This window comes from Coprococcus sp. HCN-4056 (genome assembly GCF_037892645.1).
GTDB classification, from domain to species: domain Bacteria; phylum Bacillota; class Clostridia; order Lachnospirales; family Lachnospiraceae; genus Coprococcus; species Coprococcus ammoniilyticus.
In genome coordinates, this window is the sequence record NZ_JBBKBL010000007.1 from 115,343 (window position 1) to 165,448 (window position 50,106).

Annotated in this window: 40 protein-coding genes and 1 other annotated feature (1 of these 41 running past the window's edge); of the genes, 4 read left to right on the forward strand and 36 right to left on the reverse strand. The window is 42.2% G+C overall.

The features are described from left to right. From fusA to WKT03_RS11910, 33 genes are all read right to left on the reverse strand, one after another. Positions 1-400, reverse strand: partial view of an elongation factor G gene (fusA, locus tag WKT03_RS11750; RefSeq protein WP_084770701.1) — the beginning only. It extends 1,718 nt beyond the left edge of the window; the window shows 400 of its 2,118 coding nt (coding positions 1-400); the start codon lies at positions 398-400; its stop codon lies off the left edge, out of view. Positions 401-439: 39 nt separating this feature from the next. Continuing rightward, the gene (gene rpsG / locus WKT03_RS11755) at positions 440-910 is read right to left on the reverse strand and encodes a 30S ribosomal protein S7 (protein ID WP_044945754.1); all 471 of its coding nucleotides are present in this window, start codon (positions 908-910) and stop codon (positions 440-442) included. A gap of 188 nt (positions 911-1,098) precedes the next feature. Next, positions 1,099-1,521, reverse strand: a complete 423-nt coding sequence (rpsL, locus tag WKT03_RS11760; RefSeq protein ID WP_044945751.1) for a 30S ribosomal protein S12 — start codon at positions 1,519-1,521, stop codon at positions 1,099-1,101. Positions 1,522-1,632: 111 nt separating this feature from the next. Continuing rightward, complete coding sequence (gene rpoC, locus WKT03_RS11765; RefSeq protein ID WP_118662386.1) at positions 1,633-5,391, reverse strand: DNA-directed RNA polymerase subunit beta'; 3,759 nt, start codon at positions 5,389-5,391, stop codon at positions 1,633-1,635. A gap of 17 nt (positions 5,392-5,408) precedes the next feature. Further along, the gene (rpoB, locus tag WKT03_RS11770; protein ID WP_118483189.1) at positions 5,409-9,248 is read right to left on the reverse strand and encodes a DNA-directed RNA polymerase subunit beta; all 3,840 of its coding nucleotides are present in this window, start codon (positions 9,246-9,248) and stop codon (positions 5,409-5,411) included. Positions 9,249-9,697: 449 nt separating this feature from the next. Then, the gene (rplL, locus tag WKT03_RS11775; protein WP_021944598.1) at positions 9,698-10,063 is read right to left on the reverse strand and encodes a 50S ribosomal protein L7/L12; all 366 of its coding nucleotides are present in this window, start codon (positions 10,061-10,063) and stop codon (positions 9,698-9,700) included. 84 nt (positions 10,064-10,147) lie between these two features. Further along, positions 10,148-10,636, reverse strand: coding sequence for a 50S ribosomal protein L10 (rplJ, locus tag WKT03_RS11780; protein ID WP_008402032.1), 489 nt, complete (start codon positions 10,634-10,636; stop codon positions 10,148-10,150). A 55-nt stretch (positions 10,637-10,691) separates the two neighbouring features. Next, positions 10,692-10,829 (reverse strand) — a sequence feature (ribosomal protein L10 leader region). A gap of 132 nt (positions 10,830-10,961) precedes the next feature. Next, positions 10,962-12,197, reverse strand: a complete 1,236-nt coding sequence (fabF, locus tag WKT03_RS11785) for a beta-ketoacyl-ACP synthase II (RefSeq protein WP_340392210.1) — start codon at positions 12,195-12,197, stop codon at positions 10,962-10,964. Positions 12,198-12,399: 202 nt separating this feature from the next. Continuing rightward, the gene (locus WKT03_RS11790) at positions 12,400-13,155 is read right to left on the reverse strand and encodes an OmpA family protein (protein WP_340392212.1); all 756 of its coding nucleotides are present in this window, start codon (positions 13,153-13,155) and stop codon (positions 12,400-12,402) included. 3 nt (positions 13,156-13,158) lie between these two features. Next, entirely contained in the window at positions 13,159-14,169 is a 1,011-nt protein-coding gene (locus WKT03_RS11795) for a MotA/TolQ/ExbB proton channel family protein (protein WP_340392214.1), read from the reverse strand. A 277-nt stretch (positions 14,170-14,446) separates the two neighbouring features. Beyond that, positions 14,447-15,295 carry a hypothetical protein gene (locus tag WKT03_RS11800; protein ID WP_008402025.1) on the reverse strand — a complete coding sequence of 283 codons (849 nt, stop codon included), beginning with the start codon at positions 15,293-15,295 and terminating at the stop codon, positions 14,447-14,449. Between the two features lie 75 nt (positions 15,296-15,370). Beyond that, positions 15,371-17,266, reverse strand: coding sequence for a fibronectin type III domain-containing protein (locus WKT03_RS11805; RefSeq protein WP_021944602.1), 1,896 nt, complete (start codon positions 17,264-17,266; stop codon positions 15,371-15,373). 3 nt (positions 17,267-17,269) lie between these two features. Continuing rightward, positions 17,270-19,489 (reverse strand): hypothetical protein, encoded by a 2,220-nt coding sequence (locus tag WKT03_RS11810; protein ID WP_021944603.1) that lies wholly within the window; start codon positions 19,487-19,489, stop codon positions 17,270-17,272. A 35-nt stretch (positions 19,490-19,524) separates the two neighbouring features. Further along, positions 19,525-20,592 carry a hypothetical protein gene (locus WKT03_RS11815; RefSeq protein ID WP_173788742.1) on the reverse strand — a complete coding sequence of 356 codons (1,068 nt, stop codon included), beginning with the start codon at positions 20,590-20,592 and terminating at the stop codon, positions 19,525-19,527. Positions 20,593-20,930: 338 nt separating this feature from the next. After that, complete coding sequence (locus WKT03_RS11820; RefSeq protein ID WP_173788741.1) at positions 20,931-21,104, reverse strand: hypothetical protein; 174 nt, start codon at positions 21,102-21,104, stop codon at positions 20,931-20,933. Then, a complete protein-coding gene (locus WKT03_RS11825) occupies positions 21,094-21,384 on the reverse strand; it encodes a type II toxin-antitoxin system RelB/DinJ family antitoxin (protein WP_118483180.1) in 291 nt (96 codons plus the stop codon). The genes WKT03_RS11820 and WKT03_RS11825 overlap by 11 nt, the downstream gene beginning before the upstream one ends. Positions 21,385-21,618: 234 nt before the next feature. Then, the gene (gene fabG / locus WKT03_RS11830; protein WP_118483178.1) at positions 21,619-22,359 is read right to left on the reverse strand and encodes a 3-oxoacyl-[acyl-carrier-protein] reductase; all 741 of its coding nucleotides are present in this window, start codon (positions 22,357-22,359) and stop codon (positions 21,619-21,621) included. Further along, complete coding sequence (gene fabD, locus WKT03_RS11835; RefSeq protein ID WP_008402593.1) at positions 22,352-23,275, reverse strand: ACP S-malonyltransferase; 924 nt, start codon at positions 23,273-23,275, stop codon at positions 22,352-22,354. Before fabD ends, fabG begins: the two co-directional genes overlap by 8 nt. A 181-nt stretch (positions 23,276-23,456) precedes the next feature. Further along, the gene (gene acpP / locus WKT03_RS11840) at positions 23,457-23,690 is read right to left on the reverse strand and encodes an acyl carrier protein (protein ID WP_008402591.1); all 234 of its coding nucleotides are present in this window, start codon (positions 23,688-23,690) and stop codon (positions 23,457-23,459) included. Between the two features lie 118 nt (positions 23,691-23,808). After that, a complete protein-coding gene (locus WKT03_RS11845; RefSeq protein ID WP_340392216.1) occupies positions 23,809-25,092 on the reverse strand; it encodes an ABC transporter permease in 1,284 nt (427 codons plus the stop codon). Continuing rightward, positions 25,093-26,013 (reverse strand): COG1361 S-layer family protein, encoded by a 921-nt coding sequence (locus WKT03_RS11850; protein ID WP_021944610.1) that lies wholly within the window; start codon positions 26,011-26,013, stop codon positions 25,093-25,095. It lies immediately after the preceding gene. A 2-nt stretch (positions 26,014-26,015) separates the two neighbouring features. After that, entirely contained in the window at positions 26,016-26,693 is a 678-nt protein-coding gene (locus tag WKT03_RS11855) for an ABC transporter ATP-binding protein (RefSeq protein WP_008402588.1), read from the reverse strand. A gap of 146 nt (positions 26,694-26,839) precedes the next feature. Continuing rightward, positions 26,840-29,296 (reverse strand): ABC transporter permease, encoded by a 2,457-nt coding sequence (locus tag WKT03_RS11860; protein WP_340392219.1) that lies wholly within the window; start codon positions 29,294-29,296, stop codon positions 26,840-26,842. A gap of 62 nt (positions 29,297-29,358) precedes the next feature. Further along, a complete protein-coding gene (locus tag WKT03_RS11865) occupies positions 29,359-31,788 on the reverse strand; it encodes an ABC transporter permease (RefSeq protein WP_340392222.1) in 2,430 nt (809 codons plus the stop codon). Between the two features lie 213 nt (positions 31,789-32,001). Next, complete coding sequence (locus tag WKT03_RS11870) at positions 32,002-33,039, reverse strand: HAMP domain-containing sensor histidine kinase (RefSeq protein ID WP_340392225.1); 1,038 nt, start codon at positions 33,037-33,039, stop codon at positions 32,002-32,004. 17 nt (positions 33,040-33,056) lie between these two features. Beyond that, positions 33,057-35,162 (reverse strand): glycoside hydrolase family 13 protein, encoded by a 2,106-nt coding sequence (locus tag WKT03_RS11875; RefSeq protein WP_021944614.1) that lies wholly within the window; start codon positions 35,160-35,162, stop codon positions 33,057-33,059. Between the two features lie 647 nt (positions 35,163-35,809). Beyond that, entirely contained in the window at positions 35,810-37,732 is a 1,923-nt protein-coding gene (gene ftsH / locus WKT03_RS11880; protein ID WP_021944615.1) for an ATP-dependent zinc metalloprotease FtsH, read from the reverse strand. A 49-nt stretch (positions 37,733-37,781) separates the two neighbouring features. Further along, entirely contained in the window at positions 37,782-38,303 is a 522-nt protein-coding gene (hpt, locus tag WKT03_RS11885; RefSeq protein WP_021944616.1) for a hypoxanthine phosphoribosyltransferase, read from the reverse strand. Continuing rightward, positions 38,287-39,729, reverse strand: coding sequence for a tRNA lysidine(34) synthetase TilS (tilS, locus tag WKT03_RS11890; protein ID WP_117785869.1), 1,443 nt, complete (start codon positions 39,727-39,729; stop codon positions 38,287-38,289). Before tilS ends, hpt begins: the two co-directional genes overlap by 17 nt. A 211-nt stretch (positions 39,730-39,940) precedes the next feature. Next, a complete protein-coding gene (locus WKT03_RS11895; RefSeq protein ID WP_117785868.1) occupies positions 39,941-42,064 on the reverse strand; it encodes a SpoIIE family protein phosphatase in 2,124 nt (707 codons plus the stop codon). A 130-nt stretch (positions 42,065-42,194) separates the two neighbouring features. Further along, positions 42,195-42,494, reverse strand: a complete 300-nt coding sequence (locus WKT03_RS11900) for an FtsB family cell division protein (protein WP_117808147.1) — start codon at positions 42,492-42,494, stop codon at positions 42,195-42,197. A gap of 85 nt (positions 42,495-42,579) precedes the next feature. Beyond that, a complete protein-coding gene (gene yabQ / locus WKT03_RS11905; protein WP_021943526.1) occupies positions 42,580-42,960 on the reverse strand; it encodes a spore cortex biosynthesis protein YabQ in 381 nt (126 codons plus the stop codon). Then, the gene (locus WKT03_RS11910) at positions 42,960-43,244 is read right to left on the reverse strand and encodes a YabP/YqfC family sporulation protein (RefSeq protein ID WP_021943527.1); all 285 of its coding nucleotides are present in this window, start codon (positions 43,242-43,244) and stop codon (positions 42,960-42,962) included. The genes yabQ and WKT03_RS11910 overlap by 1 nt, the downstream gene beginning before the upstream one ends. A gap of 333 nt (positions 43,245-43,577) precedes the next feature. Between WKT03_RS11910 and spoVT the strand changes: the two genes are divergently transcribed. The 4 genes from spoVT (at position 43,578) to WKT03_RS11930 (ending at position 45,608) form a co-directional block, all read left to right on the forward strand. Then, positions 43,578-44,123, forward strand: coding sequence for a stage V sporulation protein T (gene spoVT, locus WKT03_RS11915; RefSeq protein ID WP_021943528.1), 546 nt, complete (start codon positions 43,578-43,580; stop codon positions 44,121-44,123). 187 nt (positions 44,124-44,310) lie between these two features. Next, on the forward strand, positions 44,311-44,583 hold the full coding sequence (locus WKT03_RS11920) for an HU family DNA-binding protein (protein WP_008402552.1): 273 nt from the start codon (positions 44,311-44,313) through the stop codon (positions 44,581-44,583). A 257-nt stretch (positions 44,584-44,840) separates the two neighbouring features. Continuing rightward, positions 44,841-45,299 carry a ferritin-like domain-containing protein gene (locus WKT03_RS11925; protein ID WP_021943529.1) on the forward strand — a complete coding sequence of 153 codons (459 nt, stop codon included), beginning with the start codon at positions 44,841-44,843 and terminating at the stop codon, positions 45,297-45,299. A gap of 69 nt (positions 45,300-45,368) precedes the next feature. After that, positions 45,369-45,608 (forward strand): RNA-binding S4 domain-containing protein, encoded by a 240-nt coding sequence (locus WKT03_RS11930; RefSeq protein ID WP_117785864.1) that lies wholly within the window; start codon positions 45,369-45,371, stop codon positions 45,606-45,608. 452 nt (positions 45,609-46,060) lie between these two features. Here WKT03_RS11930 and epsC read toward each other — a convergent pair whose 3' ends face one another. From epsC to WKT03_RS11945, 3 genes are all read right to left on the reverse strand, one after another. Next, a complete protein-coding gene (gene epsC, locus WKT03_RS11935) occupies positions 46,061-46,963 on the reverse strand; it encodes a serine O-acetyltransferase EpsC (RefSeq protein ID WP_021943530.1) in 903 nt (300 codons plus the stop codon). A gap of 183 nt (positions 46,964-47,146) precedes the next feature. Continuing rightward, positions 47,147-48,772 carry a response regulator gene (locus tag WKT03_RS11940; protein ID WP_340392237.1) on the reverse strand — a complete coding sequence of 542 codons (1,626 nt, stop codon included), beginning with the start codon at positions 48,770-48,772 and terminating at the stop codon, positions 47,147-47,149. A gap of 261 nt (positions 48,773-49,033) precedes the next feature. Continuing rightward, positions 49,034-50,106, reverse strand: a 1,073-nt coding sequence (locus tag WKT03_RS11945; protein ID WP_340392239.1) for a Cna B-type domain-containing protein, incomplete at its 5' end; no start/stop codon positions are given.

Consider the following 50,106-nt stretch of genomic DNA (forward strand, 5'->3'; position numbering starts at 1 on the left):
GCCATACGTTTTCTGACTGAGGCTCTACACCAGCCTTTGCATCGAATACACCAACGGCGCCATCAAGTACACGAAGTGAACGCTCTACTTCTACAGTAAAGTCTACGTGACCTGGAGTATCAATGATGTTGATTCTGTGCTCTAAAGCACCAGCCTTTGGTTTGTGATGATCCTCTAATGTCCAGTGACAGGTTGTAGCAGCGGAAGTGATTGTAATACCTCTTTCCTGCTCCTGCTCCATCCAGTCCATAGTAGCTGTACCATCATGAGTATCACCGATTTTATAGTTAACACCGGTATAGTATAAGATTCTCTCTGTAAGAGTTGTCTTACCAGCATCGATATGAGCCATAATACCAATGTTTCTTGTTCTGTCCAATGGATATTCTCTTCCAGCCAACGGATTGTCCTCCTTTTATTATTCTGTAGGCAGCACAGATTAGAATCTGTAGTGAGCAAACGCCTTGTTTGCTTCTGCCATCTTGTGCATATCTTCTTTTCTCTTTACAGATGCACCTGTGTTATTAGCTGCATCCATGATCTCTCTTGCAAGTCTTTCTTCCATGGTCTTTTCACTTCTAGCACGTGAAAATGTTGTCAACCAACGAAGTCCAAGAGCCTGTCTTCTATCTGGTCTTACATCGATAGGTACCTGATATGTTGCACCACCGATACGTCTTGCCTTAACCTCGAGTAATGGCATGATATTGTTCATAGCCTCTTCAAATACCTCGATAGCGTCCTTACCAGTTTCAGTTGCGATACGGTCGAATGCACCGTAAACAATCTTCTGGGCAACACCCTTCTTACCATCTAACATTACGTTGTTGATAAGCTTGGTAACCACCTTGTTATTGTAAATTGGATCCGCTAATACGTCTCTCTTTGCGATATGTCCTTTACGTGGCACGGTTCTTCCCTCCTTAATATTTATTAATTCTTCGGTACTCACATTATAAAATGTGTTCGTGCTGTTACTTCCATCTCTTCTATCTATCTGATGTTTTCTGCATTTTATGCATCAACACCTTATCTCATAGCAAAAACATGGCCTAACCAGCACATTTTTTTGGAATGTTTCCAATAATACGGTTTTAATTACTTCTTAGCATCTTTTGGACGCTTAGCACCGTACTTAGAACGAGCCTGACGTCTCTTTGCAACACCTGCTGTATCAAGAGTACCTCTGATGATATGGTATCTTGTACCAGGTAAGTCCTTTACTCTACCACCACGGATAAGAACTACGCTATGCTCCTGAAGGTTGTGACCTTCACCTGGAATATAACTTGTAACTTCGATACCGTTTGATAAACGAACTCTGGCGATCTTTCTCAGAGCTGAGTTAGGCTTCTTAGGAGTAGCTGTCTTAACTGCTGTACAAACTCCTCTCTTCTGTGGAGAGCTTGTCTCAGTTGGCTTCTTCTTTAATGAGTTGAAACTTCTCTGAAGAGCTGGTGCAGTTGACTTCTTCTCTACTGTCTGTCTTCCCTTTCTAACTAACTGGTTAAATGTTGGCATGTTTTCACCTCCTACTTTCAAAATAAAAAATAATATAAGGCATACGTTCTCACGCATGCCTTACCATTATATATATTGAAATTATTCGTGTCAAGCACTTTTCAAATTTATTTATTCGTTATCAGTTGTCTCTGCCTCTACAGTTTCCAAGTCTGAAGCATTTTCTTCCGCCTCATCCTCTGCATCTGCATCGGTATCAACTGCATCTTCTAACTCTGTGCTTTCCAGATCATCTCCGAAGTCGATCTCGTCATCATCATCAAAGAAGTTGATCTCATCCATCTCTGTATCAAGCTTTACAGAACGATAACGCTTCATACCTGTACCTGCTGGGATCAGCTTACCGATAATAACGTTCTCTTTCAGACCATTAAGTGGATCTACCTTACTCTTAATAGCTGCATCTGTAAGAACCTTTGTTGTCTCCTGGAAGGATGCTGCTGACATGAAGGAATCTGTAGCAAGTGATGCCTTTGTAATACCAAGCATTACCTGTGAGCCTTCTGCCGGCTGTTTGCCTTCTGCGATGAGCTGCTCATTTGTATCTTCAAAATCAAGAACGTCAACCAGTGTTCCCGGAAGGTAGGATGAATCTCCGTTATCCTCGATCCTGATCTTCTTTAACATCTGACGAACAATGATCTCGATATGCTTATCATTGATATCAACACCCTGAAGTCTGTATACTCGCTGTACTTCACGAAGCATGTAATCCTGAACTGCACGGATACCTTTGATCTTTAAGATATCATGTGGATTAACAGAACCTTCTGTTAATTCATCACCAGCTTCCAGAACCTGATCGTCCAGAACCTTGATACGGGAACCATAAGGAATTAAGTATGCCTTTGATTCACCTGTCTCGTCATTTGTGATAACGACTTCTCTCTTCTTCTTATTATCACGAAGCTGAACCTTACCGCCAAACTCTGCGATGATCGCAAGTCCCTTTGGCTTTCTTGCTTCGAACAACTCTTCTACTCTAGGAAGACCCTGTGTAATATCATCACCGGCAACACCACCAGTATGGAATGTTCTCATGGTAAGCTGTGTACCAGGCTCACCGATTGACTGAGCTGCGATGATTCCGGCAGCTTCACCAACCTGTACCGGCTGTCCGGTTGCCATGTTGGCACCGTAACATTTTGCACATACACCAAGGTGTGACTTACATGTCAGGATCGTTCTGATCTTAAGCTTTGCATCCTGTCTTGTAACACCTGTATCCGGATCAAGGAACGGAACACCGTTTGAATCTACACCCTGATTTACGATCAGAGCAGCTCTCTTTGGTGATACCATGTGGTTTGCCTTAACTAAAAGGTTACCATCTTTATCGTATACAGATTCTGCAAGGTAACGACCTGTAATTCTCTCCTGGAAGGATTCGATTACTTCTTTGCCTTCCATGAATGCTTCTACTTCCATACCAGGAATTGCTTTTCCTGCACAACAATCTGTCTCGCGAATGATCAGATCCTGTGATACGTCAACCAGACGTCTGGTCAGGTATCCTGAATCGGCTGTACGAAGCGCTGTATCGGACAGACCCTTACGAGCACCATGCGCTGAAATGAAGTACTCCAGAACGTCAAGACCTTCACGGAAGTTCGACTTGATCGGAAGCTCGATCGTACGTCCGGTTGTATCTGCCATCAGACCACGCATACCAGCCAGCTGTTTGATCTGCTGGTTAGATCCACGGGCACCGGAATCTGCCATCATGAAGATGTTGTTATATTTATCAAGTCCGTCCAGAAGGGCTTTTGTCAGAACCTTATCGGCTTCTTCCCAAACCTTAACAACAGCGAGGTATCTCTCCTCCTCTGTCATAAGACCACGTCTGAACATCTTTGTGATCTTGTCAACCTGAGTCTGAGCATCTGCAAGGATCTGCTTCTTCTCGTCCGGCACCTTCATATCTGAAATAGATACTGAAATAGCACCTCTGGTTGAATACTTGTAACCGATTGCCTTTACGTCATCCAGAACTTCAGCAGTCTTGGTTGCGCCATGTGTATTGATACATTTGTCAAGGATCGGCTTTAACTGTTTCTTACCAACATGGAAATCAATCTCAAGTTTCAGGATATTATCAGGATTTGTTCTATCAACATATCCAAGATCCTGAGGAATGATCTCGTTGAACAGCAAACGACCGAGTGTAGTATCGATGATACCTGTAACCTCTGTTCCGTCTTCTGTCGTAACAGTTCTTCTTACTTTTATCTTAGAGTGGAGAGTGATCTCCTTGTTCTCATATGCAAGCAGTGCTTCGTTCTTTGACTTGAAGAACTTGCCTTCTCCAATATCGCCATCCTTCTCCATTGTCAGATAGTAGATACCAAGGACCATATCCTGTGAAGGAACGGCAACCGGAGCACCATCTGAAGGCTTCAGAAGGTTATTCGGGGACAGGAGCAGGAATCTACATTCCGCCTGTGCCTCAACTGTAAGTGGAAGGTGAACAGCCATCTGGTCACCATCGAAATCGGCGTTGAACGCTGTACATACCAGTGGATGAAGCTTGATTGCCTTACCTTCTACAAGGATAGGCTCAAATGCCTGGATACCCAGTCTGTGAAGTGTAGGAGCACGGTTTAACATAACCGGATGCTCTTTGATTACATCTTCCAGTACATCCCAAACTTCCGGCTCAAGCTTTTCTACCATCTTCTTAGCAGCTTTAATGTTATTTGCTCTGCCACTGGCTGTCAGTTCTTTCATAACAAATGGCTTGAATAATTCAATTGCCATTTCCTTTGGAAGACCACACTGATAAATCTTAAGTTCCGGTCCTACTACGATAACAGAACGTCCTGAATAGTCAACACGCTTACCAAGAAGGTTCTGACGGAAACGTCCCTGCTTACCCTTTAACATATCGGACAGAGACTTTAATGCTCTATTACCCGGACCTGTTACAGGACGGCCTCTTCTACCATTATCAATTAACGCATCAACAGCTTCCTGAAGCATTCTCTTCTCGTTTCTGACAATGATGTCAGGAGCGTTCAGATCAAGAAGTCTTCTTAAGCGGTTATTTCTGTTGATAATTCTTCTATATAAGTCATTCAGGTCAGATGTAGCAAATCTGCCGCCATCCAACTGAACCATAGGTCTGATATCCGGTGGGATAACCGGAATAACATCCATGATCATCCACTCCGGCTTATTCTCAGAATTACGGAATGCTTCAACAACTTCCAGTCTCTTGATGATTCTGGCTCTCTTCTGTCCGCTTGAATTCTTAAGCTCAGCCTTTAATTCTTCGCTTTCTTTATCCAGATCGATTGCTCTTAAGAGCTCCTGAATGGACTCAGCACCCATTCCTGCACGGAAGGAGCCGTATCCGAAGTCCTCTTCAGCCTTTCTGTATTCCTGCTCTGTCAGAACCTGCTTATAAGTAAGCGGTGTGTCCTTTGGATCAAGAACAATATAAGATGCAAAGTATAATACCTTTTCAAGTACTCTTGGAGAAATATCAAGGATCAGTCCCATACGGCTAGGAATACCTTTGAAATACCAGATATGGGATACCGGTGCTGCAAGCTCGATATGACCCATACGCTCTCTACGAACGCTGGCCTTTGTAACCTCTACACCACATCGATCACAGATAATACCTTTATATCTGATCTTCTTGTATTTACCACAATGACATTCCCAGTCCTTGCTAGGTCCAAATATTCTCTCACAGAACAAACCGTCTTTTTCCGGTTTTAATGTTCTGTAGTTGATAGTCTCAGGTTTCTTAACCTCACCATGTGACCATTCTCTGATTTTTTCAGGAGATGCAAGTCCGATTCTAATTGCGTCAAAGCTTAAAGCCTGTTCCTGTTCTGGAGTTTCCATGTTAAATTCTGGCATCTTACAAAATCTCCTTTCTAAAATTCATCATCTGAGTTGTCATCATAATCATCGCTGTAATCATCCAGATATTCTCCGTCTGATAATGATGTCAGCTCATCATTTTCATCTGTTCCGCTGAAGCCCGCTTCTTCAAATTCACGTCCATCAGCTTCCCGTTTATCATCATCGATCATGCTCTTAACATTCTCGTCATACGCTTCGATCGTCTCACCGAGATCAACCTCTGTCATATCGTCTTTTACAACTCTGACATCGAGACCAAGTGACTGGAATTCCTTCAGCAGTACCTTGAATGACTCAGGGATACCAGGTGTAGGAATGTTCTCACCCTTAATGATCGCTTCATATGTCTTAACACGTCCGATTACATCATCCGACTTAACAGTCAGGATTTCCTGTAATGTATATGATGCACCGTATGCTTCCAGTGCCCAAACTTCCATCTCACCGAAACGCTGTCCACCGAACTGAGCTTTACCACCCAGAGGCTGCTGTGTAACTAATGAGTACGGACCGGTTGAACGTGCATGGATCTTATCATCAACCAGATGGTGGAGCTTAAGATAATGCATGTAACCGATTGTTACAGGGCTGTCAAATTCTTCACCGGTTCTACCGTCACGAAGCTGTACCTTACCGGTTCTGTCGATTGGAACGCCCTTCCATTCTTCTCTGTGATCTCTGTTCTCATAGAGGTAATTCATTACTTCTTCTGAAACAGAATCTTTATATTTCTCGTAGAAGTTCTCCCACTCAGTATTTGCATAATCATTCGCCATCTCAAGAGTATCCATGATATCAAACTCGTCTGCACCATCAAACACAGGAGTTGAAACCTTGAATCCGAGAACCTGTGAAGCAAGACCAAGATGGATTTCAAGAACCTGTCCGATATTCATACGCGAAGGAACGCCCAGTGGGTTCAACACGATATCGAGCGGACGGCCATTTGGAAGGAATGGCATATCTTCTACCGGAAGTACACGGGAAATTACACCCTTGTTACCATGACGACCAGCCATCTTATCTCCTACCTGGATCTTTCTCTTCTGAGCAATGTATACTCTGACTGATTTATTAACACCCGGTGAAAGTTCATCACCATTTTCTCTTGTGAAGATCTTGGTATCCATGATGACACCAAATGCTCCATGAGGAACCTTCAGGGAAGTATCTCTTACTTCTCTTGCCTTCTCACCAAAGATGGCACGAAGGAGTCTTTCCTCTGCTGTCAGTTCTGTCTCTCCCTTAGGAGTAACCTTACCGACAAGGATATCTCCGGCACGAACCTCAGCACCGATACGGATAATACCATTCTCATCCAGATCCTTTAATGCATCATTGGACAGTCCAGCAAGATCTCTTGTGATCTCTTCCGGTCCGAGCTTGGTATCTCTCGCTTCGCATTCGTACTCCTCAATATGAATAGATGTATATACATCATCTTTTACAAGTCTTTCACTTAAAAGAACAGCATCCTCGTAGTTGTAACCTTCCCAGGTCATGAAACCGATCAGAGGGTTCTTTCCAAGTGCGATCTCTCCACCTGAAGTAGATGGTCCGTCTGCGATAACCTCTCCAGCCTTAACATGCTCGCCCTTGAATACGATAGGTCTCTGGTTCATACAGTTACCCTGATTGCTTCGTGCGAACTTGATAACGTGGTAGATATCCTTTGTTCCATCTTCATCTGCCTTAATACAGATTTCCTTACTTGTGGAATATTCAACTACACCATCTCTCTTTGCAACGATACATACACCTGAATCAACAGCTGCCTTTGCTTCCATACCGGTACCTACAACGGCTGATTCGGTAAGCATAAGCGGAACTGCCTGACGCTGCATGTTTGATCCCATCAGAGCACGGTTTGCATCATCGTTCTCAAGGAAAGGAATCATGGATGTAGCAACTGAGAATACCATCTTAGGAGAAACGTCCATCAGATCAACTCTTGATTTCGGGAACTCTGTTGTATCCTCTCTGTATCTTCCTGATACGTTGTTATTTACGAAATGACCATCTGCATCCAGAGGTTCATTTGCCTGTGCAACTCTGTAATTATCTTCTTCATCTGCCGTCAGATAAATAACCTCATCTGTAACTACAGGGTTTGCAGGATCTGATTTATCCAGTTTTCTGTATGGTGCTTCTACAAAACCATACTCATTGATTCTTGCATAAGTAGCCAGAGAGTTGATCAGACCGATGTTAGGACCTTCAGGAGTCTCGATAGGACACATTCTACCATAATGAGTATAGTGTACATCTCGAACCTCGAATCCTGCTCTGTCTCGTGACAGACCACCGGGACCAAGGGCTGATAATCTTCTCTTATGAGTCAGCTCAGACAATGGATTGTTCTGATCCATGAACTGTGACAACTGGGAACTTCCGAAGAATTCCTTAACTGCTGCTGTTACAGGCTTGATGTTGATCAGAGACTGTGGAGTGATCGTCTCTACGTCCTGAGTCGTCATTCTCTCTCTTACAACTCTTTCCAGTCTGGAAAGACCGATTCTATACTGATTCTGAAGAAGTTCTCCGACTGCACGGATACGTCTGTTACCAAGGTGATCGATATCATCCTTTGTTCCAATACCATATTCAAGGTGAATGTTGTAGTTAATTGAAGCGATAATGTCTTCTTTTGTTATATGCTTTGGAACAAGGTCAGATGCATCTCTTGCGATAGCTGCCTTTAATTCTTCTTCGTCTGAATATTCATTTAAAAGGGTTTCAAGAACAGGATAGTATACACCCTCATGGATACCTACTTCAGCAGGATCAAATCCAACATACTTGGACAGATCTACTACCATATTTGAAAGCACCTTTACGTTACGTTCTTCTGTCTGGATCATAACATATGGTACAGCAGCATCCTGGATATCCTTTGCCTGTGCTCTTGTAAGTGTCGTGCCTGCTTCTGCGATCACTTCACCGGTTGCCGGATCGATCGCATCCTCTGCAAGTATCTGACCTGTGATTCTGTTCTGGAATGCCAGCTTCTTATTGAACTTATAACGTCCAACCTTTGCAAGATCATAACGTCTTGGATCAAAGAACATTGCATTGATCAGGTTCTCTGCACTCTCTACTGCAAGAGGCTCACCCGGTCTTATTTTTTTGTACAGCTCAAGAAGACCATCCTGATATGTCTCAGAAGGATCCTTTTCAATACTTGCTAAAATCTTTGGTTCTTCGCCAAACAGATCGATAATCTCTGCATTTGTTCCGATTCCCAGTGAACGGATAAGTACTGTGATAGGCACCTTTCTGGTTCTATCTACACGAACATAGAAAACATCATTCGAATCTGTTTCGTACTCTAACCATGCACCACGGTTTGGGATAACTGTACAGGAGTACAGCTTCTTACCAATCTTATCATGTGCAATATCATAGTAGATACCAGGTGAACGCACCAACTGGCTTACGATAACTCGCTCTGCACCGTTGATCACAAATGTACCTGTCTCGGTCATAAGAGGAAGATCACCCATGAAAATCTCATGTTCTGACATTTCCTTTGCGTCATTTGCATGGAGTCTTACTTTTACTTTAAGCGGTGCAGCATATGTTGCATCTCTTTCCTTGCACTCTTCGATTGAGTACTTCACATCATCTCTACATAACTGGAAATCTACAAACTCAAGACTAAGCTGTCCTGTATAGTCAGTAATAGGAGAGATATCTTTAAATGCCTCCTTCAGACCATCGGTAAGGAACCACTGGTATGAGTTTTTCTGAACTTCGATAAAGTTAGGCATCTCCAGTACATCTTTCTGTCTGGAATAACTCATTCGGATACCTTTACCAGATTGAACAGGACTAATTCTGTTTTTTTCCATCGACACATTCACCCCTTGGAATTTATTTTTAAGCGTATATTCTGTTGAAATGCTTACATTTAACCGAAATATATTAGCCGTGTCATTATATGTCTGGTTTGAACGCAAACCAACCCATAGTATAGACATCCTACACTATATCACATTTTCAAGGTATATGTCAAGAAATATTTGGAATTTTTTATAAAAGAATTGTATATGAACTTTTATCCATATTTATATGCCCCTCTGCATTCTTTTGAAACAGCCTGCAGCGGTATTATTACAGAACAGATACATAACGCCGACTATATCATGTCGTATCTGTGTTCAGAATCTTAAAATCACTTATTCGGTCTCAACTGCTCTTATTGATAAAAATGATCAGTTCGCCGGAACTTTGACAAAAACGACCTGGCAGGTAATTCTCCCGCCAGGTCGAAAGATATTCATAAATACAAGGAATAAAATTACTTTAATGTAACCTTAGCGCCTTCAGCCTCTAACTTAGTCTTAGCTTCCTCAGCCTCGTCCTTTGAAGCTCCCTCTTTGATAACCTTTGGAGCGCCATCAACAGCATCCTTAGCTTCCTTTAAGCCAAGACCTGTGATCTCACGAACAACCTTGATAACCTTAACCTTGTTAGGACCAACTTCTGTAAGTTCGATATCGAATGAATCCTTCTCTTCTGCTGCTGGAGCGTCTCCGCCTGCTGCTGCTACAACAACACCTGCTGCTGCTGATACACCGAATTCTTCCTCACATGCTTTAACTAAGTCATTTAATTCTAATACTGATAAACCTTTGATTACTTCAATAATTTCCTGAGTTGTCATTATTATTTCCTCCATTAATATAATATAGTTTAATAATTGCTGCTTCTATTAAATAGAAGCCGATGTGCCTGTATGCACAAATAATTAAGCTTCCTTCTGTTCTGCAATCTGCTTGATAACACGAGCGAAGTTTGCAATAGGTGACTGGATACTTCCAAGGAATTTGGAAATAAGTACTTCTCTTGAAGGAATGTTTGCAATAACTGCGATACCTGCTGCATCGTAGAATGTACCTTCTACAACGCCACCCTTAAGTTCAAGTGCTGGAGCAGTCTTTGCGAAGTTAGCCAGGATTCTGGCTGCTGCTGTAGCATCTGTCTTACAGATAGCTAATCCGGTAGGTCCTTCGAGACATGGCTTCAGTCCCTCGAACTCTGTGCCTTCAATAGCGAAGTTGATCATGGTGTTCTTGTATACCTTATAAACAACCCCAGCTTCTCTTAACTGCTTACGAAGCTGTGTGTCCTGCTCAACTGTAAGTCCACGGTAGTCAACTACAACTGCTGTCTGAGCACCATCTAAGTTAGCTTTGATTTCTTCAACTACTGGCTTCTTAATCTCTACCTTTGCCATAATGCGCCTCCTTGTTTTACTAATGACTGCACATAGTTAACAGAAAGCATCTTCTGCTAAAATAAGAAAAGCTCTCTGTCGATAAGACAGAGAGCATATAGTTAAAATAATATTAACGATATATTCCTCGGTAGGCGTTTTTCAACTTATGCCATCCGGCACCTACTGTCTTCGGCAGTTCATCAGGAGATACTCTACCATAACGCAAGGAATATGTCAATATGTTTTTTCACTTTTCCATGTAAATTTACACTTTTTCGTGCAAATACTTTTGCTCACATTATTTATGATGTGTAATTCTTTTATATCTGTTTTTGTCTGGATCTTATTCTTCCCATTTCTTTACAAGAATGCTGGCATTGTGTCCACCAAATCCAAGAGAATTGCTCAGCGCATATGTAATGTCCTTATGAACGCCCTCACCCTTTGTATAATTCAGATCGATCTCGCCTTCTGTCTCACGAAGACCTACTGTTGGATGAATGTATCCATCTTCGATAGATTTTACACATGTAATAAATTCAACTGCTCCGGCCGCGCCAAATAAATGACCGATCATGGATTTTGTAGAATTAATATTTACATTATATGCATCTTCACCAAATGCTTTCTTAATTGCTCTTGTCTCATAGAGATCATTGTGGTGGGTACTTGTTCCGTGTGCATTGATATAATCTACGTCTGCCGGTGTAATGCCAGCCTCGTTGATTGCAAGTGTCATGGCTCTTGCTGCACCCTCTCCATCCTCAGCAGGGGATGTAATGTGAAATGCATCACAGGTGGAACCATATCCGACAACCTCGGCAAGGATCTTTGCTCCTCTTGCCTGCGCATGCTCCAGAGATTCCAGAACTACGACTCCAGCTCCTTCACCGATAACGAATCCACATCTGTCTTTGTCAAACGGAATCGACGCACGATCTGCTTCTGTTGCACTTGAAAGTGCTGTCATGGAGATAAATCCTGAAACATTTGTCTCACAAATCGGTGATTCAGCACCTCCGGCTACCATCACATCTGCATCTCCGACCTGAATATAACGATATGCCTCGCCAATGCTGTTTGTTCCTGTCGCACATGCTGTTACAACATCTGTACATTTGCCCTTTAAGCCATATGCGATCGCTACATTTCCGGCTGCCATATTCGAGATCATCATAGGAACCATCATTACACTGACACGGTTTGCCTTACCATTCATAACCTTGGCATGTTCCTTTTCGATCGTAGATACACCGCCAAGTCCGTTACCGATGCAGGTTCCGAATCTTGTCAGATCTTCTTTCTCAAGATCAATATCGGCATTCTTGATTGCTTCGCCTGTAGCTGCAACTGCATACTGGCAGAACGGCTCCATTCTTCTGGCTGCCTTTGGATCCATATATTGTTTCGGATCAAAATCTTTTACTTCAGCACCCATTTTGCATTTATATTCGGATACATCAAATTTTGTAATCTCGCCAATACCTACTTTATTCTTCTTAATGCCATCCCAGAATTCTTCTACGTTATTTCCGATCGGGGTTACAGCGCCCATTCCTGTTACAACTACTCTTTTCATCTCGTTTTCCTTTCAAAAGACAATCTATCCATTTAGTACATATAAATATGTACCGTCGCAATGCTCATTGTACCATTTCACCTGTCGGTTCAATGTTGGTTTCGCATTATGCTGGTATGTACAAACACATCCCATCGCAATGCTCATTGTACCATCTCGTTTTTAAAACCGCAAGTGTTGGTCTGTTTCTCTTTCAAAATATCTATTTCTCTTTCAGAATATCCATCATCTCAGCGATCATTTCTTCATCCTGAAGCCGGAACAGAATCTCTACTCGTCTGGATGCTTCCAGATTGACAGATCCATCCTCCTTATAAATCGGATTGCTGTAGGACTTTCCATTTGCCGTCAGCACACTTCGAAGCAGTTCAACATCCGTGGAGCTTATGATCCCGTTACTCTCGGTCAGGCAATACTTCGCAACAGAAAAGGCTCTCTGCTGGGAAAGTTCAAGATTATAAATATAAGATCCATTCGTATCTGTATGACCTTCTATAATAATCTCCGATACATAATCACGATATTTTTCATCTAACAGCACATTACAATATTTTGGAAGAAATTCTTTTAAGAACGTCTTTCCTTCTTCCTTCAGGTCACTGTCCGCAACGTCAAATAACACACTGGCATCAAAGGTGATCGCACCCGTTTTCTCGTCTACCTTGACATTTAACGAACTGTCTGCGAACTCATCACGGAGTGCCGCCACCAGATCACTTCGGATGCCTGCGATCCGATCCAGCTCATCCTGCTGATCTTTTAACAACTGCTCCTGTTTCTTGATAATTTCTTTCTGCTTATCAAGCTCTGCCTGTTTACTCTCATACTGGCTCTTTGACTGCATCAGTGTAAAAGAAATGATCAGAATAAAGATCAGAAGGAGTGCCGCCATCATATCGGAATACGACAGCCAGTAAGAGGTTTCTTCTTCCTCCGGTCTTCTTCGTTTCTTACTCATGCCTTATCCCTCCCTGCTGCTCTGCCCGATCGCCCTCGGGCGGTTCAGTCTGCCCCGGAAGATGTCATTCTGATCTTTCGTCAGGATACGGATATCTTCGATATCTTCATGCATGGACTTCAGATATGCAAGTGTTTCTTCGATTGCTTTCTGTGTTGCTATCGTTGCTTCCAACTGTTTCTTCTGGAAATCCAGTTCCAGATTACCGTTATCGTAAGTCGCATCCGGACGTACATACCGTTTGAACTCTGCTACAAATTCATCCAGCTTATGATATGCCTGTTCCAGAACCGTCTTAAAGATCAGATTAAATGTCAGGGAAAAGATCATACCATAGATAGATGTATGGAACGCAACCTTGATACCATCCATCAGAGGTCCGATACTGTTCGTAATCTCCTCTGCTGAACCTGTATTAAATGCCTGAAGTCCAATTGACAGACCGATAAAGGTACCAAGGATACCCAGTCCTGTCATGGCTCCCGGAACCAGACTCAGACGACCTTTTTCAACCGCATCATCGATCAGCTGGTAATTGATAAAATCTTCGATATCGCAGGCATATTTTTCTTCCTCATCCTGCTCCAGACGTTTCATTTCTTCCACATAATCTACATAGGAATTTCTCAGATGTTCCTCATTAAAGATACCATACCGGGTCTCGGTACGATACAGATCCCAAAGAAGCTTCTTTTCTTTTGCATAATCGCCCTTGATATAGCTGATAGCTATACGAAAATCTTCCCCCATCTGGTCGATATGCTTCAAATGCTTATATGCATAGACAAATATCGCTCCCACGATTCCAAACATACAGACACTGATCAGCACATTTGCCGGATCCAGACTATCATTTGTCACATTCAGTAAAATACAGATACCGAGCATCACCACATAGACAACAGGCAGCCACTTTTTATTCAGCTCTACCTTCATGTTCTGCTTCTTACGGAATGCTCTTGCCGCACGTTCATTCTGCGGCCGAATGGTTTTTAACCGGTTTCGTTTGTTCATTTTTTCGTTTCCTCTCGTATGATCTCATTCAGCCTTTTCATTCGTATCTGCCAAAGCGTTTCCCCATTCGTTTTATTGTAGCATTAATCCGCATTTTTTACCATCACAATGCGTAAAAAAAGGCACCAGATACAAATAAATTCTATTATCTGTATCTGATGCCATATGCTAAATACAACATCGTCCATCTGATGCCATAAGCTCTAACTGTCTATCTGACGCTATAAGTTCTGACCCTCACCTGACACCGACCGGCTGTAACGCCTGTATTTTCATTTTACCAACCGCTTGCAGAAGGTTCTGAATATAAAACTTTGGATCCTTTCCCGTTCTTTTTCACGAGTATCAGTTTGGAATATCCATTTTTATCACATTTCTTATACACAATGTAATCACCCTGTAATGTATAATACTGTATCGTTGAAGTACTGCTTGCATTCTTATCCTTCAATACATTATAGATCTCCGTTTTCTTTCCCTTTGACGTCGTATAATCTATCGCCTGTGGAAAATATAAACTACCCACTGTCTTTCCTCTGGAGGTAAGTGAACCTTTTGATGTCTTGATCGGCGTTCTTGCATCCCGTTCTGTACTTAATACAACAGATTTTGCTTTCTTTTTATTTTTTCCGGTAAGTGACATGGAATATGTACCAACCGTTTTATCATATTCTATATCACTAGTCTTTACATGCTGCGTCTTTGTATAGTAGATCTTTTTGCCTGCAAATACAAAATCACGGCCTCTTGCAAGTTTTGTTTTCTTACCATTCTTAATTGATACACGCACGATATACTTATCTGATCCATCGGATCCGCCATAATTATCATAGACTGCATACAGATAATTTCCTTTTTTTCTCAAGCTTCTAAATCCTTTTCCACCTGCTTTGGCAATGGTTTTTGTCTTCTTCGTTTTGATATCATAGCAGAAGATTTTTCCAGTTTCCGTGATTGAATAATAAACCTTATTACCACTGATCACAACTGAACATCCGCCACCACCAATATAGTTATCCTGTGTCTGATATGTCTTTGCATCTGCCTGATTCGGGTAAATTAAGCATCCGATCAGGACTGCAAGCATACTGAATAAAATTGCATGTGATTTTAAAAATTGTTTCATATCTTATCCATCTCCTTCATTATTTGATTAAATATCTGCCTCTATATTCTTCGCCTCTTCATGTCCGGCGCGGCTCTAGTCTCTGATGACCTTATCCAGGCAGCCATGTTCTTCACATGAATTTCTTGCCATTCTTCCCTGCGCATCGATATATACAATATTGCCATCGGCATCTTTGTATGCCAGAGACTCATGCGCTCCTGCGCTTGGATTGGTACTGGCATCTCCGATCGTAAGCCATACGCCTTCGCCTTCTGCAACAGTATCTGTCGCTTTATCATACAGATAATTCAGTCTCAGATCCTCCTCTGCCGCAGCGCAGACAATATCTATAGCCACACAGGTTATGATACCGCCACGCAATGCCATCGCGCGGTTTAAAACCGGCATATTGAACATATTATAATAAAGCGCAATACCATCGACTGAGAATCCATCCCACAGAGTCGGATTTACATCTTTTTGAGTACATTGATATCCCGGATAATGCGCTGTCGTTGAAATATAATCTGCAAGAGTTTTCAGCTTATCATAATTCGACATATCATCTGTCCACAGCTTTGCCTCTACATTTCTCCGAACCTTTGTATACAATTCTGTATCAAGAAGATTTCCATCTTCATCATATGGCTTCGGAGCAACATACATAGTGTCATATAAAACGCCATCCCTGTAAGCATCCAGTCTGCACACGCGCACACCTGCACCAGCTGTTACAGTAAGCTTGCACTGTGACATTGCCTTGCCGGAAAATTCTATTTTTCCACTTGTTGTCGAAGTCGTAACGGATGTTGTCTCTCCATATACCCCCTTCAGATTATAGGTTTCTACTTTTATTTCCGGTTCTGAAGTATTCCAGCCTGCCCAATCCATCAGATTTCTGTATTCTTTCGGTGTAACATCGGATACCTTAAAGGTTATATGTTCATTTAACCATGCAGCATTACCTTCACATGCAAACCATTCACAAAAAGAACCTGTACCATTCGTTACGGTTATATCTTCAACCTCTTTCTTCATGGTTTCCCCGTACTTATAACCGGACAGATTAAATCCTCCAAGTGGGTCTTCATTATTGTATATTCTCACTTTTCCCAAAGCAATCCATGTCTCTTTATAATGCTCTGTCTCAGGGAATATAATACACAGGCTGGTATGTCCGACACTCGTACATACCACATTTCCGTTCTCATTCTTTTTGGTATATCTTTCTGTATAATCGATATATTCTCCCTGATTACCATAAGTATAATATTCCTTTATTTCTCCTGCACATTCCGGCTGCTTGGAATAATGAACCTTTATTTCTTCTCCCACTTCATATTCCATTTTTTCCAGCTCTGCCGTGCCATCCCACTCTTTTTTTTGATCCTCGGACTCCTGTCCGCCGGAATTCGTGTCCCCGGTAGTGCCTGAGTTCCCGATGGTATCTGTATCCTTAGTTGCACCTGTGTTTCCAGTGGTGTCTGTATCCTTGGTGGTGCCTGCGTTCTCAGTGGCATCCGTTACATCTGTGGTGTTCTCAGACTTATTGCTATCACCAGTATTCTTCTGACCGGAGTCCTTCTTTGTCGTCTTCTTTTTCACTTTAACAGACTTCACTTTACTCCATGCGCTGTGATATTTTTTCTTCTTTACAGTCCGGTACACACGCACTCTGACATAATATTTTTTGCCCTGCTTCAGCTTCTTAAACGTTACCGTTGTTTTCTTAGCACTGACTTTCTGGCTTTTTACGTTTTTCTTAAACTTCTTGTCTGTACTGATCTGAATCTGATAGCTGCCCGCCTTTTTTGATTTCTTAAATCTTACTGTCACCTGTCCCGCTGATCTGGATCTTACTGACGTAATAGATGTCTTTGGAACTGTAACCTTACTGCCTGTTTTCGCTTCTGATGTAAATGAGCAATTCACGCATAGCAATGCTGCCACCATGCACCAGACAATGATCTGCTTCAATCTATTCTTCATGTATTATCTCACCTTTTTTACTTTTACACCCTTCTTCACATAGTAAACATGATTTCTATAGGTGACATTTCCGGTATAAGACTTCTTCCATACGCCATTCTTGACATAGTATTCCTGTCTGCCATTCTTGATAAATGCTGTCTGTGTAGTCTTCAGACCTTTCTTAACGTAATAAGTTGCCTTACCGACTTTTACAAATCCGGTCTTGGTGTTCTTTGCGCCCTTATTCAGATAATAGGTCTTCTTACCTACCTTTACAAATTCATTCTTTGTACTGCAGACACCCTTCTTTACATAGTAGTACTTCTTGCCGTTCTTCACGAATCCAGTCTTTTTATTCTGCACTACACCCTTCTTGATGTAATAGGTCTTCTTGCCAACTTTGATGAATCCGCTTCTGCCTGACTGAATCAGACCTTTCTTTACATAGTAATATTTTCCGTCAGATCCCTTTACAATGCCATTACTTGTAAGGGATACCTTTGGTTTTGAGATCTTATAAGAACCACCATTGATGCTTCTTGCCATCTTATCGAATACTTTATAAATATTCTGATTATTTTTCATAGCTGCAGGATTCTTACCCTTACTGACCACCTTCTGAGCTGCAACGGTATTATTTGGAAGGTCGCCCAGAGAACCCATTACAGAAGGATCGCAGCATAAGGCTTTTAGGAACTGCACTGCTGCTTCATCCTGCCTGCCACTCTTAATTGCGTAGTATGTACCACCCCAGTTATAGGCAAATGGTCCCTGACAGGCAGCCATCGGCTTGTCAAATGTAATGCTATACTGTCCCCAGGTGCCAGAGAACCAGCCAAATACCTTACCGGATGTCATATCAGCCACCCAAGCACTGCTCCACATCGAGCTTCCTGTATCATATCCATTTCTACGGGTCGCCTTCGCGATCTTTTCCACAGTCTTCTTATCTGCTTCAGATAACATAAATACCTTGCTATTATCCTCGTAAGAATACGATGTATCCCCTATCATGTTATTGAGAATACCCTCACAACCACTCATTGTATATTTTGATGCTCCGGAGGTCATATAGTAACCGGCCTCTTTCATCTTTGCAGCAACAGACAGATAGCCATCAGCTGTTCCGATCATCTTCTGAACCTTTTCAGGATCTGAAGTTCCAAGAACCTTCTGTGCAATATCCGGATCAAACATAAATGCTCCCGGTGTTGCTTCCGGTGTCATCGCTACAAGCTTGCCCTTATAGGTTCCTGCTTTTCTGGTATATGGATAAGACTGGCTGTAAGCATCTGTAAGTCCAAGCTTGTCCAAATCTGTAAATACTCCTGTAGATAAAAGTACATCCAGCTTTGCTGAATCCATCAAAACGATAAACGTAGCTTCGGGATTGTTTGCAAGCTTCTGCTGTACTAATGCATAATATTCAGCTGATCCTCCGCCAACTTCATATTTGATCACTTCGATATTCTTTGTATAAGACGGATATATCTTATTAACCGCCTTTATCGCCTGTTCCACCTGACTATCCCATGTCAGAATATAGACCTTATTTGTCTTTAATTTGCTCTCTTTGGCTGTACTGTTTACATATACAGTAAAGGAAACTGTGCTTGAATTACCCATTTCATCAGAAATCACACAGTGATAATCCTCAGTCTTCAGCTTTTTTGTTTTGTTAACCGGTGCTGTACAGGTATAAGATGCTTTATGCCCTAACTGTCCTACATCTCCTCCGTATGACTGTCCTTTATACCATGTATATGTAAGCTTCCCCTGATTACTGCTTGCGGATACCTTTAGTGTTACTTTCTCTCCTGAGTTCGCTATCACCGTATTATTGCCAACTGCTTTAGCTGTTATATTTGAAGAATTTACATAAATATAAAATTCACAAAATTTTCCATCTCTACTATTCTTGTCGGATATAGATACATAAACAAACTGGGATTTTGTAACATTTCTCAATGTATATGACAATCCATCTGCACTGACAGTTCCACCATCTGCACTGACAGTTTCACCATCTGTAATCCAGTTACAACTACCCACCTCAAAACCTGCCGGTAGATTTAACTTACTGAGATTTATTGATAAGGTGACATCTTCTCCGGATTCTACCAACACCATCTCCTCGTAATCAATACCTCCCGCCTCTACCGGAAACTTTAGTCCCGGCAGCCATATGAGTGCAGCTATAGCGATGCACATAAGCGCCAGTAGTTTCTTCATTTTTTTCATAATCATCTCTCCTTTGCTTTTAAAATTGTGATATATTACTCATTATAATTTACATTGTAGCTATACAGATCTTTGATCTTCTTACCTTTATTATTAAGAAGCTGAAGGGTGATTTTACATTCACCCAGTTTCTTCTTTGCTTTATTCTTTCTTAACAGAATATAGTCTCCAAGCACAATATAGCTTCTTCTCTCGCTTGAGCTGGAATTAATGACCTTTTCTTCTCCTGTCGCAATATTCTTTTTGTTTAACAGGCCAAAAGATCCCATTGAGTCATATTCATATCCCTTATACTGTGCTTTCTCACCGTCAATTACGCAGCCGGATGTGCTGACCTTAACCTTCATATATGTTTTCGGCAGATTCTTGATCTTTGTCTTTTTCCCTTTTTTATTTATTTTGTAGAAAACATCAAAGTTGTTATAGACATACACCGCATCTCTATAAACAATCATGCGGCTGTCCTTTACATTTCGACACACTTTCGTAAGCGCTTTTTGGCTGATTACTTTTTTATGAGAGCCATCCAGATTCATAGATGCAAAATAATAATTATAGTTTGAAGTGCCATTTGAATATGCATAATATATCTTATTCTTATAAATGGAAAACTCAAAACTCGGCTCCGGCAAAACACTGCTTGATGAACACTCAAAAAATAATTTTTTCACCTTTCCGTTTTTCACATTTACGCGAATAATGCCATAACACATAAGACCATCCATTAAACCACAATAAAGATATCCTTTATAGTAAAACATGTTGCTGATATTTGCATAATTCTTATAGGAATAATATGTATTCTTATTTCTTACCTGCTTTGGCAGCTTTGCTAACTTCTTGTTTGTCTTTTTCTTGACATCATAGCAAAAGATATAACCCGTTCTGTCACTTGAATAATAAATCTTATTGCCTACCTGTACCGCAGCATAAGATGTATCATGCAATCTATGACATCCTATCACTGTCTGGGAATCATCCGCCGCTGATAATGATGCTGCCTCCGTCTTTAATACCGGTGCCGTAGGTATGATACCGCTGGTACCCAGCATCACGGCTAATACAAGACACATGATGCGTTCTTTCATCTTATTCTTTTTCATCCATCTCTCTCCTTTTCTCTTATACACTATGCCTTCTATCTGTTACATTGCTTTTCTTATACTTATGTAAACCTCATTGATGTCTGTAAAAAAGCACAAATATTATAAAAAAAAAAAAACGGCTGTCAATAGTTCACAAAATATTTCTCATTTTTTATATATTTTGCTTCATTTTACTCTCTCCCTTCTATAATTATCTGCATGTTTCTTTTCCCATAAAAAGAACATCTACTATCATAGACAGGGCATCGGCAGAAAAAGTTTTAAAGAATTAAAAAAAATCCAGATACAGCACCTCTGCCATATCTGGATCTTTTATTTATCAATATTTCGCAAAATCAATATCCTTGTAAGCAATTAATTTTGCTCTCAGTATATCTTATTTTCGTATTCTCAAAGTCATTTAATAAACTTGTCGCAGCCTGTGGATTTCTCTTTTTCTCAATCAAATATTGAATAATCTTCTCCAACTCCTCTGCTGCATCAATCGTCATAAAAATCTTATATGCCATATTTTGTCCTCATATCCGCCACAAATGCATCTGCATCTATACATGTTCCCTGCTCTGCGTGTTTTCTCGCATCTTCCAGTCTTTTCAGTACATCTTCTTCGGACATACTTTGATATATGTTGTTACTTCTTTTAATCTCAAATGGAAATCCATTTGCGGCTACTGCCTGTGTCAGAAAGATTCTTATCGCTGTCGTAGTATCTGTTCCCAAATCCTTGAACAAGCTATCTGATTTTCTTTTTAATTCATCGTCTACTCTAACCTGAATTGTACTTGCCATATAGTGCCTCCTTCATTCTTGCCGTTGTATTGTATTTGTATTGATATGTCATTATATTGTATTTCTTTCATACGTTTATATTACAATATCGAATATAAAAAAACAATATTAATGATAATTTCATTACAAAAGCAAGATAAATTTTGAAAAATAAAAATGCTATAACGAGACAACGCCGGATACATATAAAATTGTATCCGGCATTGTCTACTTTTATCTATATTCTATTCCGTCTTACAGGCTCATGCCACCGTCTACACGGATAACCTGTCCTGTAATGTAAGATGCCTTGTCGGATGCAAGGAATGCTGCTGTCTCAGCGATATCTGATACCTCACCCAGTCTCTTAACTGTGATGTGGTCGAGCATCGCATCCTTCATCTTATCTGACATTGCGTCTGTCATATCTGTCTTGATGAATCCCGGCGCGATCGCATTTGCTGTTACACCACGGCTGCCAAGCTCCTTTGCTACAGACTTCGTCATGCCGATGATTCCGGCTTTGGATGCAGCATAGTTGATCTGTCCTGCATTTCCCTCAATGCCGACTACGGATGACATGTTGATGATCCTGCCGTACTTCTGCTTCATCATCGGTCTGTATACATGCTTGATACAGTTAAATGCACCCTTCAGGTTGATGTTGATAACCTGATCGAAGTCTTCTTCCTTCATACCGAGCATGATATTATCTTTTGTAATACCGGCATTGTTTACGAGGATATCAACTCTGCCATACTGCTCCAGTGCGAACTTGATAAGTCCCTCTGCTTCTGCAAAATCAGCTACATTTGCCTTATAAGCAACTGCTTCTCCGCCAGCTTCCTTGATCTCTGCTACAAGACTGTTTGCACGCTCCTCTGAGCCATTATAATTGACAACTACCTTTGCGCCATATCCTGCAAATGTCTTTGCAATGGCTCTTCCGATACCACGTCCGGCACCTGTTACGACTGCTACTTTATCCTTAAGCATTCAGTTCCTCCAATTTCTTCAGATCATCAACCGTTGCGATGTTGATGCATTTCATTTCCTTGTTGATCTTTCTCATAAAGCCGGACAGAGTCTTTCCAGGTCCAACCTCTACAAATGTATCTACGCCGTCTGCGATCATAGCTTCGATACTCTGCTGCCATCTGACAGATGAATATACCTGACGCATCAGTAAAGTCTTAACCTCTGAAGCATCTGTTACATAACATGCATCAGCATTACATACATACGGAAGGAAATCGTCTGCGATCTCTACATCTCTTAAGTATGCATATAACTTTTCACCGGCCGGTTCCAGCATCTTGGAATGGAATGGGCCGCTGACATTTAACTTGATCACTCTCTTGGCTCCTGCTGCCTGAAGGGCTTCACATGCTTTGTCAAGGGCTTCTGTCTCACCGGAAATAACGATCTGTCCGGGGCAGTTATAATTTGCGATCTGAACATTGCCCGGAGTCTCCTCACAGACCTTTGCGATCACTTCTGCATCTGTAGCGATAACGGCTGCCATAGCACCCTGACCAAGCGGAACTTCATTCTGCATCAGGATACCACGCTGTCTTACGGTACGGATCGCATCCGGAAGCTTCATAGCTCCACAAGCTGTAAGTGCGCTGTACTCACCAAGTGACAGACCTGCGAATACATCTGCCTTCAAACCTGCATTCTTTACATGCTCATAGATAGCAAGTTCTGCTGCTACCATAGCAGGCTGTGTATATTCTGTCTTGTTGATATCTTCATTTTCCTCAAAGCAGATCTTCTTCAGATCAATGTCAAGCACACTGTCTGCTGTATCGATTACTGCCTTACTGTCTTCAAAATTGTCATAAAAATCCTTAGCCATGCCTACATACTGTGCGCCCTGGCCAGGGAAAATAACTGCTGTTTTACCCATTTTCTCACCTGTCTATTCTTTATATTTACTGACAACGGCCGAACATCATTCACTCTTTGACTGTCGCCATCGTCTGTTCCTCTATACTAAAAGAAGCAGCCAGTCTGTCATCCACCAACCTGCGCTGGGCAAATCTGGTATATAGACATCTTCGCTGCCTCTTGTCTGCTTCTGATGTGAATTATTCTTCTACACCTTTGCTCTTAAGATAGTTAAGTACGTCTTCGAATGTAGCAACGTCTTCAAGCTCCTCAGCAGGGATCTCAACGTCGAATTCATCTTCCATCTTCATTACTATCTCATATAAATCTAATGAATCTACTCCTAAATCATCTTTGAAGTTAGTATCAAGCTGCATCTCATCCTGTGATACTCCTAACTGCTCTTCGAAAATAGCTTTTACCTTATCGAACATATTAATAATTCCTCCTAAATATAGTAAATGTTTATCTCACTGCCCCGCGGACGATTATAATATAACGCATGGATACAGTAAAGTCAACAAAATACTGTTCCGTTTTTTTCCTTTTTTTCTATCTGTTTCTGACAGCATCTAACGGCTGCAATTTCGATGCAAATCTCGCAGGAAAATATCCGGCACATATCGCAAGCAGAATCGCTCCGACAACGGCTCCGACTGCAAGTTTCCATGGGATTATTGCAATCTGCGTTCCCTTTGCCAGATCGAACATTTTAATAGCGATCTTATCTACGATACCCTTAAAACCATACGATAAAAGCACTCCTATGATACCGCCCGCCGCTCCGATGATTCCTGCTTCTGTAAGGAACAGGAGCTGCAGCTCATCCGGATCGCATCCGAGAACCTTTAATACGCCGATCTCATTGATCCGGTCAAATACCGATGTTGTCATGGTATTGCTGATTCCGATCACCGCTACGATCAGTGCGATCGCTCCGATACCACCCAGTAAAAGCTGTACCATCTTCAGATATTTCTGTATCGTATCCAGATACTCTTTCTCATTTTCCGTCGTATACCCCATATCCTGAAGCTTCTTCACGATAGAATCGACATGATCGATATTATCAACAGTCACAACCGCTCCGGAATATACGAAATCCTTGTACGGATTTCCATTTGCATCAAGCGGCTGTCCCGGCAGCGTTCCCCCACTGGATACTCTGCCTAAAAAGCTCTTTAACACATCCAGATCGCAGTAAATGCTCTGTGAGTCTCTGTTATATGTATCTTCTCCACTGTCAATAACCGCTCCGACTTCTATCTTCACCGGTGTCATTTCCTGTGAATCCCAGAAGGACAGATCCACTTTTTTTCCGATCCATGTCTCTGCTTTTTTCTTCTCTGTCACATCATAGGTCTGCTCCGTTTCCGGATTATAGAATAAGGATGTGTCCTTATTTCCCATAATAAGCACCGGCTTCACGCTCGATGTTGTCTGCTTTGACGTCTTTGTATACTTAAGCTTCGCAAGCTCCGACTGTGGAATACCGGTAATCGCACCATCATAAGAATATTTTCCATTTGTGATGGTCACATACATCTCATAGGTCGGATATACGGAACTGACATATTCAAGCTCCTGAAAAGTTTTCACGGTCTGATCCATGATCATCCGGTCTTTGTGCTTGCCGCCGGTTGCTCCGGTCACCTGAATCCGGCAAATACTTTCACTATCCACCATGCTATTGATCATTTCCTGTCGTACGCCGATACCAACTGCAAGCAGGGTCACAACAGAGATCACACCGATCACAACTCCAAGTATGGTTAGAAAGGTTCTGGTTTTTCGTCTTTTCATATTCATCAAACATAAATGACTGATCCAACCCATTTAGAACTCCTCCAATATCTCTTTCTTCCTCTTTCTTCTGCGGATAATCCAGATAACTATAAGTGCTGCAACAACCACAGCAACAACGATCTCTATGATCATCTTACTGTAATCTTTCTTCTGTACATCCTTTACCTTTTCAATATCTGTATAGACAGGTGCATTTACGCTGATTGAGAAATTTTCTTCCAGTGTTGTTACATTTCCTGACTTATCTTCATATGTAACGATAAGCTTACCCATCTCACCGCCGGTGCCTGTCGTCTTCGTTGTGTTTGCAAGTATATCGATCGAGCCATTCTTACCCGGTTCGATATTGCCGATATAGACATCACCTTCAGATGTAAATCTTGTATCGATCTTTGCCTTTACATTATAGAGGGTAGATGCTCCCAGATTGCTGACACTTCCCATGATCTCGATAGAATCTCCGAGTGTCACATCTGACTCTGCATATACGCCTGTGATCTCACCGCGCTGTTTGATCGTAACCGGCAGATAAATCGTATCTGTCACGGTATATGGATTGCCATAGCGGTCTTCATACTCATCTGTCACTGTCAGCTTATAAGCCTTTTCTTCCAGATTGGCTGCTGCCTGCATCGGGAACTCAAATGTATAAGTCTCTCCGCCTTCCAGACTTGCCAGATATCCGGTTCCGGCTCCGGATGCCGGAATCAGTTCGCCTCCCTCGGAAGCGACTGCCATTTTCAGATTACTGATCTTTTTATCTGCGGTATTCTTGATCGTAACCTCAAGTGTAAAGGTTCCGCCTGCCACTACTTCATTCTCTTTGATCTTATAATCGGTTACCATAACCTTTGGCTCCGCTGCTGATACAAAAGCCATCGTGTCCTTATATCCAAATACAGTAAGGAATCCAAGTACACATGCCATACAGATTGTTAGTATTCGTTTCATCTCTACATCTCCTCTCCTTCTGATATCTTTCCATCCGTGATCCTCACGATACGGTCTGCCTCTCTCGCCAGATCGATATTATGTGTGATAAGTACCAGTGTCTGATCCAGCTTCTTAACAGAATCCTGAAGCAGAGTGATAACTTCATTTCCGTTTTTGGAGTCAAGTGCTCCGGTAGGCTCATCGGCAAGAATCAATGCCGGGCGATTTGCCAGTGCTCTTGCGATCGCTGCACGCTGCTGCTGTCCACCAGATAACTGGTTTGGAAGATGCTTCCGTCTGTCCTTCAGACCTAACATCTCGATAATATGATCGATGTAATCGCGATCCGGCTTTCTGTGATCGAGCAAGATCGGCATCTTGATATTTTCCTCTACTGTCAGTACCGGGATCAGATGATATGCCTGAAATACAAATCCGATCTTTCTTCTACGGAAGACTGACATCTCCTCATCGGTCAGTCTTGTAATATCCTTTCCGTCTACGATGACATTTCCCTCATTTGGAGTATCCACACCACCCATAACATGAAGCAGGGTGGATTTACCGGAACCGGATGCACCGACAACCGCCACGATCTCGCCCTTATTCACTGTCAGGTTCACATCATCAAGCGCCCATACTCTGGTATTTCCTTCTCCGTATATCTTTGTTACATGTTCCATTTTTACGATTTCCATAGCGTACCCTCTTTCCTCTGCCTTTCCCGCAGATCTTTCTATCTATAATTTTTATCTATATATTTATTGCATTTCTGTTTTTTAACCTTGTAATACAGCAACTCCGTTTCACCTTTCATCTGCTGTATCAAACTTACCTTTCACGCCTACTCTTCAAGCCTCAGATCTTCTACCATGGCTACCGGAAGATCTCTGATCCCCAGCCAGATGCTTCCGCAGATGATCAGACCGGATGCCACAAGTCCGACTCCAAATGCCCACCAGGCAATGGACTTTCCTGCCTCGATCACCATATTAAGATACATGAATACTCCATACGATAACCCGATACCTATAATAAAGCCGAGTACATTGGCTACCACTGTCGTCATAACCCCCTCTAACATAACGGTTTTCAACAGGCGCTTTCTGGACATTCCGATGACACGGAGCTGTGCGAATTCTTTTCGTCTCAGATGCAGATTTCCGGCTGTCGTATTCACAATATTTACTGAACTTAATACAAAGATGAACAATACCGCTGCGATTGCATACCGGACAAAGCTTTTCAGGTATACACAGAGCTGCATAGACTCTCCATATAAGGAATCACCGATATAGGAAAGCATATCTGTTACAGAGCTGGCTGATACACTGTCCAGATTGACCTTATATTTCATTCCGGCAATGTCATTTTCTCCATATCCGGTCAGATCGAAATAATCATTCTGGCGCATATAGATCTGACGGTCTGCAGTCTCACCAAATACCTGTGTGCCAAGATCCAGAATACCTTCGACCTTGTAAGTCTTGTAGTGTCCCTCTGCGATCAGCTTATCCTTGATCTTCTTGTATTCTGCATATTCCTGTCGTACGGAAGTCCGGTCTTCCCCATTTCCTACCGTACTGCCTTCGCTGTCACCATCTTCTGTCGCTGTTTCCTGAAGCTTTTCATATTCCTGATCGATCTTCTCCTTTGCTTTCAGACATTCTTTCTGGTATAAAGCAAAATCAACTAACTGAACCGTATCGCCCAATTCAAAATGATAAGTGTCAAAATGGTAGGTCTTATCATATAAAGTATCATTCGTATCCTCGGTCTCCTCCAGATCCCAGCTGTTAAAGCTTCCTCCTGCCACAACCAGAATACCGTTCTCTGACAGCTCCGTTGTTCCCGCTGTCAGATATTTTGTAAGATGATTCAGATCTGAATCATCGCATCCGATCACATCGGTACTGTTTACCATAGTTTCCGCTACACTTCTGGCAACTTCCGGATCCTTATCATCAGATGCCTCTCCTGTTCCATTTAACTTATCCATATAGACACCGTAATAATGTCCCATCGTAACCTTGGTTCGAAATTCATCTGTGATCTTTCCTGTATAAGAATCCGTATCTACCAGATCGGCCTTGCAGCCATATACCTTCTTCGATTCTTCTACACTGTTATTCCGTGACAATTCCCGGAATACCTCTACAGATGGCAAGGTGCTCTGCGCTTCTTCCAGACTCGTAGTAGATGATGAATACGATGTCAGATTGATCTGATAATCTCCATACCTTTCATCTGTAGACTTCCAGTATTTTCTGAGCTGTCCCCAGCAGCTGCATATCAGTACGATCGCTGATATACTGAATACCATGGCTGTTACTGTCTTTATAAATCTTCCTTTATTTCGAAGGACACTCTTTCTGGCATATGCGCCTTCGATTCCGAATATCTTTCCCATCAGACCGCCGCCATGACGACGAAGCTTTTCTTTCTTGATCCTGTATTCACCGCGAACTGCACTGACCGGTGTCATCTTCGTTACCAGCTTGGCATTCTCACGCATTACGAAATACATATCTCCCAGATAAGTGATCAGGATCGGTATCATCGGAATGATATGGAAGCCTGCGCTTATCTTAAATATAAATCCAAGGATCATGCTGACAATTCCGCCCATCACGATACCGGCAAGCAGTCCGGCAATCTCAAGCATGGCTCCCATCCGATAGATGATGCCGCTTAACTGTCCCTTCGTCGCTCCGATGCATCGTAAGATTCCATAGTCTTTCACCTGCTCTAATGTGAACATCTGGATCGTATTTCTGATAACTCCGACTGCAAAGATTGCAAATATATATGCAACTAACAGAACCACGATCAATATAACAGCAAATCCTTCATCCATATCCTGCAGATACCAGGTGGACAGATTCCAGTTGAGTTCTGCATTCACACCATAATCTGTGGTCATCTCTTCCATGATCTTCGCCATCTTATACGGATGTCCGGTATTTACATACAATGCATTGTCATATATCTTTTCTACATATTTGCCATCCGTTCCGTTAATTGTCTCCCACTCACTCACCACATACTTTCCTGTGTATGCCTGTGTGACACGATCATCCGACGCGATCTGTGATAAGGTTTCCTGATCATCCGTCAGGAACACGATCTCATAGTCCGCTTCCTTTCTTACATCCTTTTGCTGCTGCAACATATAAGAATAGAAAATGTTCAGTCCCGCATACAACACGATTACTGTGATCATTACACCGATGATCGTGATCACACACCGCTTTTTGTTAGCTTTCAGATAATATGCTGCAAGTTTCTTATAGTCTGTCATTTCTCACCTCTCCTTTTTATTTCACACCGATAACTTTGGCCTCTCTTCATCATTATCGATTTTTATTCCTCAAGCCTCAGGTCATCCACGATATCAACCGGAAGATCCCTAAGTGATACATAGATGCTTCCACAGATTACCAATGCAGATGCGGCAAACCCGACTCCAAATGCCCACCAGGCAATGGTCGGTTTTATATATAAAAGCATGCTGAGATATTCATAGATATATATTGTAAATATCGTACCGAATAAAAATCCAAGAATATTCGATAAGGCAGTTGCCATCACTCCCTCTAACATGACCGTATGGATCAACCTCTTTCTGGACATTCCAAGTACCCGGAGCTGCGCCAGTTCTTTTCGCCTCATATGCAGATTTCCTGCTGTGGTATTAATGATATTCACTGAACTTAATATAAATACAAAGGCAGCAAACGCCAACGCATACCGCATTACATTTCTGGCATAGGCATATCCGTATAAAACATCCGTAAGATCGGACGATAGCATGTCAAAATAGGATATCGGCACACTGTCAAGATCGATCGCATACTTTATTCCTGTCACATCCTGTTCACCATACCCGGTCAGATCAAAGTAGGAATCTCTTTTCATATAGATATCTCCCCAATCCGGAAGCAGCTGATCTCCAAAATCCAGAACTCCCTGAACTGTATAGGTTCGATAATATCCTTCCTCAATAAGTTCCTGACGGATACGCTCAGCGATCACATACTGTTCACGCCAGGTTGATCTGCCCTCTTTGGTTGCCCGTTCTTCTGAGATATAGGTATCTCCCGTATCTACCTCAGGACTGACCAAAATGCTGTCTGCCATCATCTTGTCATAAGCCGCCTGATATCGTTTTTTATATTCCCTGTAATCAACCAGCCGGATCGTATCTCCTACCTGCAAATCATATGTATCAAAATGCTTTCCCAGATCATACAATGTCAGCTTTTCATCACCCGTCCAGGAATAATCCATTACACTTCCTCCACCGATAACCAGGATACCATCGTCATCCAGCTCCGCAGTTCCACTCTCTATAAATTCGGACAGATAGTCCAGATCATTCTGATCACAACCTTCAATGCTTATAAATGAACTATTCAGACTGTCAACAGCCTTTTCATATTCCACATCATCTTTCTCGCTGTATTCCTTTGTATTCCGTTCTCTCCATCTCTGCATCATTGCTTCGATGTAACTTCCCAAACTCGTCTGTTCTGCATAATCTTTGTTAAACTTGCCATAATAGGTTTCAGGATCTACCAGATTTCCTCTGGCACTGTATACCATTTTTGTTTCTGTTACATAGTAATGCAAAGAATTCTCTTTGATCTCTTCGGCAGAGGGCAAATCCTCACTCTGTATCCATTCCACATCATTAAATATGCTGGCAGGCGATTGGTTTTCTTCCAGATATCTGCCATACATATCATTAATATTCTTTTTCGTATCACGAACCATACCCCAGGTACTCAGACATATAACAGTCGCAGTTATGCTGAGCATCATAGCAGTTACCGTCTTTGCAAACCGCCCGCTGTTCCGCAATACGCTTTTCCTTGCATAGGCTCCTTCAACACCGAACAGCCGTCCCATCAGACCATTGCCACGGATCTTGATCTTCTCCTTTTTGATCCGGTACTCTCCACGGACTGCACTGACTGGTGACATCTTCGTTACAATCTTTGAACACTCCTGCATTACAAAATACAGATCCCCGAGATATGCGATCAGTATCGGAATAACCGGGCCGATATGGAATCCAACATCCACATTCTTTAAAAAGCCAAGGATCACACTGACGAATGTTCCGAGCAGTACACCGGCTGCAATGCCTGTCAGTTCCATGCCCGCTCCCATCCTGTATATAACCCGGTTCAACTGTCCTTTGGTTGCTCCGATGCACCGCAGGATTCCATAATCCTTTACCTGCTCTAACGTGAACATCTGCACCGTATTTCTGATCATTCCGACAGCAAAGATTGCAAAGATATAAGCAACCAACAGAACAAGGATCAATACAACACCAAGCAGACCATCTGAATCCTGAAGATATAACACAGCCAATTCATTATTCAGCCTTGCATCCACTCCGTAATCCGCTTTCATGGCCTCCATGACCGACTCCATCTGATAAGGATGTCTGATATTCACATATAAAGCATTTTTATAATTTACTTCTACAAATCTTTCTTCATCACTGACATATTCTTCCCCTGTATACGCCCCGCTATATGCCTGAAGTACCCGGTCATCTGCTGCGATCTGCGCTAATCTGTCTGTATCTTCTGACAGAAAAACGATCTCATAGTCTGCTTCTTTTCTCACTTCCTGCCGTTTCTGGAGCACATACGAATATCCAAAATTCAATGCTGTATATAGCACCGCCACTGTGATCATCACCCCAACGATCGTAACGATGCATCGCCTTTTACCTGCTTTTAGATAATAAAGTGCGAGTTTTTTATAATCTGTCATTCATTACCTCCCCGTGATATATATGAAAAAAAGATAGATACCTCTTCGTTGTATCTATCTTCTCACTTCTATCTTACATTCCCGTGAATATCTGTGTATTCTTTTCTTACAATATTGTAAGAAAGAGATAATTTCCTACATCAATTCCCATCACCATAGTATTTTCTGTTATTGCTTCACATTAATTTCTTTAGAATTCTTTTTAGAATCAGCTTAATCTACATGTACAAATGTAATGATAAACCAGGTATATGCTCCTTCTTCACTCCGCACCGTGATCTTGCCGCCCATTCCTTCTACAATAGATTTTGTAAGGGATAAGCCGATTCCGACACTGTTCGGATTCACATCATGGTGTACACGGTAGAATCGTTTAAATATATTTCCGAGATCCTTCTCTGCGATTCCCATTCCATGATCCTTGACATAGATCCTGGTAAAGACCGGATTGTGTTCTACCTCAACCGTGATCTCTGTCTTCTCCGGTGAGTAATCTGATGCATTCTTCAAAAGATTGATGATCGCCTCTACGAGCCAGTCACCGTCACAGACCAGCTTCCTGCCATCCTCACAGATTACATGAACCTCCTGTTCCCTGCTCTCCGTCAGATAGGTTACGCTGTCTCTTGCCTGTAATAATAACAGCTTCAGATCACATTCTTTTCGGTCAAACTGGATTGCTCCCGCCTCGATCCGGGCAAGCTTTAAAAGAGATAATACCATCCATTCCATTCTGGTAAGCTGATTTTTTGATTCGTTAAGCACCCGCATCCGTTTTTCTTCATCTGTAAAGGAATCATCTAACAGCAGATCGATGAATACATTTAAGGATGCCAGCGGTGTCTTAAGCTGATGAGAGATATCTGACATGATATCACGTAAGAATACTTTCTCTGACATTTCCCGCTCTTTGCTTTCTTTTAAAAATGTCACCATCTTATAAAAGTTCGTATATAAGATTCCGATCGTGCCCTGCATGTATTCTTCCTCCGGTAGCTCATCTTCTCCCTGAACTACGCGAAGCATCTCATCCGACACATGCTCAATCTCCCGATAAGTATGGCCGATCTCCCGATAACTGATGAAAAACAGAATTACAAGCCCAACCGCTAACATCAGCAAAATAACTGCAATTCTCTTTTCATCGCCACCGAACAGGAACCGTATACCGATTCCAACCACTGCCAGCAATATTACAGCCAAGATCACAAATCGTTGTATGAACCGTTTTCTCTCAAAATCACTTTTCAAGACTTTAGTTTCCTCTTTTAAACATCTCTTCCCACATTTACAAGAACCATAGCTGACATCTTCGGCACCTTCATATAAAGCATATTATGCTCTACTTTGTAGTCACAGGTTTCCAGACTGTAGCCTTCTTCATTTGTAAGCATCACTCTGCGCATGATCTCATGGTTCTTGACCCCAATCCGTCTGACATGCAGCTTCACATCGATGTCTTCATAATTTGTATTCAGGATCACAACCAGTTGCTCCGTATCTGTGAACCGTCCATATGCGATAATCTTATGTGCTCCATGCAAGAACATAACCGAGCCACGGATCAGAGCCTCATAGTTCTTATGGATACAGATCATGTCTTTATGGAACCGGATCAGTTCCATATCTTCTCTGCCCCACGGATACGTTCTACGGTTATCCGGGTCAGTCCAGCCACAAAGTCCTGCTTCATCTCCATAGTAGATCGTCGGAGCTCCTGGCCAGGTCATCTGGAATACAACGCCCTGACGGAATATACTCTTATCGATACCCTCATTTGCCGCCTGCGGCCCCATCGTATGCGTACGTCCGACTCTCCGGTTTGTACGGGTTAAGAATCTGGAATGATCGTGGTTTGATAATTCATTCATTGCAATCTCAAGGGATGGACGCTGGAATCTCGCCATATGATAATTCATGGCTCCCATAAATGTATCCGGATTACCCAACAGATCACCACGGAACTCATCACTGTGTTTCTCAACACCAGTCAGAAACCAGGTAATCGGCTCCATAAATGCATCATAGTTCATAACGGTATCCCACTGATCGCCCTTTAACCAAGGCTTTGGATCTCCATAATGCTCTGCCAGTACAATTGCATTTGGATTTGCCTCTTTGACTGCGTTACGGAACATTCTCCAGAACTTGTGATTATATTCCTCCGAATGTCCGAGATCTGCTGCAACATCCAGTCGCCAGCCATCCACGTTATATGGAGGGGACACCCATTTCTTTGCTATATTCAAAATATATTCCACCAGTTTTGGGGAATCTTCATAGTTCAGCTTTGGAAGTGTATCATGCCCCCACCAACCATCGTAGGTGGTATTATACGGCCATACCTCTTCGTTATAAAACTTAAAGAATGACTTATACGGACTGCTCCAGGATACATATGCTCCCTTCTCGTAGCCTTCCTGATTCTCATAGATACACTCACGATCCATCCATTTGTTGAAAGAACCGCAATGGTTAAATACACCATCTAAGATAACACGCATACCACGACTGTGAATCTCCTCCACCAGTTCTGCAAAAAACTGATTGCTGGCTTCCAGATTCCGTTTGTCGGTTACACGGCTGATATATTTTGTTGCTCTTTTATTCTCTTTTACGCCATCCGGCAGGCATTCGCCCTCGTCCACAACGATCTTTCCGAAATGCGGATCAATATAATCATAATCCTGAATATCGTATTTGTGGTTGGATGGTGATACAAATAACGGATTAAAATAGATAACATCTACGCCCAGATCCTGCAGGTAATCTAACTTATCCTTAACACCCTGAAGATCTCCGCCATAGAAACGTCCGACATCCATATTTGCCGGATATTCATACCAATCCTTCACCTGTCTGGTAGGACTGTCGATGTAGCAGTATTCGTTGTCCAGTACATCGTTCGATGGATCTCCATTACAGAAACGATCCACATAGATCTGATAAAAGACAGCTCCCTTTGCCCAATCCGGTACATCAAAGCCCGGACAGATTTCAAAGTTATAGTCCGGATTCACATTCTTCTGTACACCGATCCTATTATAATAACAGGTCACACAGCCCGAATGGACCTCAAAATAATAGGATATATATTTCTCTCCGGCGGGGATCACCGCCGTATAGTAATCAAATAAATCATCGGATTCTTCAACAGACATGACGAGTTCCTCGCCATTGTAGATCAAATAAACTTCATCGGCATTATCTGCACATGTTCGAAATCTAACCTTCACCTGGTCATTGATTCCAGGCTCCTGCGGTATTCTATAGTATTCAGAACCATCGGAAAACAATCCCCCTACATTGATAACCGGCTTCAGATCATATATATAATCATGAATTCTTTCTGCGTTCGTGTATTTGTCGGACATTCAAAACTCTCCCTTTCGTTTATGCCTTTTCATTCTAATACTTTTTTAATAAATAGACAACCTTTTTATGCTGACAACCAATGGCAAAAACTAAGCCCCACAGCATCCTCCGCCGCTCCCCGGGGGCTGCCCCTGTTATAAATACGATTGCGAGGCTTTCGTCATGAACTGCACATTGTCAGTAAATACGAGTGCTTGTTTGAGCCGAAGGCGAGTTAGCACAGGAGTATTTACGAATCAGACATGTGCAGTGAATAGAAAACGTAGCAAGGTATTTATAACTGGGGCAGACCCCCGGAGAGCGGTGGAGGGTGCTGTGGGGCTTTTTTATTCGGATGGTCGGCATAAAAGGGTTGTCCTTTCACCGAAGCAAAATAAAAGAGACAGTCAACGTACGACTGCCTCTTTTGGAGAAGGTATTTTGTTACTTATGGGGTGTAGCCAAAACTATATAATGTATTGGGGGGTTACAAGTATTATTATATACAAATACTTGTAAAAGTCTGCCCAAACATTTTTTTATTTTAAAAATTTTATTGTGCAAAACAGAGAGCGGCGTTTTTTGAAATTATTCAAAAAACGCCGTTTTTGTGCAACATGTACAAATTTTTATTGGTTTTCATTCAATTTGTTCGTGTTACTATTGTCTATATTGTTGAAGGCTCTGCGTTTGCAGCAGAATTTGCATTTGGTACATCATCAAACAATGCTTCAAACTCAGCCCGGTCGATTCTCTCTTTCTCGAGAAGAAGAGCTGCACATTTATGAAGGATGTCTTCATGTGCTTCAAGGATCGCTCTGGCATCTGCATAACATTCATCGATGATACGCTTCACTTCCTTATCGATCGTTCCGGCAACCTTCTCACTGTAATTCTTTGCATGGCCAAGATCACGTCCAAGGAATACTTCTTCCTGATCATCACTTTCGTAGTTGATCAGACCAAGCTTCTCAGACATACCGTACTTGGTAACCATTGCTCTGGCATACTGGCTTGCCTGTTTGATATCCTGCGAAGCACCTGTTGTGATATCCTCAAGGATCAGTTCTTCCGCGATACGTCCGCCAAGGCTTACCTTGATATCCTCTAACATCTTTGCCTTTGTCATGAATACGTTATCATTTTCAGGAAGCGGCATCGTATATCCACCTGCACCGGTTCCGGTCGGGATGATAGATACGGTATAAACCGGTCCCACATGAGGAAGCAAATGGAACAGGATCGCATGACCGGATTCATGATAAGCGGTGATTCTGCGCTCGCTCTCCGGTACCAGACGACTCTTCTTCTCTCCACCGATTCCAACTTTGATAAATGATTTATCTACATCTTCTTTTACAATATAAGCACGGTTATCCTTCGCTGCACAAATCGCAGCTTCGTTCATCAGGTTCTCCAAATCAGCACCTGCAAAACCTGCCGTTGTTCTTGCAATATCATTCAGATTTACATCTTCTGCAAGTGGCTTATTCTTTGTATGAACCTTCAGGATCTCTTCTCTACCCTTGACATCCGGACGATTTACGAATACCTTACGGTCAAAACGACCAGGTCTTAAGATCGCATGGTCAAGAATATCCACACGGTTGGTTGCTGCAAGAACGATAATTCCTTCATTTACACCGAAACCATCCATCTCAACAAGCAACTGGTTCAAGGTCTGCTCTCTCTCATCATGTCCACCGCCAAGTCCGGTACCACGCTGTCTTGCAACAGCATCGATCTCATCGATGAAAATAATACATGGAGCATTCTTCTTTGCTTCGTCAAACAGATCTCTTACACGAGAAGCACCGACACCGACAAACATTTCCACGAAATCAGATCCCGAAATGCTGAAGAACGGTACCCCGGCTTCACCTGCAACCGCCTTTGCCATCAATGTCTTACCGGTTCCCGGAGGTCCTACTAACAGAACACCCTTAGGGATTCTGGCTCCAACCTTTACGAATCTTCCCGGATTCTTAAGGAAGCTGACGATCTCTTCCAGATCTTCTTTCTCCTCATCCAGCCCTGCTACATCTTTAAATGTAACCGTCTTTCCGATATCTTCATTCTTCTTGGCACGGCTCTTTCCGAAGTTCATCATCTGTCCGCCGGATCCACCACCCTGGATTCGTCCGATCATGAATGTCATGATAATGACCATAATGATCATAATGATCAGATATGGGATCCACATGCCAAGCATGCTTTCCTTCTGCACATCATACAGATTGTACTTTGCCAGTTTTACCTGATCCTCTGCAGAAGCTGTCGCATTCTTCTTATCAACTGCTGCTTCATAGTCATTATAGATCTTAATAATCTCATTAACATCTGCCGCATAGAATGTAAGCTGTTTTCCGGAAACAAACTCCACATCTACGGTTGCTGTCGGCACATTTGTATTCTGTGTAATATCTACCGCTGCGATGTTTCCCGCGTTCAGATCTGCCGAAAATTCCGTATAGCTGTAATTGGTCGCAACATTACTGCTGCCACCCAGCCATTTGTTGATCAGCAGGAATCCGACAATAAGGATGATCGCATAAATCACAACAGCACTTCTTGCTCTCTTCTTATTCATTGTCTACTCCTTCATCTTGGTCTGTCTTTTTATATAAACAGTCTGATATCTACTGTTCAATCACTCCGATATATGGAAGGTTCCTATACTTCTGTGCACAATCAAGTCCATATCCTACTACAAAACGATCCGGGATCGTAAATCCTGTCATATATAATTCAACCGGAATCACACGTCTCTCCGGCTTATCAAGCAGAGTTATTACCTGCATGCTCGCTGGCTTTCTGTTATTTAATAATTTGATCAGATACGACAGCGTTCTTCCTGAATCGAGAATATCTTCAACGACGATCACATTTTTTCCTTCTATTGATTCATCCAGATCCTTATTCAACTTCACAATTCCTGATGATTTCGTATCATCTCCATAACTGCTGACCGACATAAAATCCATGGTTACAGGAACCGTGATCTTCTTCGCCAGCTCACACATGAAGAATACACTTCCTTTTAATATTCCGATCAGATGAACGGCCTTTCCTGCATATGCTTTATCAATAGCTGCTGCCATCTCTGAGATTCTGTTATCTACTTCAGTTTCAGATATCATGACTTTAATCTGCTCTTTCATCTTCATTTTCTCCTTCTGGTATATATTCTAAACATATTACTCTTTTTGTATCAGGCCGTACCTTGTACTTCTCACTCAACCGGACGCCCACTGCCCAGATGATGTCATGTCCGGAAGCTACAAGCGGTATCTGCAAACGCTCTGCCACCGGTATCTTGCAAGATGAAAATAACCGGTTTATCTTCTTCGTTGAGCCATCTGATGCGATCACCATATAGTCATTTTCCATATATTTCCTGATAGTAATGCCATTCTGTATTCTATCATAATCTGCAAACTTCGTATACTCTTTTTTTGTTAAATCTAAATGAACAGATTTCTCAAATATTTCAATCTTCATCCTTCCCATTCCGGGCAGGATATATTCACCTGCACCTTTTATAACTATCTCCTGCCAGTCGATATCGCGTGCGCCCTCTGCTGTCTTCTCAAAACACAGGTATCCATAATTCTGATATACCATTCCACCATGCGGAAGCATGATCCGGCTTCCCGCAGCTGCCTGATACAGCTTCTTCACTTCTCTTACATGGTTCTGACCGACATCCTTTCTTCCGCCGCTGACTCTGCCAATCAATTCTAAGATCACAAGATCCTCGATCAGTTCATCCTGTTCCCGTAGCTTCCTGATTTCCAATACATATGCATCTGTTTTTCCGGTCTGTTTCCGTATCTCCATATGTTCATCCAGAAAATATCCTACCTGCTTCGTCACATAGGTATCATACATAGCCGCATAGGCTGCTGCCTGACTGATATGTGCCGCTACCTGTGTGTTTATCTCATTAAGTGCCGGAATCACCTGATTACGGATCTTATTTCTGGCATAATCATTTTCCAGATTTGTGGAATCCGTACAATACTGTATCTCCTGCTGTTCCAGATAAGTCTCAATCTCCTGTCTGGTACATGAAAGTAACGGACGCACGATTCGGTCCCGCTTTACCGGTATTCCGGCCATTCCGGCGATCCCCGTTCCCCTTACCATGTTGAGCAGTACCGTCTCTGCTACATCATTTTTGTTATGAGCAACCGCTACCTTATAATCAGAAAGGCCACGCCTGTCTGCCGTCTGAGAAAATGCCCCATACCGTGCATTTCTTCCCGCTTCTTCCTCCGTCAGTCTCTGTTCCTTTGCAAGCTGCGGCACATCGATATGGTAACAGTCACATGGTATTCCAAGCTTCTTACAATACTCTGCCACATAAGATTCATCTGCATCTGCCTCTGTTCCGCGGATCATATGGTTAACATGGACAGCATACAGCTTGAGCTCCATTTTCTCCCGAAGTCCTGCCAGAACCGTCAGCAGACAGATGGAATCCGCTCCGCCGGACACACCAACGATGCAGACATCTCCTGCTTTAAGCAAATTTTTTTCTTTTATAAATTGATAAATCTGTTCTTCTAATGTATTTTCTGTCATCTGTTTTCCACACCTGTCCGTCTTCTATGATTCGGATATTCGATCATCTATATTCATTACCTGTATCTTTGTATGTATATTGTATAAACGTTTCTTTAAAATCCTGCATCCACCGATATATGCAGCTTCGTTATTTTACATCCGGTCATATACATTTCTTCGTTATCTTAATACAAGCCTGCCATAAATTTCAAGTAACAAACCGGAAAGTTTATGCTATTTCCAATTTTGCCACGATCACCGTCACATCATCCTCAAGTCTGCCTTCACAACGCAGAAGCACCTGTGAAATGATATACTCCAGCGTTTCCTTGCAGTCCTCCGTATCCAGATTCTCCAGGATCTCACGCATATCCTCTTCATCCCCAAACGCTCCATCACTCACCATCACCAGTCGATCCTCCGGTTCCAGCTCCTGATGGATCACATCACATTCTGCCTCCGGCAGAACTCCGATTGGAAGTGACGCCCCACAAAGAACCTCGATTCCCTCTGAATGTATAATATATGTCGGTGCTGCCCCCTGCTTATACTGTGTCAGCTCCCCGTTGTACAGGTCTACGATTCCCATATCAAAGGTTGTAAAACACCGTCCGCTGTTTTTTTCGGAAATGCAATTATTGGAAAATGCAATTCCATAAGAAGGGTCAAAGCCAGCATCCAGCAGTTCTTCCATCGTGTCAATCATCAACGTACTCTCGCAGGATGCAAGGCTTCCGCTTCCCATCCCATCCGAGATCATCATTACAAGTCTGCCATCCTCATGCTCCTTCACCGAAAAATTGTCTCCCGATACATTGGAACCATATTTCTTGATTCTTCTGACAAAATAACTGCAGCGATACCTCGCACATTCCTCAAATGTGATCACACGGTCATTTTCAGATATGATCGCTGAAGTATCCTCGGATGCCCGGATTGGCTTATCAAAAACCTCTGAAAGAATGTCTGCTGCATCCTTTGACAACATGATTTTCTGATTCTTTGTTCTGGCTGTTATATAATACTGTACATGATCCATTTCATTCTTCATCGAAGAAAGGTGCGTCATGATCACCCCCTGTTCCAGAAAGCGCGTCCGCAACTGCTCCTCCCGGTTAAACGGAACCGGTTCTGCCGTTTCCAGATTATCGGAAAATCTTCCGATCATATCTCCGATCTCACCCAGATCTACCTTGGCAGCCGCCGGGCCACATCCGGCAAGCGTATATTCGATCCGTTTAAATGCCCCGGATAATTCCCGTATTTTCTCTGCCGTTATCCGGTTGATTTCCGTTGCTGTCTGAAAATTATACTGCGACTGGATCCATCCATCCCTGACGGTAAGCATCCATTTTGGTGTCGCTGCAAATAACAGCACTGCACTGCCAGCACTTTTTATCCCCTCAGGTGTCAGAAAATACGGATCGTAAGTAAGTCCGATCAATACACATGCAAGCAGCACTGACACAATAGTGCCTGTTTTCTTCTTATCCGATAATGCTCTGCCCGCAAGCACCAGGATCGCACAGATAAAAAAACTTCCGACAAATTCTGCTTGTCCGCTTTTGATCGCTGTGATCAGACCACATACACCCGTTACCGCCATTCCATATCCGGCTCCAAACCGATGCAACGTATACCAGGACAGATACAGACCGGTCATCAGCAGCCAGGTAACAACTCCGCCTATTTTATATGGCATTCCCCATATACATACTGTAACTACTATCAGTATTCCAAGCAATTCTTCATTATAATGATCCCGTTCCCTCTTATGCAGCAGGATAACCTCCAGACCTTTGCGGAATGCAGGAATCAATCCTGTCGAGATCACCGCCTCGCAGCCGGCAGCCGGCAGGGCATTCTGCACCGGTTCGACCATCAGACCACAGACCGTACTGATTCCAAAGACAAGTATGGCACATATGCCAGCCAGAATCCACCGGATATTGGTTCCATATGATTGTTTCACACCTTTTCGTTTTGTCTTTTTTCCACTTCTGTCTGTGTATTCGGACAGGTTTCTCCGAACTCCCTCCGTCAGGTTCAGACCGACCAGAACACCGATCAGGATCAAACTATATTTTAACAGAAAATATGTAACCGGAAGCTGCTGTTCCCCCATTACATATGGTCCCATCTGAAAAAAGCTTCCTGCATTCCAACCGCCGATTCCATACATAACTGCTCCGCCAAAGAGCATGGCTGCAAACAACCCAAACGTACTTTGTCTGATGCTGTAAACTGCTGCCAGCATCGGAACCATAAACGGATGCATTCCAACAACCGCAGAATGGCCGCACAGAAAGCCCAGCAGATACAACAAAACCCGATTCACCTTTTTTTCTTTCATATATATGTCCTCCCTTTTTGCCTTAAGTGTCAGACATTATACGGAGACTGAACGTAAAAAAAAAGCGAAAGCTGAAAACAGCTATCACTTTTCTTTGACTCTTTTTTATATTTCTTTCTTAATTCTGTGTTTATTCTTCAGGGCGAATCACTATTTCGTCAGGATATACCAGCCCAAGCTGATTTCTTGCAACATCCTCAACGTATTTCTTCGTCTTCATATAGTCTTCTTTTTCTTCCAGTTTCTTATGCTCGTTCTGTGCATCTTCAATCTGGGCAGTAATCTCTGCTGCCTGTACCTGCAGCTCTGCTTTCTTCTCCCTTAACTGAATCGACTTCACCAACACGACAACAACCAGTAAAAGAAGAGTGATCAGAATAATAGCGGTACTGATCTTCGATTGTTTTCTTCCGGTATTGCTTCTACCCATGGTCCATTTCCCCTGTTTCCTGCTTCTTTTCGAACAGACCTGTTCTGCTATAAAAACAGTTCTTTCGAAGTGTATTGACATAATTTTACCTTCTCGAACAAATTATGTCAACAAGCATTTTTGCCTTTAAAATCACTTTTCTCAACCCCATTTTTATCCCATACAATATGTAGTCCAGCAGTCTGGAAACAACCCAATTTATAGTAGCAAAATACACCCCGGCTCCCGAAAAAAATCCTAAAAAAATATACAGCCGAATCTCTCCGCTATTATAATAAAACATCACCAGAATAACCATTGCACATAATGCAAGCCAAAACGTCAGATCAAAAATACCGATCCAGGCGCCATGCATCTTTATCACTTTTTTTAAAGCATAAAAACAGCTTATCAGAAAACCAATGATTACGCCGCATAGCACACATACGGCAAACGCGGTTGACTGTTGTTCCATCATTTCCGTCATTATTTAAACAACCTCTTAAGCGAAAATGTTCCGTCCTCTTTATCTGTCATATAACAAATACAGTCAACCTTTCCATTCATGTCAAGAACGCCCTTGTCAATATCCAGATTCGTCATATGCATATCTTTTCCGGTCAGCTTCATCTTTCCGGCCTTTGTGAGAAGATATACCAGATCCGGTTCAAACGAGATTACCTTTTCCACTCCGGTTATCTTTGCTTCCTTTCTGGCATCCATGATCAGTTTATGTCCATCGGAATTTCCTGTGCTCTGTACCTTCTCCATGTATTCCCCTTTTCCAAAAAGCCTTCAGAAGCTTTCTTAAGTCTGTTAGAACAGTATATGAAGCTTATACCTGCAGTAGAACCTGTTCTCAATCCCATATCTCAACAAACAATTCTTCCAGCTTGCCGATATTGATCAGTTTTGACTGATTTTTATTTTTTGTTCTTTACCATCTCTTAGCCATAAATTTATATCCATTCGTATTTGTAAGAGTATAATTCCCCACATTTGCCACATACTAACTCTAAAGCTAAAACCTAGCAAAAAAGGATGTATTTTTATTACAACAAAAAATCATTCTTACAAAATATGGGTATTGGAGGAAAATTAAGTATGAGACCCACAGGAATTGTCAGACGTATCGACGATCTGGGCAGGATCGTTGTTCCGAAAGAGATCCGGCGTGTGCTTCGGATCCGGGAAGGTGATCCCCTTGAGATCTTTACCGGAAAAGACGGCGAAGTTATCATAAAAAAATATTCCCCGCTCGGCGAGCTCGGAACCTTTGCACAGCAATATGTAGATTCCATTTCACAGATCCTCGGCTGTCCGGTATGCGTCACTGACCGCGATCAGATCATTGCAGTAGCCGGCATGCCAAAGAAAGAGTTGGTCGGCAAATCCATCCACAAGGATCTGGAGGATGTCATCAATGACCGGGAAGCTGTAATTGCCCGCCGCGGTGATACAAAATATGTCAACATCACTTCCGATGACACTGACTATGCCGGACAGGTGATCCAGACGATCATCTGTGAAGGTGACGCGATCGGAGCGGTCATTGTATTGAGCAAAGATGACAAAATGCGTTTCGGGGAAACTGAACAGAAAACCGCGATCATTGCTGCTAATTTTCTCGGAAAACAGATGGAGAACTAATTCTATGTCATTTGCCTTGAGAAATGGCGAAAAATCAAGGTTTTTCAAGGCAAAATGGCGTTCTAACCTTGACAAATACTGGCATTTTAGGTATAAATATACATGTTGGGGCGTGATCTACGCCAGGAGTTATCCGGTTTAGCTCACCAGGATAATATATTATGAGTATTTTAGGAGGATTTTTTCGATGAACAAGACTGAATTAGTTGCTGCTATGGCAGAAAAGACAGAATTATCAAAGAAAGATGCTGAGAAGGCTTTAAAGGCTTTTACAGACGTTGTAGCTGAAGAATTAAAGAAGGGTGAGAAGGTTCAGTTAGTTGGTTTCGGTACATTCGAAGTTGCTGAAAGAGAAGCAAGAGAAGGTAGAAACCCAAGAACAGGCGAAACAATGACAATCGCTGCTTCTAAGTCTCCAAAATTCAAAGCTGGTAAGGCTTTAAAGGATTCACTTAACTAGTTTTTATAGAACGAATCAAGTACTTAAGGGATGCTGCATCGTATAAATCAGCATCCCTTTTGCTTTTCTATTTTCTGGAATAGTCCGTCTGTTTTCCGGAATAATCTGACCGCGGTCTTGCATGATATGATTATTTGCGGAATAACCCAACTGTCTTCTGGCAATACTTCTGGTAGATGCAAAAACAGCGTACTGCCGGTTGTTCCTGCATACCTGTTATATGTATCAATTCATTAAATAAGCAGGAGGCAATAACTATGGTCTTAAAAGAAAAGGAAAAACAGGCGATCAAGGATCTTCAGACACTGGAACAGGCCTGCATTGACAAATACGACAAATATGCAGCCCAGGCAAAGGATCCTGTGTTACAGGAATTATTTACCACGCTGAAGGGAAATGAACAGAAGCACTATGACAGTCTGGAGCAGGTTCTGACCGGAACCGTACCAAGCTGTAACTGCAATGACAGTGATGGCAGAGACTACGACCCAAAAGCTACCTACAGCCAGCTTGGACAGTCTCAGGATAAGAAGGATGATGCCTTTCTTGCAACAGACTGTATCACCAGCGAAAAGCTCGCATCCTCTGAATATAACAGCGATGTATTCATATTTGGCGACAGTACGATTCGCAAGCTTCTAGCTGACATCCAGGTTGAAGAACAGAATCATGCCGAAATGCTCTTCAAATACAAAACAGTAAATGGAATGGCATAAGCCCTCCAACAAAATACTTTTACGACTATATAGAACACCATCATTTAAAATACAAAAGGAGATATACAAATGAGATTAGACAAATATTTAAAGGTTTCACGACTGATCAAAAGAAGAACCATCGCAAATGAAGCCTGCGACGCCGGACGTGTTATGATAAACGACAAGGTTGCCAAGGCATCCACTGATGTGAAGGTCGGCGACGTTATCGAGATTAGCTTCGGTAACAAAACCGTCAAAGTCGAGGTAACGATGATTGCCGACTCCACTAAAAAAGAGGATGCCAAAGAAATGTTCCGCTATTTGTAATGTCTTTCATGACGATATAAAGTCTGCATACCCGGTTGCTATATAAACACATGACTCATTTCGTTTCTACTCGATACACTCGTCCATTTGTCAGCAGTCGCCCAAACTCACCCTTACGGGTTCAGACATGGGCTTGGTGCTGACAGCTAGAGTGTATCTCATCACGAAACTACATGAATGTCATTGTTTATTATATAGCAGCCAGATACGCAGACTTTATATCTGTATGCAAGACAAAAACAGGTGGACTATCTACAATAGCCTGACTATACATTGACATTAGCGAGAATTTCGTAATGAGATGCACAGTGCCAGTAAATACGGGTGCCTGTTTGAGTCCGAAGGACGAGTTGGCACAGGAGTATTTACGAATCAGGCATGTGCAGCGAATAGAAATCGCAGCGAGTCAATTATGGTCAGGCTATTAGAGATAATCCACCTGTTTTGTCCGCCTAGTTTGAGGTCTTGATTTCGAGTTCCGGCATAGTGGAGGCAACCTTGGTGTTGGCAGGGATGGACTTCGTCACGAAGGTATTTCCCGCCACTACGGAATTTGCACCAATAATGGTCTCGCCACCAAGAATGGTTGTATTCGCATAGATAACTACATTGTCTTCTATGGTTGGGTGACGTTTGACACCGGACAACTGCTGGCCCTTTCTGGTCGACAGCGCACCAAGGGTAACACCCTGATAGATTTTTACATTATTTCCAATATCGGTCGTTTCGCCGATAACGATTCCGGTTCCGTGGTCAATAAAGAAATATTCACCAATATTGGCACCCGGATTGATATCGATTCCCGTCTCACCATGTGCATATTCTGTCATGATCCTTGGAATAAACGGTACCTTCATCTGATAGAGCACATGTGCGTATCGGTATACAAATATCGCAAATAACCCCGGATAGGAGAAGATGATCTCTTCACGGCTGTTTGCAGCCGGATCTCCGTTATATTCTGCTTCTACGTCTTTGCAAAGAAGTGCCTGAACCTCCGGTATGCAACGGATAAAGCCCAGAGCTTTCTCCTGCGCTTCCTCTGTGATCTCCTGATAGCTCTTAGCATCATTTTTATAGCTCAATGCCACCTTGATCTGACGGAATAATTTATCATATATCAATGACAGCTTATGTCCTGCAAAATACTCCTTATTGGCATATGCCATATTCTCTCTCCCGAAGAAACCCGGAAATGTTACTTTCCGTAATTCATCCACAAAATCAATGATCTCATCCTTCTGTGGAAGTCGTTCTCCGAGTGACAGATCAAATAATTTCTGATCCGAATAATTCTTATTTAACGCCTCAGCCATTTCTGCAACGACTGCTTTTACATCATTTTCAAATTCCATTCCAGTCTTACTCCATTTCATTTCCTAATATCAATATATGCAACACGATATCATATGTCCTGTAAAACATTATTCATCTCTAACTGCATATAGCATTAGTATAACATCTCAATAAAAAATGTAAATAATAGTTTTTTCAGTTCACTTCGATGGAAAATACAAATAATGTTTTTCAGCTCCTTGCTATTTCCTGTCATAATCATATCCCGGATGGATTCTGTTCTTACTCTTCAGTTTGGTTATGATCAGAGCAAGCGTCTGCATTTTAACCGGCTTCTCAACCTGACCGGACATACCTGTTATAGCTGCCATCCGCATAGCCTCTGGTGTTGCGTGATAAGTCATTGCCAGAATCGGTATCGTTTTTGCCTGAGGATGATCCATCAGCCGGATTCTTCTGGCTGCCTGATAGCCATCCATATCCGGCATATCAGCGTCCATCAATATATACTGGAACTTTTCATGCTTTGAGCGTTTAAACATCTTCAATGCCTGCTCTCCGCTCTTTGCTACGGTACATTCCGCTCCTCTTTTGGTCAATGCCTCCTGCAAAAGCAGTCCTTCCATATCATTATCGTCGACCAGCAGGAAACGTTCGCCTACGAATGCGACCCTTGGAAGTGCTTCACGGATCTGTCTTTCTTTTTCCCGTTCTTCCTCTGCCTCTCTTTCAGCCGCTTCCTCTTCGGTTTCTTCTTTCAAAGCCCCTTCCTGTGCTAACCGGTACTCCCGGACGGTTTCCTCCATCACGGCATTCATACGCCGCAATTGTACATTGTTTTCCCGGTGCATATCAGCCGTCTGACGCTCATATTCATACCAGGTTCTCATATGGATCGCTCCGACGGTTCCTACTGCCAACACTAACATGATACATGCTATGATCACAACCGTTACCATCCATGAGCCTGACACCTTCTTCTGATAATCCGTCAATACACTCTGTACCACTGCACATGGCGCCTGAAATACGAGAAAGAACTCCGTTCCCTCTAATGGCTGGTAATAGAAATATTCAGCATTTTTCCCTTCATACAAGGTTACACAATTCTGTCTGCCTTCACTGAAATCCTCTGTGATCTGTGCATACTGCTCTTCTTCGATCACAGACTCGTCCAGATAGTGATCAAGGATATTATAATTGCGCACAACGCCCTCATTATTATCCAAATCTGCATATGTAACCATGCTGTCTACATTTGTCACATAGAGTTTTGCCTGTCCCCCATATGCAGAATCAACAAACAGATCATTTACCCTATCTGTATTGTAAATAAATGCTATGACTTCATATTCATTTCCATTTACATAGAATGCATCATATTTTTTTGCTACAACTAATATTTCTTCTCCGTTTCTCCAGGTACAATATTGGACAGACTGACCGCCAACATCAAACAGAGTGCCCTTTGTATCACCCAAATCCAATGTTCCTGTTTTGCCATCATCACAGATATATTTTCCGGTATGATCAACGAATACGATATCCCGTACAGAATCATTCTCCATAGCTATAAAATAATCTTCATAATCTGCCAGTACAACAGACCTTGTTTTGTCATCAAACAGATAGTTCTCAAGACGTTCTGTTTCTTCATACATTGAATTGATCTGCATTTGATAGGAATGTTCTACCTGTTCCATCATTGCTGCGATCGTATTCTTACTGGATATATCAACATATTGTTCAAATTTGGAAAATACATTCCCACCCCAGATAATAAGTGCTATCAGAATAGCACTAAATAGAAATAATAGAAATGCAACTTTTTTATCCCGTTGCGTTCTGACATATGTTATCTTACTCATACGTTTATAGTCTCACCTTCGAGACCGTCCCCCCTTTTTCTTTTTTCCGTTTTTCGAAAGACCTTATCTGATTTTCTTCCATCAAGATCTCTCTAGCATTGCAATTACTATAACCGATATTTCGACATTGTGCAACTATTTCTTTTTTCAGTTAGAATTCATTCACTATATTTCGACATAAACAGCAGAGAAAAGCACCCTGATATGCATTTCTGCATACCAGAGTGCCTGACCTTTACTTTTTGTTTTTATAGATTCGTTTTATTTACGATCTGCACGATCTTTTTTCTTTTTTACAACAATCACTGTTACAACTCCTGCTGCACTGAGCATAAACAGGATTACAAGTGGCATAAGCGGAGCATCATCGCCGGTTTTTGGTGTATCCGGTGGAGTGGAAGGTTTGTCTTCCGTTGTCGTGATCTCCGTAGTGTCTTCTGTCTCAGTTGTATCTTCTGTTTCAGTTGTGACCTCTGTGGTATCTTCCGTTGTGGTTGTAACCTCTGTGGTATCTTCCGTTGTAGTTGTAACTTCTGTCGTAATCTCTGTTGTAGTTGTCTTATCATATGTATCGACAAATGCAACATTTACTGTTTCATCTACAACTACTGTTGCTTCTGCTGACTTACCATCCTTTTGAAGGCCTGTTCCTACTACGTATTTGATGCTGCTTGTTTCATATCCATCAATATCATACTGTATTTCTTCAATGGTATAAGTTCCAGCCGGTTTATTCAGTTCTAATGTATATTTCTTTGTCGATACATCATACTGGAAATCGGTCAGTGCATATGTCTCGGAATTACCTGCTTCGTCTGTAATCTTGAACTTGATCACATTTTCAGCTTCTGCCTTATCGACATCACCAACAACGGTCTTTGTTAATACAAGTTTACCCTTTGTGCTGGTTCTTGTATTTGTAATTGTAATCTCACCTGTTGCAGGATCTGTTGTTATGCTGTCGGTATATTCCTTAGGTACATTTACTTCCTTGACCGTATACTGGATTAATCCGTTTGCATCATATTTCGGAAGATTATCCCAAGTCTTTGTCCAACCATTGCTTTCATCAAGCTGTACCGGAATTCCTGATATAGTTGTTCCGGCATAAAGCTGTACCGTTACAAATCCAGGTCTCTTATTGGCCTTGTTGTTATTATCGTTCCATGCTTTCTTAACAGTTACGGATGTAGTCAGATATGTATATGTATTTGTTACGGTTGCATTGACAACTGTATCCTTTGTTACATTTACATCACCCTCACCACTAACTACCAGATCATAGTTCGTAATTGCTGTTCCGGTTTGCTCTTCGCTTACATTATATGTGCCTA

Bases quoted from the DNA above. Each gene is read 5' to 3' on its own strand.
- WKT03_RS11820 (WP_173788741.1), bottom strand. From the start codon at position 21,104: ATGGCATATAAGATTTTTATGACGATTGATGCAGCAGAGGAGTTGGAG.
- WKT03_RS11925 (WP_021943529.1), top strand. From the start codon at position 44,841: ATGGTCTTAAAAGAAAAGGAAAAACAGGCGATCAAGGATCTTCAGACA.
- WKT03_RS11805 (WP_021944602.1), bottom strand. From the start codon at position 17,266: ATGAAGAATAGATTGAAGCAGATCATTGTCTGGTGCATGGTGGCAGCA.
- rplJ (WP_008402032.1), bottom strand. From the start codon at position 10,636: ATGGCAAAGGTAGAGATTAAGAAGCCAGTAGTTGAAGAAATCAAAGCT.
- ftsH (WP_021944615.1), bottom strand. From the start codon at position 37,732: ATGAATAAGAAGAGAGCAAGAAGTGCTGTTGTGATTTATGCGATCATC.
- rpsL (WP_044945751.1), bottom strand. From the start codon at position 1,521: ATGCCAACATTTAACCAGTTAGTTAGAAAGGGAAGACAGACAGTAGAG.
- WKT03_RS11865 (WP_340392222.1), bottom strand. From the start codon at position 31,788: ATGACAGATTATAAAAAACTCGCACTTTATTATCTAAAAGCAGGTAAA.
- WKT03_RS11815 (WP_173788742.1), bottom strand. From the start codon at position 20,592: ATGAAAAAGAATAAGATGAAAGAACGCATCATGTGTCTTGTATTAGCC.
- tilS (WP_117785869.1), bottom strand. From the start codon at position 39,729: ATGACAGAAAATACATTAGAAGAACAGATTTATCAATTTATAAAAGAA.
- fabD (WP_008402593.1), bottom strand. From the start codon at position 23,275: ATGGGTAAAACAGCAGTTATTTTCCCTGGCCAGGGCGCACAGTATGTA.
- WKT03_RS11875 (WP_021944614.1), bottom strand. From the start codon at position 35,162: ATGTCCGACAAATACACGAACGCAGAAAGAATTCATGATTATATATAT.
- WKT03_RS11850 (WP_021944610.1), bottom strand. From the start codon at position 26,013: ATGAAACGAATACTAACAATCTGTATGGCATGTGTACTTGGATTCCTT.
- spoVT (WP_021943528.1), top strand. From the start codon at position 43,578: ATGAGACCCACAGGAATTGTCAGACGTATCGACGATCTGGGCAGGATC.
- fabG (WP_118483178.1), bottom strand. From the start codon at position 22,359: ATGCTTAAGGATAAAGTAGCAGTCGTAACAGGTGCCGGACGTGGTATC.
- WKT03_RS11810 (WP_021944603.1), bottom strand. From the start codon at position 19,489: ATGAAAAAAATGAAGAAACTACTGGCGCTTATGTGCATCGCTATAGCT.
- WKT03_RS11910 (WP_021943527.1), bottom strand. From the start codon at position 43,244: ATGGAGAAGGTACAGAGCACAGGAAATTCCGATGGACATAAACTGATC.
- hpt (WP_021944616.1), bottom strand. From the start codon at position 38,303: ATGAAAGAGCAGATTAAAGTCATGATATCTGAAACTGAAGTAGATAAC.
- WKT03_RS11825 (WP_118483180.1), bottom strand. From the start codon at position 21,384: ATGGCAAGTACAATTCAGGTTAGAGTAGACGATGAATTAAAAAGAAAA.
- acpP (WP_008402591.1), bottom strand. From the start codon at position 23,690: ATGTTCGATAAGGTAAAAGCTATTTTCGAAGAGCAGTTAGGAGTATCA.
- WKT03_RS11855 (WP_008402588.1), bottom strand. From the start codon at position 26,693: ATGGAAATCGTAAAAATGGAACATGTAACAAAGATATACGGAGAAGGA.
- WKT03_RS11795 (WP_340392214.1), bottom strand. From the start codon at position 14,169: ATGAACAAACGAAACCGGTTAAAAACCATTCGGCCGCAGAATGAACGT.
- rpoB (WP_118483189.1), bottom strand. From the start codon at position 9,248: ATGGAAAAAAACAGAATTAGTCCTGTTCAATCTGGTAAAGGTATCCGA.
- WKT03_RS11790 (WP_340392212.1), bottom strand. From the start codon at position 13,155: ATGAGTAAGAAACGAAGAAGACCGGAGGAAGAAGAAACCTCTTACTGG.
- epsC (WP_021943530.1), bottom strand. From the start codon at position 46,963: ATGGAATTTGAAAATGATGTAAAAGCAGTCGTTGCAGAAATGGCTGAG.
- rpoC (WP_118662386.1), bottom strand. From the start codon at position 5,391: ATGCCAGAATTTAACATGGAAACTCCAGAACAGGAACAGGCTTTAAGC.
- WKT03_RS11940 (WP_340392237.1), bottom strand. From the start codon at position 48,772: ATGAGTAAGATAACATATGTCAGAACGCAACGGGATAAAAAAGTTGCA.
- WKT03_RS11860 (WP_340392219.1), bottom strand. From the start codon at position 29,296: ATGACAGACTATAAGAAACTTGCAGCATATTATCTGAAAGCTAACAAA.
- WKT03_RS11930 (WP_117785864.1), top strand. From the start codon at position 45,369: ATGAGATTAGACAAATATTTAAAGGTTTCACGACTGATCAAAAGAAGA.
- fabF (WP_340392210.1), bottom strand. From the start codon at position 12,197: ATGAAAAGAGTAGTTGTAACAGGAATGGGCGCTGTAACCCCGATCGGA.
- yabQ (WP_021943526.1), bottom strand. From the start codon at position 42,960: ATGACGGAAATGATGGAACAACAGTCAACCGCGTTTGCCGTATGTGTG.
- WKT03_RS11900 (WP_117808147.1), bottom strand. From the start codon at position 42,494: ATGGGTAGAAGCAATACCGGAAGAAAACAATCGAAGATCAGTACCGCT.
- rplL (WP_021944598.1), bottom strand. From the start codon at position 10,063: ATGACAACTCAGGAAATTATTGAAGTAATCAAAGGTTTATCAGTATTA.
- WKT03_RS11895 (WP_117785868.1), bottom strand. From the start codon at position 42,064: ATGAAAGAAAAAAAGGTGAATCGGGTTTTGTTGTATCTGCTGGGCTTT.
- WKT03_RS11920 (WP_008402552.1), top strand. From the start codon at position 44,311: ATGAACAAGACTGAATTAGTTGCTGCTATGGCAGAAAAGACAGAATTA.
- WKT03_RS11845 (WP_340392216.1), bottom strand. From the start codon at position 25,092: ATGGGTTGGATCAGTCATTTATGTTTGATGAATATGAAAAGACGAAAA.
- WKT03_RS11800 (WP_008402025.1), bottom strand. From the start codon at position 15,295: ATGAAACAATTTTTAAAATCACATGCAATTTTATTCAGTATGCTTGCA.